The sequence below is a fragment of the Sporobacter termitidis DSM 10068 genome (assembly GCF_900130065.1).
In the GTDB taxonomy this organism is placed as follows: domain Bacteria; phylum Bacillota; class Clostridia; order Oscillospirales; family Oscillospiraceae; genus Sporobacter; species Sporobacter termitidis.
In genome coordinates, this window is sequence record NZ_FQXV01000008.1 from 173,015 (window position 1) to 223,036 (window position 50,022).

Genomic DNA, 50,022 nt, shown 5'->3' on the forward strand with positions numbered 1-50,022 from the left:
CGGCAATCAGCATATAGACGTTGGGCGCCAGCGCGCAGAGAAGACTCGCGGCGGCGTAGCCGATGAGCCCGACCAGCAGGACCGGCCGGCGCCCGTGCTTATCGGAAAGGGGACCCCAGACCAAGGTGGCGGCGCTGTAGAATACGAAGAAGAGAATGATGGTGAGATTCGTGAGGACCTCGGGGACGTCAAAGTACTTCGTCATGGTCGGCAGGGCCGGCAGATACAGGTCGGTCGACATTGGCACAAAGGCGCTCAGGAGGACGAGATAGACAATGAGCCCCTTGCCGCCGAGGTATTTCTGAACGACGGCGGTTTCACCCGATACTTGATTCAATTTAACTACTCCAGACTCAAGTTTTATTTTTGTAAACAGTATACAATAAAATCCAGCGATGTCAAAGACGGAGTTTGATAGAAAGAGGTTAAAAAAATGAAAAAAACCCCCGGCCTGAAGGCCGGGGGCCGCGTCGGCGGACTTAATTCTCGTCTGTCAATGATTTGCAGATCAGGCGCGCTTCCCTGGCGGCGTCCTTCATGCGGAAATAGAGGTTTTCCCGGGCGGAGATTTCGTCGGGCACCTCGTCGGCGGTCTTGTCCAGCGTCACGGCGATGATGCCGAGCATGTCGGAAATTTTCTCGATGTCCATGTTATTTTCCTCCGTTGGGGCCGCCGGGCGGTAACGGCCGCGTCTCCCTGCCGTGCTTTTCGTACGTCTCCGTGGTTGCCAGAAGGTCCGCGGCCAGGACGCGGAGCTTCCCTAAGTGTAGAGGCGGTACCATGAAGTCCTTTGGCAACAGATACTGCGCCGCCATGAAGAAGCACAAAAAGCTCTTTTTTTCTCTGTGCAGACCGTCGCGCTTCTTAAGTATGATTGCCAATGCAGTCAAATAAATAAATTATTACCGAATTTTTAAAATACTTGTTGCAGTCCATTTGCTTAATTGTCGTATATATAATAAAGACTCAGAAAAAGAGTCTTTAGAAATTTAAAGAAGGCGTTTAATCCAATGGGCTAATTAGCTAATCCTAACATTCAAAAATAAATAACAAAAAGGAGAAAAAGTTTATGAATGCAACAAAGAAAGTACTTCACAAATTATGTTTTGTTATGGTTTGCTTGGTGTTAGTAGCTTCATTAACCATCACCGCGTTTGCGGCTACTGTCATATCTCTTACAGATCCGAATCAGTTGGTAGCTATGGTTACACGTTTTATTCTCAGGTAGGGACAAGCCCGGATGCAAATGGTTGTGATGTTTCGGCGTCTACTACTGTAGTTTCAAACACTAATGTACCAACTGGATACATGGGAGCTCAAGCCTATCTTTATGACGCATCTGATGGTTCATTATGGTTTTCTTCAGGATGGGCATATAACGGGAGCTTAAGAAACACCGTATTCGCAACTCATTCAACATACGTAATTAATGGAAATGGTTGGTATTGGTTTGGTAATGGAGATGTACAGCTGTGGAATGGCTATTCCTATGTATTATATCCTACCTATAATACTCCGAATATCGAATCTGCTACAAGTAAAACTTCGAAAGTAGAATCCAATAATAGCGCCGCAGCTTATGGAATAAATAATAATAATCAAACGTTTGGTTCAACTGCAAAAGCGCAATCGATCAATACTGCACCTGATCTTATCTATGCCAGGGGTATTGATGGAACTTATGGGTATGTATACAAAACAGATATCTATAATGCAGGACGTATAAGTTCTCCCGAAGAGGCGATGAATGCCAGTGTACCTCAAACGATCTCACTATATGCTTCCGATGGAACTACTGTGATCGGGTCCTTTGGAATAGGTGCTTAATTCTTGCAGGATTCTATAGTGGCTATCTGAAAATAAGTAAAAAAACAGGTTCAGTCGGGTACGACTGAGCCTATCCTTATATAAAGAATAAAGAGAAATTTACGCTTTCCCAAAAAGCGTATAGCTTTTACAGAGAAAAAGTGTCTACCTTTGCTATGATAGATTTATTTTAGACCCTTGCACAAGCTTAAATACAAAAGCCTTGTTCAACTTAGAATTGAGCAAGGCTTTGTATAGTTCGGTTTTTTGTCTACTATCTGTTGTCCTCTTCAGTTAGACCGGTAGGATTAAAGTTCTTACTGTTTTCATTATTCTCAATCTTCACTTGAGAGTCCGCAAAGGTTACCCTGATACCTAATACGTCAATAGATTTAATATTATTAATCGGAGTAGGCTCGTCAAATAACGTATTTATTACTATAGTTCCATCCCAGTCCGCCATGCCCCCTTGGCCGGCTGAAGTATTCACAGGAAGCAAAGAGCCATCCTCTAAGGTGACAACCATGCTGACTGCTTTTTTAATAATCGGATCAAAATCATTTGGGTTCCATTCGCGCCCTTTCCAATTATTAACGGAGCAGATTACCTCGAAGCCGAACATAGATAAACGCAGACGTGAAATCTCGCATGATATATCACCAATCGTAATGTTATAATCAGGATGAAAGACACTACCTGTCGAACTAGCAGACTTAAAGGAGAACTCCCAAGACCATTCACCGCTTAGATATGGTACATATTTGCCATTCTCATTATAGAAACCTATATTTTGCATGGAGCATTGCAAATTGTCTAAGGTATCTTCATTAATCGAATGAGTTATGATAAATAAATATTGGTTATTCTTCAATTCTGGGTGGGTATCGGCGTAATCATATTCTATTTGTTCCGTCACACCACCGTCTATGGAGACATTCTCAAAGCGGTAACCTTTTAATGTAGGAATACTATTTTTAATAAGAACGCTATCAAGTTTCTTAAGTGTGACGAGAAAACCCGCCCGTTGAACATGTCCGCTTTGTATGGCATCAATAGCTTCAATCTTTACCAGAGCGTTATCAACAACAACCCCTGCATCTCCAGAATCCAAGCTGGAAAGAGAACCTTTGTTACTCCCAGTGATTTGTGAGGCAAACCAATTACTGAAGAAATTGGGTTTATATATTGCTGCGAAAGCAACTCCCGTGGTTAGGAAGACTGCTGCAAGGACTGCGACTGCGATTCGTCGAGGCCACGTAGCCTTTTTATGCTCGTCCGATCTTTTTTCCGACGACATAAGTGCTGCTTCAGAAATAAACTCACTTTGAATGTTGCCCAATCCATATAAGATGTCATAGCTCTTCAATCGCTACACCTTCCTTTATTAATACTTTATAAAGCGTCTTTCTTGCCCGGTGTAAAATGACCTTCAATGTGTTTTCATTTATACCTGTTAATGCGGATATTTCTTTAATGCTGTCAAAAAACCAATAACGTCGCAAGAATATAATACGATCACGCTTGCTGAGAGTTTTCAAAAAATCGTTTAGTGTATTTTCAACAGTAATATTGTCTAAATACTCGTCTATATGGTCGTTGGATGGGATGCAACCTGAAAGTTCTGCTGCGGCTAGTTCAATCTCGGTAATATTACGCTTTTGACGGTGATAGTATCGGTATTTATCCAAAGCTAAGCGTCGCGCAATTTGACATATATAAGCTGCTAAGTCGAGAGGGCGCTTGGGCGGTATAGAAGACCAAACTTTAAAATAAACTTCGTTTTCACACTCTTCTGCATCTTCAGGAGAATAAAGAATACCGAATATGACAGTTCGGCATAGTGCCCCATATTTTCGTTTAAGATTGTTTACTGCATCTTCGGATCGTTGCCAGAAAAGTTCAATAATTTCGTTATCGCCCAAGGTGTACTCCTCCCTTCTAAAGGCCTAACATAATATATAACGTCAAAGAAATCATTTAGTTCCAAACTTTCTATTTATTAAATAGAAAAAATATTTGCATAAGATCGCTTCAAATGAAGGCTCAGATAATAAGGTGGCAGCGCTAGTTTCACAAAATACAAAAATTAAGCATATCTTTCATTCTGATGGGGCGATGATGGCACAAGTGCCCGCCGGACAGCGGGACATGCAGAGCGGGCTGTGGCATGATATATACTGAATTCATATTCAATATATCGTATCGCCGGTTCTGCCTTTTCCGCGTTCCTTGGATTTGCTGATATCATAATCTTTGTCCAAACACATAACTTTTGACATTGTTTTATGCGGTCGTTATAATTTCTATATAATGTCATCGCCCGCAGCGAAAGGAGGGCATGGCGCGGGAGCGCGCCATGATATACTGCATGAAGGAATTTAAATATCCGCATCTCTTCGCGCCGATCACGCTCGGCAATACAGTCTTCCAAAACAGGATTTTCGGGTCGCCGACAGGGCCCAGCAACCTGTCGTCCCGCCACTATCCCACACCGGAAACATGCGCTTACTATGAGCGGAAGGCCATGGGGGGCGCGGCGTCCGTCTGCGTCGGCGACTGCTCGGTGGACGCGGTGATCGGCAGGACGGCGTCGAGCCGGCTCCGGCTGGACGACCCCGGCGCGGCATCCTCGCTGGGCAAGCTGGCGGACGCCATTTCCCGCCATGGCGCCGTGGCCTCCATTGAGCTGCAGCACGGCGGCAGTCACTCCTACGGCTCGGTCCAGGACGGGAATCAGGCGTACGGGCCGGTGGAGTACACGGACGAAAACGGCCGCCGCGTCCTCCCGATGACCGAAGAGATCATCGAGATGACGATCGATAAATTCGCCCAGGCGGCGGCCCAGGCCAAGCGCTGCGGCTTCGGCATGGTGACGATCCACGGCGGACACGGCTGGCTCATTTCGCAGTTTGTTTCACCGATCAGCAATACGCGCACCGACAGGTGGGGCGGCAGCGTTGAAAGCAGGTGCCGGCTCCCCGTGGCCATCTGCCAGGCCGTGCGCCGCGCGGTGGGCCCGGGCTTTCCCATAGAGATCCGCATCAGCGGCTCGGAGTGCCATCCGGGCGGATACGACATCGACGAGGGCGTCGCCATCGCCAGGCAGCTGGACGGGCACGCGGACCTGATCCATGTCTCCGCCGGCAGCCACGAGGTCTGGGACGTGTTCACGGTCACCCACCCCAGCATGTTTCTGGAGGACGGCGCCAACGTCCGGTACGCCGCGGAGATCAAAAAGCACGTCAAGCAGTCCCGTGTGGCGACGGTCGGCGCGCTGGCCGTGCCGGACCTGATGGAGGAGATCATCGCCTCGGGCAGGGCCGACGTGGTGGAGGTGGCCCGGGGCCTGCTGGCCGACCCCGACCTGCCGCTGAAGGCCCGCACCGGGCGGGAGGGCGATATCAACACCTGCATGCGCTGCCTGGCGTGCTTTTCAAATCTCATGGCCAGGAGCCAGTTTTTATGCGCCATCAATCCCGTCATCGGGCATGAGACGGAGGATAAATGGCAGCTCCCGCCCGCCGAAAGGAAAAAGATACTTATCGCGGGCGGCGGCATCGCCGGGATGCAGGCGGCGCTGACGGCCTGCCAGCGCGGCCATGAGGTCATCCTTGCCGAGCGGTCCGGGCAGCTTGGCGGCGCGCTCCGATGCGAGGACGGCGTGCCCTTCAAAAAGCACCTGGCGGAATATCTGGACCGTCAGGCCCGGCGCGTCGCCGCCGCGGCCGTCGAGGTCCGGCTCAACACGCCCGTCACCCCGGCGCTGGCCGGGGAGCTCCGGCCCGACGTCATCATCGCGGCGCTGGGCGCCCGGCCGGTGGTTCCCAAAATCAAGGGGATCGACGGGGAGAACGTGCACAGCGCGGAGGAGATTTACTATCATCCGGAAAAAGCGGGCAAAAGGGTCGCCATCCTCGGCGGCGGACTGGTGGGGGCGGAGCTGGGCGCCCATCTGGCGGCGCTCGGCCGTCAGGTGACGATTATCGAGATGCTGCCGGAGCTCAACAACGGCGGCAACACGCTGCAGGGCCTCTCCGTCGGCATCGAGCTCAGAGAACGCGGCGTCAGGGTCTGCCTCGGCACAAAGGCTCTGGAGATCGGTTCTCGGGGCGTCACGGGCGAGGGCCCGGAAGGGCAGGAGCTCTTTGAGGCCGACACCGTCATTTACGCCATCGGGCAAAAGCCCCTGCGCGAGGAGGCCGACGCGCTCCGGTTCGCCGCTCCGGAATTTTACCAGATCGGCGACTGCCTGACACCGAAAAACATCACCGAGGCCACGCGGGCCGCCTACAATATCGCGCGGGACATCGGCAGGTTATAAATTTGCAAGGATAGAAGCTCCCTGTGAGAATGCCTCTCACAGGGAGTTTTCAGCTTGTCAAAAAACCTGCATACAAAAGGCAAAGCCTCGCAGAGTTTGCCGCCGAAGCGGCAAATAAATTGAAAATTTGTCACGCAGGAGGACATGCGCCTCCGGAGTGACTCTTCTCATGCAGCGCGCGGCTGAGCGCGCTGCATGCAGCCCCTTGTCGGATAAAGCCCAAAGGGCTTTATCGACAGCTTAACTCCCTGTGAGAATGCCGCTCACAGGGAGTTTTGTTCTGCCTTTAGTCTCGAAAACAGACGTGTTATTCTGAGCGCAGCGAAAAAGGCTACGCGTCGCGCCCGCTTTGGAGGAGAAGCTCCTTCGCCGCGCTCAGGATGACACCTATGCTGCCGTAACCCTTCGCCGCTATTCCGCCGGGCACATCGCGGGGAGGAAAATCGTGAACTGCGCGCCCTTTCCGATCCCGTCGCTGTAGGCGCTGACGGAGCCGCCGTGCAGCTCGGCGATGCCCTTGACGATGGAGAGCCCCAGCCCCAGCCCGCCGTTTTGCCTGTCCAGCGAGCTGTCGGCCTGCTTGAACGGCTCGAACAGCTCCGGCAGGAATTTCGCGTCGATGCCCTTCCCGTTGTCCTTGACGATGACGAAGGCGGAGCTGTCGTGGGTTTTGACGGACAGGGTCGTTTTACCGCCGGCCTTGGAGAATTTTAACGAATTGTTCAGCAGATTGCCGATGATCTGCGAGATCCTGACGGGGTCCGCCGTAATAAAGACCGGCCTGTCGCCCATTTCGATATCCAGGTCCACGTCGCGCTCCTGAAATATCAGCGTGTTGTCCCGGACGACGGCCTGCGCCAGCTTGTTGAGGTCAAATTGCTCTTTTTTCAGCTTGATCTTGTTGTTTGTCAGGCGGGTCAGGTCCAGGAGATCGTCGATCAGGCGGCGCAGCTGGCGCGTTTGACGGATCACGATGTCCAGCGTCTCGCGGTTTTTAGGATTGATTTCAAGCATATCCATCAGCGACAGGCCCGTGACGATGGTGGCCAGCGGGTTCCTGAGCTCGTGGGACAGCGTGTTTAAAAACACATTTTTATTTTTGTCGGATTTTTTCAGCTCTTCGACGAGCTTGAGGGCGTTTTGCTCGCTTTGCAGCAGCGCGTATTCCGTATTTGTCCGCTCGATCACGTCCGCGGCCAGGCGGGCAATCATGTCCAGCAGCCGGATTTCCCGGTCGCTGAACGATTTGGTTTCGGAATAGTATGTGTTCAGCACGCCGACGATTTTGCCGGAGCTGCTGATCAGGGGCGTGGACTGCTCGCTGAGGATATCGTCTGACAGCAGGACGGAAAGCGCCGGCTTGTCCTTAAAAATCGGGCTCAGCCTGACGTCCTTGACGATAATCCGCCGCTTTCTCTGATACGCCTTGCCGCAGGAGCCGGCGTCCAGGCCGATGCAGGAGTAATATTCCTGGAACTTGCCGCTGAGACCGTGGCTCAGGATGATGATGAGCTTCCTGCTGTCCTCGTCAAACAGCTGTATGCTGCCTTTGCTCGTGTGCGTTTCGGTGATGGCGGCGTGCAGAATCTCGGAATAAACGGTGGGGAGGTCCCTTTTGACGATGAAATTGGAATTGAGCTTATACAGCGTATTCAGGGTTTCCACTTCCGCCGCCAGATCGTTTTTTGCCGCCATCAGCAGGAGAAGCAGGTCGTCCTTCAGGCGCAGCGCGTTGGCCAGTATCCTGTTCCTGTCCTGCTGGGACTGGACGGCGATCCTCGTTTGCTCGGTGATGTCCCTGTTCGTTTCGAGAACGATTTTTTGCTGACGGCTGTTGACAATGACCTGGCGCCTGGCCTCGACGACGATTTTTTTGCCCGCCTTCGTCACGTGCTCCAGATTGCCGGACCATTCGCCCTTTTCGTTCAGTACTGTGATGAATTCATGGGGATCGGAGGGGTACTCGGCCTGCAATAAGCTGTGGCTTGAAGTACCCACGGCTTCTCTTTTTGTATAGCCGTATAGTTTGGATGCGCCGTCGTTCCAGTAAATAATGCCGCCGTTCAGCTTCCACGCGAAGATCGCGTCGTTGGACAAGTCGAGCATTTTTTCCTGCAGCGCAAGAATCTCGTCCGTGTCTTCCGTGTCGGAAATCACGCGCCGGTTTCCACACCTGTACAAATTAAACATCCCTTTTCTCATACCATCTGTGGCCAGTATTATATATCCAATAGTTATGATATTTCAACAAAAAATGTAAAAAATTCTGCCAAAAAATAGCGGGCCCTGTCGGCGCGTTTAAGGAAAAAATAAACAATGGACGCGGTTTGAGCGTCCATTGTTTATGTGAAAGCTATTGCCGGGGCATTAATCGCAGAAGCGGACCGTCTCCTCGATCGGGCTTCTGGCGCTGCGGAAATTGTTGATCGCATTGGTCTCGTCCACGTAGCCGATGGCGATGCCGATAACGATCTCGAGGTTTTCGGGGAGCTTCAGCTCCCGGCGCAGAACCTCCGGATAATGGATCGACGTGGCGGCCGGGATGGTGCCGAGGCCGTGCTCCAGCGCGGAGAGCATCAGGGTTTGGGAAAAGGCGCCGATGTCGTAAAGGGCCCAGGGAATGCTGAGGATTTTGTCCTTGCAGAGAAAGATGACGGCGGGCGCGTCAAACATCCTCTGGTTCAGGGCGCCGAACTGCTGTACGGCGTCGCCGCAGTCGCGCACCATGTCGGGGTGAAGGCCCTGCTGGCGTTTTTTGGCCGCCTCCGTCCATTCGGCGGGCCGGGGGATATCCGTATTTGCCCGGACGGCTTTCGCGTAGCAGTCGGCGTAGCCCGCTTTGATCCGCTTCAGCGCTTCGCCCTCGGCCACGAAGACCTCCCACGGCTGGGAGTTGGCCCAGGAGGGGGAATAAGACGCGTCCCTGAGGATCTGGAGCAGTGTTTCGCGGCTGATGGGATCGGGCTTAAAAGCCCGCATGGACCGGCGCGATGTGATGGCCTGGCTGACAGTCATAATGATTCCTCCGTTTATATCAATTTATTTTTCAGCGGATATAGGTGACCACGTCCGGGTTCCTCGCGGGCGCGGGGAGCTTCGGGCCGCCGGCGTAGCCGAAGGCCGCGCCGTGCATGGGCACGTAGCCTTCCGGCAGCCGGAGGCTTGCCGGCGCTTCCTCGAGGGTGAGATAAAACCGCAGGAGCCCGACCCAGACGGAGCCGATGCCCAGGCTCTCCGCCGCCAGGAGCATGTTCTCCATCGCCGCGCAGGTATCCGTATCGAGCCCCATGGAATCCTTTTTTCCGGACACGACGATGACGGTGGGGGCGTTGTAGGTCAGGTGAAAGCTCGGGTCCGAGCCGACGCCCTTGACCCACGCGTTGTCGGATTTGGCCATGACCGCCTTGGCCTTGACGTTCATTTCATCGATGAGCGCCTTATCCTGCACGACGGTAAAGTGCCAGGGCTGGCCGTTGTGGGCCGTCGGAGCGTAGCGGCCGGCCTCCAGAATAAGATCCAGATCTTCCTGGGCAAGCTGCCGGTCGGTATAGGCGCGCACGCTGCGGCGGGACAGGATCGTTTTGATGACATCGTTCATAACGGATTCTCCTTTCGGTGTCAGGCCGTGAACCAGTCGCAGGCGAAGGGCTGCGACTGGTGGATTTTAAACTCGTTGACAATATAGTTCTGTACGCCGAGGAGCTTCATCGGGTCGTTATCGAGGAAAGTAAAAATATCCTCTTCGCTCTCGGCCTTCATGATGATAAAGCCGCCGCCGCCCATGGATTTCGGGCCCGAGACGAGGATCGAACCGTCCACAAAGCCGCGGTCCAGATAGGCGACATGGTCGCCGATCGATTTTTCGAGAGCGGCCTTGTCCACGGGACAAGGGTCGATGAAGACGCCCTCGATGATAAAAAATTTCATAGTGATGACTCCTTATGTCACGGTATTTGATTACATACAATTTACAGTTTCGGACGGAGAAATGCAAGCGTATTATGATACTTTGCGGCAAAACGAAACCGGGACCTTCCGGCGCCGCCGGCGGCCGGGCAAAATGCTTGTGCCGCGGTGGATTGACGGGGCGATTTGTGATAGAATCGGCCCATAAAAGCTCAACAGAAGGGGGTATCACAATGAGCGGCAAAATCGGCGCGGAGGTTTGGTATCTGTTCCACAGCGGGTTCGCCGTTAAAATCGGGGGGCGTTTCCTCATTTTTGACTATTACAATACCACGGCGTCCGGCAGGCTGCGCGGGCTGGAGGGCGGCGTCGTCGACCCGAAGGAGCTCGCGGGCAGCCGGGTGACCGTCTTTGCCTCCCACGTCCACGCGGACCATTATGTGCCGTCCGTCTTAAAGTGGGCGCGGGAGGTCCCGGATATCCGCTACGTCCTGTCGTTCGATATCGACGCTTCCGGCGCGCCGGGCGTCGTGAAGGCGTATCCCGGCCAAACGTACGGCGTGGACGGGATGACGGTCCGGACGCTGCGGTCGACGGACGAGGGCGTGGCCTTCATCGTCGAGGCGGAGGGGATAAAAATCTATCACGCCGGAGACCTGAACTGGTGGCACTGGGAAGGGGAGCCGGACGAGGAGAACGCGGCGATGGGGGCGGCGTATAAAAAGGAGATCGACAAGCTCCGCGGCGAAACCTTCGACCTGGCGTTCGTCCCCGTCGACCCGAGGCTGGGAAACGAATACCTCTGGGGACTCGATTACTTTATGAAAACGGTGGGCGCGACGGCGGTTTTCCCGATGCACTTCGGAGACGACCACAGTATTTTCGACCGCCTGGACAGGGACCCCGCCGCCAAGGACTACCGAAACAGGCTCGTTCGGATCACGCGGCGCGGGGAAAAATTCGCCCTGTAAATACGCGCGGCCGCCGCGAGGAGTCCAAGAAATACGAAAGCGCCCCACCGGGGCGCTTTCGTATTTCTATGTGGAGCTGTGCTGACGGGGACTTATTAAAAGCACGTCCTCCGGCGTAGCCTCTTCGCCGTCCTCCGGGGGCTCGGGGGCGTCGTGGACCTTGAAGAAGCTCACCAGGTCTTTCAGCAAGGCGGCCTGCTGCGACAGCTCGATGCTGGCCGAGGCGCTGTTTTCCGACGTGGCGGCATTGTCCTGCACGACGTGGGAGACCTGCCGGATACCCTGATTGATCTGCGCGATGCTCTGCTTCTGCTCGCGGGTATAGGACGAAATCGAATCGACAATGCCGGCCACGTCGCCCACCTGGGACAGGATCTGATTTAAGTAATCCGCCGTTTCGTTGGCGATCTTTATCCCGGTCTCCACCTTGACAAGGGCATTTTCAATCAGGCCCGAGGTGTCCTGCACGGCCTTGGCGGACCTGTTGGCCAGCGACCGGACCTCGTCGGCCACGACGGCAAAGCCCTTGCCGTGCTGCCCCGCCCTGGCGGCTTCCACGGCGGCGTTCAGGGCCAGGATGTTCGTCTGGAAGGCCAGGTCGTCGATGACCTTGGAAATCTTTTTGATTTTGCCCGCCGAATCGTCGATGTCGTCCATCGCCTTCAGCATCTCGCGCATGTGGCCGTTGCCCCGCTCGGCGTTCACCCTGGCCTTTTGCGCCAGGGCGTTGACGTCCTGGGCGTACTGCTCGTTCAGGTGCGTCTGGGACGCCACCTCGGACAGGGCCGCCGTCAGCTGCTCCACGGTATTCGCCTGCTCCGATACACCCTGCGAGAGCGCGCTGCTGAAATCGGACACGACGGCGGCGTCTGCGGTGACCTGCTCGGCGGCGTCGGCGATGGATATGATGAGCTCCTTGAGCTTCAGCGTCAGCGCGTGCAGCGACCTGTTGAGGACGTCCTCCCCGGAGCGCACGGTGATCTCCCGGGTCAGATTCCCGTCCGCGACGACGCGGAGGGCCTCGACCTGGAGCTTGGTGCCGTCGATCAGGCGCAGAAAGGCGTTGAACAGCCTGCCGACCTCGTTTGTCCTGCTCCTGAGCTCGAGCTCCTTCGACGTCATGGTGCCGTCGATGGAGATATTGCCGCAGGAGAGCTGCTCGGCGACCTGGGCCATCTTCGTCAGAGGGCGGGCAATCGCGCGGGAGATGATGACGCCCAGCGTCAGCGACACGGCGATCCCGGCCAGCAAAACGGCGATGGTGACGTATTCGGCCGAGGCCGACTGGCTTTTGTTCACGTCGTATCTGCTTTGTATCTGGTCGGCGGCCTGCTTCAAAAGGTCGTTGTAGTCGTTGCGGAGGTTTGTGCCGGTCATGTAGACACCGTTGGAGATATCGCTTTTCGCGGAGTCCAGATCGCCGGCGTTGATCAGCTCGGTGACCACGTCCATTTTGCTCTGGTAATCCTGCCAGGACTGGTCGATCCTCAGGACGATATCGCTGCTGTCGATGCTTTTCAGGCTTTTCAGGCTGTCGTTGGAGCCGATCCTGTACTGGCTCATCTGCAAAAGGGCGTTTTTGATATCGATCTGGGAGGTCATTGTCGTCAGCTTCAGGGCATCATAGCTGTACTGCTGAAAATTGACGGCCGCCGAACCGGCGTATTCGAGTACAAGCGCCTGGCGGTACATGTGCTCGTCCTGCGACTGCATTTTTGCCATGTTCAGTATGCCGATCGCCCCCACGACGAAGGCGAATACGGTGATGACCATAAAGCCTGTGATGAATTGCCAGGACATTTTGAGATTATTAAACCAGCGCATGTGTAGTCTCCTTTTTAAGAGAGTTGGGCATAGTGTTTTTTCGGCATCTCAACTAAAAAGTTAAACCATATATTGGCTGATTTCATAATTTAACGTGAGGTTAATCTGGATTTAACATTGGCGCGGCGTGCGGCAAAAGTATCCGGGGAAATGAACAGCGCCCCCGGAGGGAGCGCTTTCTTTGCTGCTGAGAGTGATTATGTGGCGCCGTACGCGGCTCACGCCCTGTTGCCGGCGGGCTGGACGACAGTGACATTGGTGGCGCAGAGCTTGCCGTTTCTGGGATCGGTCTCTATTTCAAAAGTGACCTTTTGGCCCTCGTTGAGCGTCTTGTAGCCCTGCGCGGCGATGCCTGAAAAATGGACGAACAAATCGTCGCCGGTGTCATCGTTTGTGATAAATCCGTAGCCTTTGTCTGAATTAAACCATTTGACTGTTCCGCTGTTCATGTGAACACCTCCGTCCATAGTATTTCCGGCATTCACCTGATAAATTTTATATATATTTGTAAAATGCGCGGCCGGCAGAAAAAAACAGCGCCCCGTTTCGGGGGCGCGGCGTTTTGACTGACGGTTAAAGAAAGCCGCGGCAGGGCGGTACGATAAGCCCCGCCGCGAATGAGAGGTTTCTATATATAAGGATGCCTGAAAGCGGGGTGAATTATGCCTCGGCTTTCATTTTTTTCAGCTGATTTTTGATGATCAGCATCAGGATAACCGGAATGATGGCCGTAATGGCCGCCATGATGTATGTTTTCGTGAAATCGCCCTTGAGGAACTGCGCCGAGATCGTGTTGAAAAGGATGGAGGAGATGCCCAGAGCGAGCATCGCCACGCCGTAATTCGTGCCCGAATTCTTCGGCCCGAAGAAATCGGTGGTGAACGCCGCGTTGGTGGAGGCCGGGCCGCCGTAGCCGAAGGCGATGATGCAGATGGCGACGGCAAAGCCGAAGCCCGGAACGCCGACGATCATAAGCCCGGCGCCGATGAGAGTGAGGACAGAGAGGACGATGATCGTGTTGGTACGGCCGAGCTTATCGGAGACGGTGGCCATGATGAGCCGGCCGCCGGCGTTGAAGACGCCGGTGATGGTGAGCGTCAGAACGGCAGCGGCCTCTGTCAGGCCGTGCCTCATGCCCTGGTCGACGATCAGCGGGACGGAGAGGGTCCATGTGCCGTTGATAAACAGAATTTCAAGGAAGATGCACCAGAAGGGGACCGTTTTCATCGCCTGGCCCAGGGTGCAGTTTTTGCCGGTGTAGACCTTCGCCGAGGCGGGCGCGGCGGGAAGCTGCCTGAGGTATTCCTCGTCGGGCAGCCGGACCAGGAAGGTGCCGATGATGCCGGCAACGAAGAAGACGACGGCCAACGTGATGAAGACAGGCTGGAAGCTGACAATGCCGTCCACCTTATGGGCATCCATGAGCGCGTTGGATACCGGCGTGAAAATAACAGTTGAAAACGCGAAGGCTGAGACGGCGATGCCGGAGGCCAGGCCTTTGCGGTGGGGCAGCCATTTCTGCAGGCAGCTGATGCCGGCGCCGTACGCGAAGCCGGAGCCGAGGCCGCCGAGCACGCAGTAGGTCAGGTACATCAGGTTGATGGTTTCCTTTGTGAGGAAGGCGGTCAGGAAGACGCCCAGGCAGAACATGGTGATGCCGAGCACGGAGGTCAGCCGCGGGCCTTTTTTGTCGTTGATAAAGCCGCCGATGAGGTTACCGGCGACAAAGGCAAACAGCATATAGGAGGAGACCATGGTGGCGGCTTCCTTCGACCAGTCGAACGAGGCGATGATCGGCGTTTTGAAGACGCTCCACATGTACAGGATGCCGACGCAGATCTGGATGATGATACAGCCGATGATGGGGACGGTTGCGGAACGCTTGCTTTTCATGCTCACTGCTTCTTTCTGTGTAATGTTGATTTGCTAGATAAAGTCATACCATTCCGCAAAAAGAATGTCAAACATAAGTTGCATGCTACGTATCAAATCGTGATATTGCATGAAATACATTGAAATAATAAAAAAACGCTGTGAAAACTTCCGATTTCACAGCATTTTATCGTAATTCCGGACAGAGTTCCCGCGCGTTGTTTTGTAGCGTTTCTAGCCCGCTTTTTTCGCGTTTCCGCGCGTATGAAGGGTCCGGCGCGGCGGTGCGGGGCCGTCATCGGGCGGGATGTTCAAAAAACGCGTCAGGCGCTTTTTGAGAAGCGCGGTGAAGACGCCCAGCATGCGCCCGACGCCGAACGACGCGATCACCGTGCCGACGCCGAGGCCGTTCAGCCCGCGCAGGACGGCCAGCGACAAAACGAGCGAAATCGCCGTGGAGACGCTGTCATAGGCGATCTTGACCTTGTGCAGCTTGAAGCCGCCCTTGTACGAGATGGCCTGCACCGTCCCGTCCGTGGGCAGGGCGATGAGCGCTGTGGTCAGGTACAGCAGGATGCCGAAGGCGACACAGCAGATGCCGAGGGCCAGATAAACGAAGCGGACGATATAATTGTCCGTCACCGGCAGGAAAGAGATCATGCGCGTGGACAGGTCTGTAAACCAGCCGAAGGCGAACGACGCCGCGATCTGGAAGAGGTTTATAAGCTTATATTCCCGCCGCAGGATGGCGGCCTGCAGCGCCATGCAGAAGATATAAAAGAAAATGGTCCACGTCCCGAGCGAGAGCCCGAAGATGCGGCTGAGCACATACGGCACGGAGGTGACGGGCGAGACGCCAAGGTCCGATTTGACCGAAAAAGACACGCCGGTCGCCATGATGAAAATACCGGCGGCAAATATAACGAGCCGTTTTATCAAGGCGCTTTTCTGAAGCTTCATCCCCGTCCCCCTTTCAATCGCCGTTTTTTTATGGTTTAATGATACCATATCGGCATCACACCGTCAACGGATCGGCATCAATAAAGAGCCGCGCCATGACACCTTTTTGGCGGGCTGTCACAACCGGGCAGCCGGCCGCACCGGCATAAAGAGAACGGGGGGAGAGCCTTGGACATCACACAGATCCGCTATTTTATCTCCGTCACGGAGACGCTGAATTTCAGGGAGTCGGCGCGCCGGCTGGGCGTGGCCCAGTCCTCGATCAGCCGGCAGATCGTCGATCTGGAGGAAAAGCTCGGCGTGGCGCTCTTTACGCGCAGCAGCCGCGCCGTCGCGCTGACGGAGGAGGGGCGGTCGTTTCTCCCGTACGCCAGAGACATGCTCCGCACGGCCGACAGCGCGGCGTTCCTGATGAGCCAGATGTCCTCGGGGAAAGGGCACCTGTCCATCGCCACGGTCTCCACGTCCGCGCCAGTGCTGATCCGGTGCCTCGACGTTTTCTTTAAAAGATATCCGGATATCGCCGTGGACGTTATTTTAAACAACGGGCGGGAGCAGCTCCACGCCATGCGCGAGGAAAAGCATGATTTCCACTTTGCCCACGCAGCGATGCTGCCCGACGACGGGCGGCTGGATTACCTCGTCACCCACGCGGACGACCTGGTCGTCGTCGTCCCCAAGGGGCACCCGCTGACGAAAAAGCCGCTGCCCCTCGATTTCGCGGTGCTGGAGAAGGAGCGCTTTCTCGTCTCCTACGAGGCCGGGTATCCGCTGTTGTACAATCACACGCTGGACGTCTGCCGGGCGCATAACTATGTGCCGAGGAATATGAGCCGTTTTGACAAGGCGGAGTCGGTGCTTTTGGCCATCAGCGCGGGGCTGGGCTTTTCCATCCTGCCGTCGGCGCTGCCGGCGCAGTATTTTCCGAATTCGGTGGACATCATCCCCATCGCCGACATGGACACGCACCGCACGTACATCGCCGCCTGGCCCCGAAGGGTGACGAATCCCTCTGCGGCGCTGTTCCTGGAGATTGTCAGGGAAGTGACGGGCGGGTGATAAGAACCGAATCCGGCGGGGACGCGACGATAAAATGAAACAAAGCAACGGAAGAAAGAGAGAACTCCCGTTGCTTTGTTTACAAAGAGGATAAAAATGAAAAAGGTTCGTGGATAAAATGCAGTCCCACTGTCCATATATTAACCGGGTTATGTTAAGCGTAAAACGCAATGACGTTAAAAATCGATTAAATTTAGGACCGGCTGTAGTAATTTGTCCCGTATTTGACGGTCTCGTCGCTCATGATGGCCATCGTGTGGACGAATTTACCGGGGTCGCTGTATAAAATCATGCCCAGCATGGCGTAATTGCCGCCGGGGGCATATGTATCGATCGTCTCGCGGACGGCGGCGCGGAGCGCCTCCTCCGTCAGGTCCATGTAGGCGAAGCGGCCCTTCATGTCGAAGCCGCCGATGAACGCGAGCTTGCCGCCGAGCTTTGCCTGCAGGGCAGAAAGATCGTTTTCGGGCTGGCAGATTTCCCAGGCTTCCGATCCCTCGTCGACGAGGTCGGGGACGATCGCCTCGCATTTGCCGCAGACGTGCGTATTGGGGATGACGCCCATGGCGCGGACGGCGTCGTTGAATTTCTTGTGCATGGGCTTGATAAGCTCCCGGTACTTGTCCGGGGACATAAAGGTCGACAGCTCGGTGGCCACGTCGTCATAGGTGCAGATGGCGTCGGGCCTGAAGTATTTGACCGCCCGCTCGGCGACCTTGATTTTATAGTCCGTGACGGCGTCCAGGAGCTCAAGGCAGGCTTCCGGCTCCTCATACATCGCGCAGAGCCCGTTTTCAAAGCCCATCAGATGGGCCAGCCGCAGAAACGGCCCGTTCCACATGGCGTATTCCTGTATCTGATTTTTAGGATCGTAATTTTTCAGCTGCGCGGCGGCCTGGCCTTCCCAGTCATACGCGTCCAGGTCCGGGAATTTGAGGGTCTTCTTCCAGTCCAGGATGTTTTCAAGGGCGACGTGGCCGGCCGCCGGCACACCCTGCCCCAGCGCCGATTCCGACGGCAGCCACTTGCAGCCGAAGCCGTCAAGGCCGCCGCCGGCGGGGCCGTTTTCAAAAGATTCAAGGTTGCCGCCGGTGCTGCAGACGTCGGTTTTAAAATCGCCGACATGGTCGTGCGGCTGGTGGTTCAAAATAGCGAGCATATTGTCTCTGCGGTTCATCACAAGCACTCAACTCCTACATAAATTTTCGGCTGCCGGGTGCGGCGCGCCTGGCGGCAGCCGCGCGTTTGGCCGATGACGCGACCAACAGTATAACAGCCGGGCGGACAACCGCGGGAGCTGCCAACGGGAGAAGCAGCAATCTGTTGTAAATATTGACAAAATCGATGCCGTTTTTCCTGCTGCTTCGGTGCGTCTTTATTAGTTTACTTTTATTTTTGTATTTTTAAAGTATTTTACAGTAGATATTTTTCCGCAAAACATCTACTATGAGTAGAGAAAACGATGAACCCCGAGGAGGCAGGCCAAATGAAAATCAGCATGTGGATGCTCTATGACGCGCTGGCTGCCCAATGCCTGCGCCATAATCTGGACGACAGGGCGAAAAAGCGCCGTATCAAATCGGTGATGCCGTACGAGGGGCCGCAAGGTCTCACGGGAGACCGGCTCTATGTGGCCGACGCGGCCGGACCGGACGCGGTGGTGATACCCCCGGCGCCGGGCTTTATCATATTTGTCGGAGAAAATTTTGTGCTGGAGAGCCCGGGGGCGTGCCAGTACATCGTCCTTGAAGCCGCCGGGTACAAGGCCGGCCTTGCGGCCGTCTGCCGGGCGTTCGATACATACAGGGACTGGTACGACACCCTGCAGGACGAGCTGAACGGCGGGCTGAACCTCAGCAGGCTGTGCCGCCTTGGGAGTGACATGCTCGGAAATTTCACGATGCTCTACGACAGGGAATATAACATCATTGCCGGCGAGTTCGCGCTGGACGACGCACATTCCAGGCTGCTTATCGAAAAGAGCGGCCCGTTTTACGCGCTCTCGGCGGACGCCGTCCGGCAGCTCAAGAGCAACGCCGATTTTCAGCAGACCTTCCGCCAGACGGGCGCCGACGTGTGCATCGTCGATTTTCTGCCCTATGCCGTTTTGTACGTCAATCTGGGACAGGGCAGCGTCTACGAGGGCCGGCTGTGCGTCACGGACACGCGGCGGCCGTTTAAAAACGGCGATTATCAGATTGCCGAAATCCTCACCGAGGTGCTGCGCGTGGCGATAAAGCGGCAGGCCGTGCGGGGCAGCGACGAGAGCCGAAGGTTCGGGGCATTTCTACAGAAGGTGCTGGACGGGCATGTCCACAGCGACGAGCAGTTGGAAACGGCCCTGCAGCTGTGGCACTGGAAACGGTTCGGCAGATATGTCTGCCTCTATATCCAGCAGAGCGAGCAGGACGCGCAGACCTCCTCGGACCTGTTTTTGATCTCGAAGATCACGCTGTCGCTGCCGGGCTCCTGCTCGGTCCGGTACAAAGCCGGGATCGCCTGCGTCGTCAGCCTCCCGGCGCGGGAGACGGCGCGCGCGGCGGCGGCAAGGCTCGAGCATTTTCTCAAGGGCTTTATACCGGGCGTCGGCATCAGCGATGTATATACGGATTTTATGGACACGGCGGCGTACCACAGCCAGGCCGTTATCGCCGCCGAAATGGGCGCGGAGGACTCCGCGGCACGTTGGTGCCGCCATTTCCGGGACTACGCCATGGCGCATTATTTCAGGTACGGCACTTCCGTCCTGCCGGCAATCCATTACTGTGACGAGGACGTCCGGCGGCTGATGGCGTATCAGGACACGCGGACGGATTATTACGGCACGCTGAAGGCCTATCTGGAAAACAACATGAATCTGCTGGAAACCTCGAAGGCCCTGTTTATTCACCGCACCACGCTGTTCAACCGCATCAGCAAAATAAGGGAAATGATCTCCGCCGACCTGAACAGCCCCGAGGACAGGACACGGCTGCTGATTTCCTTCAAGCTCATGGAAGCGGACAAAGCGTATCGCAGGCCGCAGCGGGAAAAGGGCAGGGGGACGGCCTGAGCGTCACTGGCGATTAACTTTCCGCGCCAGCGATTGGACTTCCTTCCGCAGCGCCTGAATCTGCCGCTGCATTATTTTCGTCGGGTCGGAATTCGCCTGGATCAGCTCGCTTTGCGCGGCGGCCGTTGCGATCGACTGACCGACGCTCATAAAGAAATTCCCCAATACGTTCTGCTGATCCGTATCAAGTCCGTCGATAAATACCAAGCCGAGAACTGTGGCGAGCAGCGACATCTGCGCCGGAGGCAATGCAAATAAACCGGTCAGCGCGGTATCGTCAAAGCCGGGTATACCGCTTAAGGAAATACCGTTATTATTGCCGCCCATGAATATCTCCCTCTGAAATCAAGGTGTTTTTTTCCCTCAATCACATTGTCCAAGACTTTTCTTGTTAGCAGTATATGTTATCATCGTGAGAAGGTTCGCGGCGGGAACAGAGATAATAAAACAGGGGACGGCGTATCTGCCGTGAAGCAGATAAACCGTCCCCTGAAATTTGTGCTTTTTCAGTTTCTCAGGCTGTGCAGAGGCGCCGGGATGCGCCCGCCCCGGCCTATAAAGACGCCGCTGTCGCAGGGATTGACGGGCATGATGGGCGCGGTGCCCAGCAGGCCGCCGAAGTCGACGCTGTCACCGATCTTTTTGCCGGGGGCGGGGATAAGGCGGACGGCCGTCGTCTTGTTGTTGATCACGCCGATGGCCGCCTCGTCGGCGATGATGGCGGCGATGGTCTCCCAGGGCGTGTCGCCGGGAACGGCGATCATGTCGAGCCCGACGGAGCAGACGCAGGTCATGGCTTCGAGCTTTTCGATGGTGAGCGCGCCGGATTGGGCGGCCTTGATCATGCCCGCGTCCTCGGATACGGGGATAAATGCGCCGGACAGGCCCCCCACGTGGGACGAGGCCATCACACCGCCCTTTTTCACCGCGTCGTTTAAAAGCGCCAGCGCCGCCGTGGTGCCGTGGGCGCCCACGGAGGACAGGCCCATTTCCTCGAGAATGTCGGCCACGCTGTCGCCGATGGCGGGCGTGGGGGCCAGGGACAGGTCCACGATGCCGAAGGGGACGCCCAGGCGCCGGGAAGCCTCCTGCGCCACCAGCTGGCCCATGCGGGTGACCCGGAACGCCGTCTTCTTGATCGTTTCGGCGACAACGTCGAAGGGCTGGCCCTTAATGGACTGCAGCGCGTGATAGACGACGCCCGGGCCGGACACGCCCACGTTGATGACGCATTCCGGCTCGCCGACGCCGTGGAAAGCGCCGGCCATGAAGGGATTGTCCTCCACCGCGTTGGCGAACACGACCAGCTTGGCGCAGGCCATGCCGCCGTCTTTGGCCGTGAGCCCGGCGCTCTCCTTGATGACGCGGCCCATGAGGGCGACGGCGTCCATATTGATGCCGGCCTTTGTGGTGGCGATGTTGACGCTGGCGCACACGCGCTCCGTTTCCGCCAGCGCGCGGGGGATGGATGCGATCAGCCGGCGGTCCCCGTTTGTAAAGCCCTTATGCACCAGCGCGGAGAAGCCGCCGATAAAATTGACGCCGACCTCCTTGGCCGCGGCGTCGAGCGCCTTGGCGATGGGGACGTAGTCCTCGGTCTGGCAGCTTTCGGCCACGAGGGCAATGGGCGTTACGGAGATGCGCTTGTTGACGATCGGGATGCCGAACTCGCTCTCGATGTCGCTCCCGGTTTTTACAAGGTTCCGGGCCAGGCGCGTCACCTTGTCGTATATTTTGCCGCAGCAGGCCGTGACGTCCGAATCGGCGCAGTCGCGCAGGGAGATACCCATCGTGATCGTGCGGATGTCCAGATGCTGCTGGTCGATCATTTCAATTGTCTGGAGAATTTCGTTGGCGTGTATCATAGGGGCATCTCCTGTTTTGAGTATTTGTCCATATATCTAATAGATATATATCTTTTAGATATATACGCCCGCGGTACGCAGAGCCGCCGCGTCATACGGGGCGGGGACGGCGGCGGGAGCAAGCCCCTGCCCTACGGTTAAGCACATGACCATGCGCGGCGCGGTACGAGAGGCAATCCTCAGCCGCCTGCGGGCGACAGCTCCAGTGCACCGTATCCCTCCTTCAGTCGCCTGCGGGCGACAGCTCCCTCGTCTGAGGGAGCCTTGAGACGGGGAGCGGCGGGCGATTCGTGAAAATGGCTATTGGGTTAGCACAGCAAAGTTGCTGCACACTATTAGCCTTCCCCCCGGGGGAAGGTGGCACGGCGAAGCCGTGACGGATGAGGACGGCTTGCGGCGCGTCACACGGCTTTTAGTTCAACCGCCTGCGGCGGACCCTCATCAGTCGGCTGCGGCGACAGCTTCCCCCAGGGGAAGCCTTCAGGGGGTCATAGCCGCAGCCCTATACCTCTATTGGGCGGGCGGGTGGGACATTAAATCCGGTGCATGGCCTCGAAGATGTCCTCACGCTGGACGCGGATGGAGAGGCTTCTCTCCTCGCCGCTGGTTTTCAGGGTCTTTGACAGCTCGTCAAAGCTCACCTTGCAGGCGGAGGTATCCACGAGCATGATCATCGTGAAATATTCCTGCAGGATCGTCTGGCTGATGTCCAGAATGTTGACGCCGTTTTCGGCGAGGAGCGAGCAGACGCTGGCGATGATGCCGACGTGGTCCTTCCCGATGACTGTGACGATTGCGCGCATATCGATGACCTCCAAGAGTGATGTGATAAAGCGGTGCGGTAAAGAGAAGCGGGACGCTTCAGACGGAAAAATCGAGCTCGTCGAGCGTCAGCTCGAAGGCGCCGATGAAGTGCTCCATAAAATAGTCGACCTCGGGCATACCCAGCGCCTTTAGCTTGGCAAGCGTCTGGGAGGCGGCGGACCTGAATTCGTTATTGCCCGCTTTGAGCTCCTCAAGGCATTTGATGTAGGCGCACAGCTTGTCCGCGGCCTTGATGAGCGACAGGGTGACCTCGTCCTCCGGGGCGAAGAGCGGCTCGTAGGCCGGGCGCATGCTCTCGGGCAGCGTGGCGAGAAGCTTGCTTGACGCCAGCGCCTCCACCTGCTTGTAGGCGGAAATGATGCCGGGGTTGTGGTATTTGACCGGCGTGGGCATGTCGCCTGTGAAAATCTCCGGGGCGTCGTGAAAGAGCGCGGCGGCGGCAGCCCTGCCGGGGTCGGCGTCCAATAGCAGGACATCGCGGCGGATGACCGCGAGCGCGTGGGCGACGACGGCGACCATGTGTGAATGCTCCTGGACATTTTCCTGGCTGGAATTGCGCATCAGGGACCAGCGCGCGATATTTTTCATCCGGGAAACCAGGGCAAAGAAGCTGTATGGCATGATATCCTCCTGGAAGCGCTTTTAAGCGTCTGTTTCCGCGCAGGCTTTTAAGGCGGCCGCGTCGCCGGCGTCGGAGCCGAGGGAGGCGACAGCCTTTGTCTTCCATTTGCCGGACGCGTAGCGGATGGTCGTGATCGCGATGGAGGCGACCCAGCCCATCGGGTTGGTGATCCACGCGGCCTCATAGCCCATGAAGCCGAAGTGGACGCCGACATAGCCGAGCACCACCCGGATGATCAGCGCCGAAAGCGTCGCCACCGACTGGAGGACGACGTCGCCCGCGCCCTGGAGCACGCCGCCGATAATGGCGTAATACGAGAAGGCGCAGAAGACAATAGCGAAGAACTGGGTCTGCTCAACGCCCAGCGCCAGCGCGTCACCCGTCAGGGCGAAGGCCTTCACCACGCCCGGGGCGAAGAAATATGTCAGCGCGCACAGGATAACGGAGAGAATAAGCCCCATAACCAGTGTGGCGTGAAAGCCGCGCTTCACGCGGTCGATCCGGCCGGCGCCGATGTTCTGGCCGGTAAAGCTGGCGAGCCCCGCCTGAAAGCCGAAGATCGGCACCGACATCAGCATATTGATGCGGAGACTGGCGGCATAGGCGGCAATGGCCGCTTCGCCGAAGCCGTTGACAAGGCGCTGCATCGCCGTGCCGCCCAGGGAGACGATCGTCTGCTGAATGGCGGAGGGAATGCCGAAGCGAAGAATGTGCCGGCACATTTTCGAATCGAAATGACGCCCGGACCCTTCAAATTTGAAGCGCTTTTTGAGATAGATATACGACACGCCGGCGCAGACGACCTGCGCGATGACGGTGGCGACGGCCGTACCGGCGACGCCCCAGTGGAAAGCGATGACGAACAGGACGGCCAAAAGCGCGTTCAGAACCGTAGAAATCAAAAGGAAATAGAGCGTCGCCTTGGAGTCGCCCATGCCGCGCAGGACGAAAGCGATGCCGTTGTAGATAAACTGAAAGACAAGACCGATGCAGTAAATCCTGAAGTAGAGGATGCTGTAAGGCAGGATATTTTCCGGCGTGTCCAGCACGACACGCAGGAGAAAGGGCGTCGTGATATAGCCGACGACGGCAAAGCAGATCCCGAAGATGCTCATGAGAATGAGGGAGGTGTCGACGGCGGCGCTGAGCTCCTTCATTTTTCGGGCGCCGAAATACTGGGAGACCGTTACGCCGGCGCCGACGCCGAGGCCCATTGCGAAGGCCAGGAACAGAAAGACGAGCGGAGAGCACGTACCGACGCCGGCAAAGGCGTCTTCCCCCACCCAATTGCCGACAACGATACCGTCGACAGTGTTGTAGAGCTGCTGCAGGAAGCTGCCGGCCATGATTGGCAGCGTAAACAGCAAAATAAGCTTCCACTCTCTGCCGAGAGTCATATCCTTTTTCAATTTAAAGCCCCGTTTTAGTCGTTTTCCCTAAATCATAACACGCGGCCCTCCGAATGTAAATGAGGTGAATGTATAAAAAAGAAAGCCTCGCAGAGTTTGCCGCCCAAAGGGCTTTATCGACAGACTGAAAACGCACCGGCGGGGGCGCCGGTGCGTTTGTGCGCTTATGCGATTGTGTGAGATCGCGCTTTAGTCGATGTCGATGACGACGGAATTATCCGGCTTCGGCTTTTTGGGAACCGAGATCGAAAGCACCCCGTTGTCAAGCTTTGCTTTGATGCCCGCGGCATCGGCGTCGCCGAGCATGATGTTCCGGCTCATCGAGGTGTAGCGGCGCTCCTTATGGAGATAATTTTTGTTCGTCTCCTCGACGGTCTCGTCCTTGTTGACGGAGATATTCAGCCGGCCTTCGTTCAGCGAAATGCCGATGTCTTCCTTCTTCACGCCGGGGAGCTCGGCCTCGATCAGATACTCCGTGCTGTTGTCCTGAACGTCAAGCTTGAAGGTATCGCCCAAAAGGCTCCTCCGGAAAGGCCAGCTCTCCGCAAAAAAGTCGTCAAGCATGTTTTGAAAACTGTCAAAGCCCGCGCTCATAACGTCTGATCTTCTTCTGTTGAACGGAACGAGTCCTGCCATGATAACAACTCCTTCATTAAAATTATGATATATAATTTTTATTAGTCTGCTAGCACTCTTTGAAGCCGAGTGCTAACTCTGAATATGTTATACCACAACGATGCGTATTGGTCAAGATTAGTCAAAGTCAAAGATTATAAAATTTACGGAACAAAATTTGGTGATTTTGGAAGGTGCCGCGCCGGTTTCATATTCCCGGGCAAAAACCGGCATAATATGCTTGGAACCGAAACAGGCAGGGAGGTGAAGGGATGAAGAGCGGCTCGATCACACCGAGCGAGATGGTCTGCCTGCATGAAATTTTAAATCTTAAAAACACCTGCGCCGTCAAGTCCAGCGCGTTGGAGACCCTGGTGAGCGACCAGAGGCTCCAGAAGATCCTCGAGCAGGACGTCGCATCGTCAAAGCAGCAGCTGCAGGACATCAAAAACGTCCTGTCGCAGACAAATACCGTCACATGAATATGAAACCGGGAAGTGATTATATGGCTCCGAGCGCACCCGCTGAGACCGCCCTCAGCCGGCTGACCGATCAGGTCATTGCCGCCGACCTGCTGATCTCCGCGAAAGCGGGCATCCAGGCTTACGCCGCCGCGATATCGTCGTCCTCGACGCCCGCGGTGCGGAATCTTTTGAAGAAGCAGCTGGATCAGACAATTTCATTTCAGGAGCAGGTGAGCTCCTATATCGCCGAGCGCGGCTGGTACAACGCCTATGACGCCGCCGAGCAGCTCAAGACGGACGCCGGGCAGGCGCAGAATACGCTGAGCCTGCTGCGGTAAAAAGCCTCGCAGAGTTTGCCGCCGGAGCGGCAAATAAATTCATTATTTGTCACGCAGGGGGACATGCGCCTCCGGAGTGACACTTCTCATGCAGTGCGCGGCTGAGCGCGCTGCATGCAGCCCCTTGTCGGATAAAGCCCGAAGGACTTTATCGACAGTCTGCAGCGCTTTGCGGGAAGCTCGCGAAGCGCTTTTGCATGCCCGCCCCCGGGAAAACACCCGTAATTTTTTTGCCGTTACCGCCACAAGGCTGTTGAATCGCCGCTCAAAACAATTTATAATGAAGATCGATTATTCATAATTGGGGGATAAATCGTTGATTGGGAAGCTGATGGCCGCACGACGCACGTCCGACAAAGAACAAACGGTAAAAAAGCAGGCTTCCGTCAATAATGACAGCGCCCGGCAGCTGAAGCTTTTTAAAATCATTACGGAGCATCTGTCTGACGGACTGATCATCGTAAGGCCTGACCGAAGCGTCGCCTATAAAAACAAACGCGCGGCGGAATTGCCGGATATATCCGGCGACTATAAAAAATGCGGAGAAGGCCTGGCTGACGCCAGGTATTTTGATGAAAAAGGGAAGGAAATAGAAGAGAAGGACAAACCGGTCAAGAGAGTTTTGAACGGAGAAACGCTGGACGATTTTCATGTGAAGGCGGTCCGCCCGGATAAAACGCTTTATTTGAGCATGAGCGGCAGGCCTGTTTTTATCAGCGGCAAACTGATTTGCGCGATTATGACAATCAGGGAGGCGGCGTGCGGCGCCCCGCGCCGCGGCGAGGGCACGCAAGGTGAAAACGGGCAGGCGGCGCCGGCGCTGATGAAAGAGCTGGAGGCGGCGAAAGGTGAGCTGGAGCGGGTGGATGAGGCCCTGAATACGATCTGCCGGCTGAATTCCAATTTTACCGCCGGTGAGGAGTCCAACGCGATTTATGAAGAGCTGCTGCGCACGGCGCTTTCCATCACATGCGCGCGTAAGGGGAGCTTGCAGGTTTTCAATGAAAACAGCGGGACGCTGTCCATGATCCACGGCATCGGGCTGGGGGCGGAGTTTCTGGAAGCCTTTCACCATATTGACCTTTACTCGGGGACCTGCGGTATGGCATGCCGCGAAAAGAAAAGAATATTTACCGAGAACCTGCGGCAGCTTATCAGCAATTCCCCGCGCCTTGTATACATCGAGAAGGAAGGAATCGCGGCGGAGCTGTCCATGCCGCTCATCAGCAGCGCCGGCAAAATCGCCGGCGTGCTGAACATCTACTATGACGACGGCCGGCGGCCGCCCGAGCGGGAGCTTCGAATTCTGGACACGCTGGTGCGGTTTGCGGCGGATACGATCGAGCGGGCGAAGGCGGCGGAGGCGCTCGTCGAGAGCAGAAACGACGCCATAAATCTGCTCGAGGAGCTCCGGCGCGTCGACGATAACAAAAATGTTTTTTTGAGCACGCTGTCCCATGAGCTGCGAAATCCCATCGCCAGCATTTTGGCGGCGCTGCAGCTGCTGGATCTCGCCAAGGACGCCAAGCTGATTGAGAGCACCAAAGGAATCATCAAGCGCGAGGCGGCGCAGCTGCGCCGCCTCGTGGACGATCTGCTGGACCTGACCCGGATCAACATGAAAAAGATAGAGCTGAAAAAAGAGGCGGTCGACCTTACCGGCATTGCCCTGGCCGCTGTGGAGGACTACATCTTCCTGTTTGATGAAAGAGGGGTCCGGCTGGATACGAATATCTGCAGGGACGCTGTATACGTCGACGCCGATCCGGCGCGCATCACGCAGTTGATCGGGAATCTCCTGAGCAACGCGCTCAAATTCACGGACGATGAGGGCGGACTTGTGGAGCTGGAGGTCTGTCAGGACGGGGATGAGGCTGTTATCTGCGTCAGGGATAACGGCATCGGCATCAGCGAGGAGTTCCTGCCGGAGCTGTTCGAGCCCTTCAAGCAGGCGGACACCCCGCCCGACAGAAGCTGCGGCGGCCTTGGTCTGGGACTGTCGATCGTGAAGGGGATCGCAGAGCTGCACGGCGGCAGCGTTGACGTATCGAGCGAGGGTCTGGGAAAGGGCGCAAGCTTTTCCGTCCGTCTGCCGGCAAGGCGGGAGGACACGGCAGTCTGGGCGGAAGGGCGGACATGCCAAAGCGCCAGGCCGCGGCGGGTGCTGCTGATCGAGGACAACCGGGACCTGGCAGAGCTGCTGCGGACGACGCTGGAGATGTTCGGCCACACCGTGGCCGCGGCGTTCGACGGCGTGGACGGCGTACGGCTGGCAAAGGAATTTAGACCAGAGGTCATCTTATGCGATATCGGGCTGCCCGGAGAGGACGGCTATGAGGTTGCCCGGCAGCTCAGGTCCGAGGCCGGGCTGAGCGGCGTTTATATGGCGGCGCTGACCGGATACGACGGCGAGAGCGACATTGAGCGCGCGCTGGCGGCCGGATTCGACAGCCACCTGGCCAAGCCGCTGGACATGGCGGCGGTCACCCGGCTTCTGGAAACTGCGGAATGAACTGAATGTATATTCGAAATATAGAAGCGGCGCATCCGTCACCACGGATGCGCCGCTTCAGCCTGTCAAAAAACCAGCATACAGAGGAAAGCCTTGCAGAGTTTGCCGCCGGAGCGGGGGCGCTAGGATAAGCGGAGCGTCATCTCCGTATAGTCCTGTGGGGAATTTTCGGTAAAACCCAGCCTTTCGTAGACAGGCTTTCCGGCGGCGGTCGCCGAGAGCGCGATAAAGGACAGGCCTTCCTCTTTCGCTTTTTCGATCAGCAGCTTCAGGGCGGCTGTGGCGAGGCCCTTCTCGCGATAGGGAGGGCGGGTATAGACGTTCAGGATTTCGCCCGTCTTCCCGGTCGGGAAGCGGACGTTTGCCGGTTTGCGATGGACGACGAGAAAGGACACGGCGGCGGCTCGGCCGCCGGATACGGCGAGGGCAGCGTAAAAATCCCTGTTCAGCTGCCGCCTGAAATAGCCCCGCAGCTCTGATGCAATGGCGGCCGCCTGCACCTCGTCAGGCGTCAAGTCCGGCTCTTCCGCAAAAAAGTCAAGCCGCAGCCGGATGAGCTCCTCGATATCGTCCGGCGCGGCAAAGCGCAGCTCCATATGTACCCTCCGTTCGTTAAGCGATGAGAAAGGACAGAATAAATTGGCCTCCTTACCATCATAAGGCATATCGCGCCCCATGTACAGACGGCATTTTGCGGGCGATAAAAGCCCGATAAGCAGGCGGCATAAATAATTCCGGGGCGGCAGGAGAACAATAATGGCGCAGCTTGATTGCAAAGGAGGGAAAGAATGGCGCGGGAAGACCTAAAACGTACGAACGATTATCAGAAAAAGAACCGTGAGGAGCTGGGCGTTTTTACGGAATGGCCCCTGCCTTCGGACGTTGCCCGGGGCGGCGGACGGACGCAGCCGGCGGAAAAGAAAAAGGATAAATCAGGTGCGCAATGAGCCGCGCCGGCGCCGGCGCCAAAATTGGAGGAAAGAAGGTGAAAATCATGACGCTTGACGAGTGGAAAAACAACAAGGACTTCGATGAGATCAGCCGCGAGATGAACGGGCTGTTCAATAACCGGCAGCTGACGGCCACCGATGTGATCACCGGGGGCGGCGCTTTTCTGAATCCGACGGTGATGGAGGCGGCACAGGTGAAACCTCAGCCGCCCGCCCAATAAAGGTATAGAGGCTGTCCTACTTTAAAACCTGCGGCTCCGCCGGAGGCTTTTTCTTTATGGTTTTGTAGGCCTCGTCCAAAAGCGCGCCGATACCGTTGCCGTGGGCGCGGCAGAGGCGCTTGAGGCGGTACAGGTCCGGCGTTTTCTCGTGCGAAAGGACGTTGATGCCGTACCTGCAGGAGAGCGTGGCCTGAAAGCCCAGCGCGCGGAGGATCGTGTCGGTATCCTCGCTGTAGCGGCCGTAGGGGTAGGCGAAGGTCGTCGGAAGGACGCCTGTTTGCTGGAATATCTCGCTTTGCGCTTTTGTCAGGTCGGTTTTCAGGATTTGCTCGTAGACCGCGAGGGACTCGCTTTTTTTCCGGACGCAGCCGTAACGGCCGTTTTTCACCACGTGCAGATTGTACGAGTGGTTCTGGACCTCCACGAGGCCGCTGTCCAGCATTTCGTTAAGCTGCGCCCAGGTGACATGGGAGTAATCGATATTGGTATCGGGGTTGCGCGTAAAGTCGTCCGTATTTTTGACGATCAGGGAGAGGACGATTTTCATGTCGTATTTTTTGAGAAGCGGCAGCGCGTATTTGTATGTGCTGAGATAACCGTCGTCAAAGGTGAGCATGATCGGGTTCGGCGGCAAAGGGGCGCGGTTATAAAACCAGTCTGTCAGATCGTGCATTGTGACGGTATTGTAATCTTTTCTTTTCAGGTATTTCAGGTCGCTTTCAAATTCCCACGGCGAAACCACGTCCTTGCCCAGCTTGGAGTGCTTGATTTCATGGTACATGATAATGGGCAGAGAAATCCCTTCGCCCTGCGATGCGTCCAGAGCGCCGGCGCGCCGGGGAAGACAGGGGAAAAGCAGGCTGAAGATGAGTAAAATAATGACTGATTTGCGTATCATGCAGATAATTCCTTCTATAGTAGAGGTGTTTCTATTATGCCTTTGACGCGGCGTGCCATGCTGAAATATAATGCTCATAATGGCAAGACATGCACGGTTTTCCATAATACGGGAGGTTTTTATGCGGCTTTTTTATGCGGTAACGTTTGACGAGAACGTCCGGCGGCAGCTTGCCGAAATTCAGGACAGGCTGCGGGCGCAGACGCTCCGGGGCAATTTTACGCTTTTTGATAACCTGCACCTGACGCTTGTTTTTATCGGGGAGGTGCCGCCCGAGCGGGCGCCGCCCCTCTTTGAGATCGCCAAATCCACACAGACGGCGCCGTTCCGGCTGCGTATCCGGGGCGCGGGCAGCTTCCGGCGCGAGGGCGGCCAGCTTGTCTGGGCGGGCGTTGAGGAAAACGACCGCCTGACGGAGACGTACGAGAAGCTGGCGGGACGTGTCGCCGCGGCGGGCTTCAGAGTCGAGGCGCGGAAATTCACACCGCACCTTACCCTGGCGCGCAACGCCCGTTTCCGCGACGGCTTCTCCCTGCAGGAGTTCTCGCGGGGGCTCGCCGCCATTGACGCGACGGTCGCAAAGGTCAGCCTGATGCAGTCCGAGCGGATCGGCGGCAGGCTGACGTATACGGAAATCGCGTGACGGGGCGGGCGGCGGCGCTCCGGTATTGCCCTACTGGCACCGATCGCGCGCGCCCCATGATCCGGAAATGTGACGCTTATTGCCTGCAGGGCGCATATTTATGACGGTTTGTGGGAAAAATATGGCGCGGAAGGGGATGAGCACATGGCGGAACGCGAGAAGAAAAAGAGAAGCAATTTTTTCACCTACAACAATAACAACGGTATCCCGAGCATGAACAAGCAAAACCACTTCAACGTGGAGGAAAACAGCGACTGGGAGAGCCGCAAGGACCGGTACCGCGGAAAGCTTTACTGAAGCACCCGCCTGGAAAAGGCAAAAGCCCGCACGCGTGTGCGGGCCTCATTTTGGCGCCGGGGGAGAAGAAAATCCGCGTCATTCCTTGTCGTTTTTCTTGCCCGTTTCCGCGTTCCTGCGCTCGCCGAAGGAGCAGTAATCGTCAAAGTCGAACAGCCGGTATCTGCGGAAGAATTCGTTTTGGCACAGCACAAGCCCGCACTGAAACGCGTTCGGTACGCCGTACTTGCAGTCGCGGCAGTAGACGATGTTTGGCATCCTGCTGTTCCAGGCGTCAACAGCTTCCTGTTCGGTCTTGTACCAGCGCTCGGCAAACTGGACCGCGCACTTGTAATTTGTATCGATGACGCGAAAGGCGCCCGAAAAGTTTAGTAGTTTGGCCTCGGCCCCGCAGAAGGGACATTTCAGCAGCTTATGATCCATTATGTACTCCTTTCGCACAGACGGCGTCGCGCCGCTCTGAAAGCCGCGGAGGGACGGCGCAATGTCGGCCTCTGTTATCGTATATGCGCGGCCGCGGTAAAATGCTACGCACAACTGAATTGTTGCTGCCCACGGCAGGATTCGTGTTTACATAATGTACAGAAAACCTGGGAAGCAAAAGAGCATGACGTCCCGGAGGGGGCTGTCATGCTCTTTACGGAGATTAAAGCTGCCGGCCGAGCGACGGAATTGGGCTGACGTTATCCCACGGCGTCCTCGCTGAGGGGCTTGTAATCAAGGCTGCCGTCGTAGCCGTTGGGGAAATTGACATACACCTGGGCGGCCTTGCCGTCGCCGGCGAGACGCACCGCGAAAGCCGAGCCGTCGGACAGGGCGCAGACGACTGTGACGCCGACGTTCTCGGTGGCGTAGACCACCTTGCTGCCGGTGATGGTCACGCCGGAGGGCAGCAGCTTTGCGATGTCCCGCTCGGCGGTTGCGATCCAATCGGGGTCCTGCACGTCTTTACTGACGATCTCGGTATAATCAAGGTTAAAGCAGCCGATGTCCAGTATCGCGCCTGTCACGGAATTGATATCCGCGATATAGCGGTTCGAGCTGTCCGTTTCATCAGGGGCGTGGAATAAAATGCTCCAGTTATCCGAATAGGGGAGCGGGCTTTTTGAGAATGAGGCGACGGCGGTATAGCCCGCCAGATCGACGCCGTATGCCGTTTGAACCAGCGCCGCGCCCCGGGCGGCGGCCTGGTCCGCCGTCATGTCCTTGTCGCCGGGGGTGGCGGACGTGATATAGTCCTCGTATATTTTTTCGATTTGTTCCGGCGTCAATTGCTGCTTTGTGATTTGCATTTTCATTTTGACTTCGTTCTTAAACTGCTCAAAATCCATAAGCTGCGTGGACCGGTCATCGACGGTATAGAGCGGCTGGGACAAAGCGGTCTGGCCGGGGGCCTGGCTGGGCAGGGACACGGCGGGGGCTGACGTGACCGCATCGTTCAGGGCGGTACCGGGTACGGCGGAGTTCAGCGCGTAGGCCATGGCGGAGGTGCTGCCGACGATCAAGAGGACGGCGGCGGCGACGATCCAGATTTTTTTGACGTGCTTTTTAAATTGGGACATTTTTATTACTCCTTAATCCAAATTTTGTGTGGTTCCACGCTCTAATTGTAAATCCGCCGGCGTTTCGGAGTTTTCAGAGGGTTGTAAAGGAGTCGTAAAAACAATGCGTATTTTTGTGCCTTCGCCTTTGACGGAATCGATTTTCAGCTCGGCGCCGTGCGCGGCGGCGATGTCCCGGCACAGCGCCAGCCCCAGCCCGACGCCGCCGGAGGCGCGGGAGCGCGCCTTGTCGATCCGGTAGAAGGGCTCGCAGACGAGCTGTATTTCGGATGTTTCCATGCCGCAGCCGGAATCGGCGACCTCAAGCACGGGGTGTCCGTCGAAATACGCGGAAAGAAGGATAGCGGCGCCGGGAGGCGACGCTTTGACGGCGTTGTCGACGAGGTTTAAGAGGAGCGACTGCAGCAGGTCGCCGTCGCCGACAAGGGTGTCCAACGCGCACTCGAGCTCCAGGCGCAGGTTTTTCTCCCTGAGGCGCGGCTCGGATAAACCGGCGATTTCCCGCAGCAGCGCCGGGGCGGCGACGGTGTCAAAAACCGGGCTGCCGTTGCGGACGAGCGCCATTTCCAAAAGCTTAAGGGCCAGATTTTTCACGCGGTCCGTCTCCGAGATGATGTAGCCTGCCGCGACGATCCTGTTCTCCTCGCTGGCGTAGGCGCCCTGCAGATATTCAGCGTAGCCCCGGATGGCCGTCAGCGGCGTGCGGAGCTCATGGGCAAGGTTGTCGATCAGGCGCTGCTTGGCCTGCGCGTTTTTGTCCAGCTCGTCGATTTTGTCCTGAACGCTCACGGCCATCTGATTGAACGCCGCCGACAGGTCGGAAAACTCGTCCCGGCCGCGCAGCGGGATGCGCTCGCCGTAGCTGCCGCCGGCGATGCCGCGCGCGGCCGACCGGAGAGTGCGGATCGGCTGCGTCAGCTTTCGCAGTATCAGGGACAGGACGACGGCCAGCACGGACTCAAGGGCGGCGCCGACGGCAATCAGGTACACGGTGAGCTGCCGGTGCGTTGTGTACAGCTCGGACAGCTCCCGCAGAAATGTCAGGGAATAATCGCCGAACTGCCCGCCAAGGCGGCCTGTGATGCAAAGAAACGACCCGCCGGCCGCCGGGACGGTCTGCACGGCGTATGTGCCGTCCGCCGGCGCCGAAAGGTCCGCGGCGGCGGACGCGCCGGAAGGAAGATTTGAAAACACCACGGTATCGGACCTTTTAAGCTCAAAGGTGACGCCCTGACTCAGGTAATAATCGGCGTAAGAGCGCATGACGCTTGCCTCCGATGACGGCGTCAGGCTGCTTTGGTCGCGGCCCGCCATACTGTACATCGTCTGGTAAACGCTCGAAACGACAAGACGGTATTCGCTCAGCGCCCTGTCGGTATCCCGGTTCAGGTTGAGGGCGAAGCTGTATTTGGACGTCAGGAACAGACAGACATTGATGAACACGATAAAAACGGTCAGCATGATCAGAAACGTTTTCTGCCAATATTTCATGAGCCGGCCTCCAGGCGGTAGCCCATTTTGAAGACGGTCTTGATCCGCCTTTCCCAGTTCAGCTTTTTTCGGAGCTTTTGAATATGGACGTCGACGGTCCGCGTCTCGCCGCAGTAATCGTAATCCCACGCCAGCTTGAGCAGCTTTTCACGCGAGAGCGCGATGTTCTTATTTTTAATCAGCACCTCTAAAAGCTCGAATTCACGGAGCGTCAGCTCCACTGGGTTTCCGGCCACGGTGACGACACGGCTGGACAGATCGACCACCGTCCCGTCCAGAGAAAACTGCGGCGACGACCGGGCGGTCCGGCGCAGGGCGGCCTCGATCCGCGCCAAAAGCTCCAGGGTTTCGAAGGGCTTGACGATATAATCGTCGGCCCCCATGTTGAGCCCCTTCACCCGGTCGGACAAGCCGGACATCGCTGTGATGAAGATAACGGGCGTGTTTTCCGGGATGTGCCCCATGAGCGTAAACCCGTCGATTTCCGGCAGCATGACGTCCAGCAGGATCAGCGCGTAGGACGCCGACCTGATGCGGTCCAGCGCCTCGGGACCCGTAAACGCCTGATCGCTCGTATGGCCGACCAGTGTCAGATTCATCGCGATCAAGTCGCTGATGGATTTTTCATCTTCAACAATCAGAATATGCGCCATCTTTCTCACCACCTCGATTGTAGCACGGGACTTGTCCCGCCGGTGTAATGGAGTTGTAAAATATGGGGGCGTTCTCCGCAAAAAAAACAGCCGCGCCAATCGGTGCGGCTGAGCTTTTCAGGTTGTCGGTGTCGCTTCGCTTTGCTTTGCGTCGAGCAGTGCGGTAATATACGCGGCCGTTTCGGGATGGTTGACATACCATTGGCCGGTCGTAAAAGATTTTGCCGTCGTTTCGTCAAATGTCATGACGAGCGGGCCGTGGGTGCTGCTGATCTGATTGAGCTGAATTTCAACGCCGCCGCATTGAAGGCTAAGGCCGAATTGGGGCGGGATGTTCTGGCGGCTGTATTTGATGGCGAAGGAGGATTTCTCAAGCCGGTTTAAGTAATGTACGAGCTGTACGATCTCCTCCTCGGTGAGCTGATACGAATATGTGCCCCGCCATATCATTGCCGCTGTGACGTCTGAGGGAACAAGGTGATATGTCAGCTCCCACGGCGTCGTTTTCACCGCCGACAAAACCCCCAATACGGCGGCGGCGACGAGAACAACGGCCGCCGCGGTTATCACGAGAGGCTTTTTGATCTTATGCATAGCGTCACCCGTTTCCAGGCTGTCTTTTGCCTGATAATATCTTAACTTTTACTGTAACACATATCGGGAGAAATAAAAAGACCGGCGCACACAATTTTGGACAAAAACCCCATGTAATATTTGCCTGCCCGACGGAAGCCTGACAGAAGCCGAGCGGGCGGCCGCAGGGTGGACAGCGTGTTTACTTATAGGCACGGGCTGTGCTAATGTAACGTCAGAGACGAAAAGGGAGGACGGTGGCTTGGATGACAAAAAAGAAAACGGAGGGTACCGAAATGTCGCCGGAGGCGCTGGAGGCGAGGATTGGGGCCTATTTCGCCGAGTGCGAGGCGCGGGAGGTCTTCCCGGACCGGGCAAACATGATCGCCTGGCTTGGTCTGCCGGACGACGTCTATCTCAGATTTGAAACGAACGAGGACGGCAAGTACGCGCCGTATGCCGAGGTCCTGAAAAGGGCGCGCCTGAGGCGGGAGGGCTGGCTGGCCAGAGCCATGTTCAGCGACAAGAACAAGGCGCAGAGCGCCATGTTTCAGCTCCGGCAGCCTTTCAACGGCGGCTACTCCGACAAGGAAGACAGCGGCGTCATGACCATCCGGCTCAAAATCGACGGCGGCAGCAGCGATTTGTTGGATTGAATTGGCCCGCCCACCCGCCCGATAGAGGTATAGGGGCTACACCTCTATGACCCCGACGAGAGGCGGCTGGGGCCACGCCCCAGACCCCGTTTCAGGTGTTCAGGCAGCGTCATAAGATCGACAGGCGCCTTGTGTCCGGTGGTCTATGGGTGGCAGAAGATTATATTAAGTGAAGGAGGTGGCGGCGATGGCGGTGTTGAGGCTCGACGGCGCGGTTGTCATGAAAATCCTCGAGCGCGGCAACGATGTGTGGATCAAGCGGACGAAGGCGGGGATCGTTGTCCTGGAGGTCAGCGTTTCGAAACGGCAGGAGATAGAAAGCTCCTGATTTCAAAGATTTTATATTTTGAATGACGATTCAGCTGCTAAATCATGCATGTCTGTCATTGCGTCAGGGGTGTGTATTTTCAGGGAGCTCGGGTATAGCCCCGGCAATAGCCGGGGCAGAGGTCCCGCGGAGCCCGAGCGCCGTCTCTGACGGTCCAGGGTCGCCCGAACAGAGCCCTCGCAGCCCCGCGGGGGCACAGGGGCGGAGCCCCTCCAATCGGGGCCATTGGGAAAAGCCCCATACCGTTATAGGGCGGGCGGGTGGGAACAAAATAATATGCCGCCGCTGCGAACGGGCAGCGGCAGGGACTAAAAGGAGTCGGACAACGCGCAAAAGCGCGGGCCGGCTCCTTTTTTAGGTGACGTATGGCAATACAGCGACAAGTGAAGACACGTGGCGCGGCGGACGTGAGCATCAAGCTGGGCTGCCTGACGCCGAAGCAGGAACAGTTCTGCCGGAGCCGGACGCTCTATACGGCATACGGCGGGGCGCGGGGCGGCGGAAAAACGCACGCCGTCCGGTGGAAGGCGGTTGGGGGCGCGCTGCGGTATGACGGCATCCGGATTCTGATCCTCCGGCGCACCTATCCCGAGCTCCAGGCCAATCACATTGAGCAAATCTGCAAAATGGTGCCATCGGCTGCCGGTACATACAGCAGCACGCTGCACGCCATGTACTTTAAAAACGGCTCGGTCATCAAGTTCGGCCATTACAGCGGCGACGCCTCCGAAACGGAGTATCAGGGGCAGGAGTACGACTGGATTTTCATGGACGAGGCCACACAGTTCACCGAGCGGGAATTCCGGTTTATCGGCAGCCTTTTGCGGGGCGTGAACGATTTTCCAAAGCGGTTTTATCTCACCTGCAATCCCGGCGGCGTCGGCCACCGGTGGGTCAAGCGGCTGTTTATCGACCGCGCGTTTATCACGGACAGGCCGAATCCCGAGGAAAATGAAAATCCCGCCGACTACAGCTTTATCCCGGCCACCGTCGAGGACAATGTCTACCTCATGGAGTCGTCGCCGGCCTATGTGCGGATGCTGTCCGGCCTGCCGGACAACATCCGGCGCGCGCACCGCTACGGAGATTGGAATGCCCTGGCCGGCACATATTTCCCCGAATTCCGCGCCGCCAGACACGTCGTCGAGCCGTTTCAAGTCCCGGGGCACTGGCTCAGGTACCGCGCGTTCGACTACGGACTCGATATGCTGGCCTGCGGCTGGTTTGCGCAGGATGAGAGCGGGCGCAGCTTTATGTACCGGGAGCTGAAAGCCCCGAATCTCATCGTGTCGGAGGCGGCGAAGCTCATCCGGAGCCGCACGCTGCCGGAGGAGAGCATCGCCGTCACCTTCGCACCGCCCGATATGTGGAGCAGGCAGAAGGATTCCGGCAAGACGATGGCGGAGCTGTTTATGCTGAGCGGTGTCCCGATCGTCCGGGCGGACAACAGCAGGGTCCAGGGGTGGCTGCAGGTCAAGGAAGCGCTGGCACCCCGGGCCGACGGAGGACCGTCGCTCCTGTTCTTTAAAAACTGTACGGAGACGACCGGCGCGATGGAGGCAATTTTGACGGACGAGAAAAACCCGAATGACTGCGCGACGGAGCCCCACGATATCACCCATCTGCCCGACGCCGTCCGGTACTACTGCGTATCGCGTACGCTGAAAACGGAACGGGAAGCGCCTGGAGCGGCGCGGATACCATTGGAGGACGACGACGCCGGGGAGAATTACGACGCGTTCATGACAGGCGGCGCGGCCGGCAGGGGGTATCTTGAGTATTGAACGCCCGCGCGGAAGAGGTGGAGGGGCTGTGCCCGCTCCTCGTGTCATTCCCGCAGCGGCGGGAATCCACGTCCCCGCACGCTCAAGGCGGCGCATTTACCCTCGTAGGGGCCGCCGTCCTCGGCGGCCCATCCCCCCGGCCGACACGCAGTCCGGGCTCTGCTTATGAGCTAAAGGATGGCTGAATAATAATTCAACTTATAACAAGGAGGATATATGCTTTACATTTACGTGCTTGAAATTTCGGCGCTGGTCCTGGAAGCGGCGGGGCTGATCGTTCTGCTGAGGTTGGTCGGCCGGCTGGTCCGGCGTATTGAGGGGCTGTGGGCGCAGTGCGGCGCGCAGCTTGATGCGCTGGCATCAACCATCAGGCAACTGACTGAAGACAGCGACGGCGACGCCCCGACGGAGAGCCGCAGAAAGGCGGCCGAGGCCGAGCGGCGTTTTACGGAGGGCGTTGCGAATATCCTGAATTTCAGTTATGGCGCGGCCGGAAGGAAGGGTGAATGATGAGCAAAGGCATCCCCGATTGCGAGAGCGTCTGGAAGGAATATCTCAAGGGACTCGGCGACAACGCGCGGCAGGGACTCAATGATACGGTGCAGACCAATGAGGACTTCTTCGTCGGGAATCAGTGGAAGGGCGTTGAGGCTGGCGGCCTGCCGACCCCGGTCTTCAATTTCCTAAAGCGCGTGGTCCTGTTCACGGTTGCCGGCATCACGTCGAACAATCTGAAGATGCAGGCCTCCGCCATGGGGAGCAGCGCCGGGGGCGGCGATCTGGACGTTATTGCAGACGTCGTCAACAGGGATTTCGGCGCTCTGTTCGAGTCCAACAAGATCGTCAATCTCCTACGGGAATTTCTGCGCAACGCCGCCGTTGACGGCGACGCCTGCACCTACACCTACTGGGACCCGGAAATCGATACCGGACACCCTGTGAAGGGCGCGATCATCACGGAAATCATCGAGAACACGCGCGTTTTCTTCGGAGACGCCAGCGACAGGCGCGTACAGAGACAGCCGTACATCATCATCTCCCGCCGGGAGCTGCTCGACGTGCTGAGAGACCGGGCCTCAGAGCTTGGCTGTGCCGATTTGGACAGCATCACGGCGGATACCGACGACGGGCGCACTGAACCGTCCAACATGACGGACGACAAGGCGACGGTCCTCCTCCGGTTCTGGCGCAGCAAGACGACGAAGACGGTCTGGGCCGTCGAGACGACGAGAGGCGCTGTTATCAGAAAGCCGTGGGACACGGGCCTTGCGCTGTATCCCGTGACGTGGCTGTGCTGGGACAATATTCATGACAGCTATCACGGCCAGGCGATGATCACCGGCCTGATTCCCAACCAGATATTTATCAACAAGCTCTTTGCCATGAGCATGATCTCGCTCATGACGACGGCGTACCCCAAGATCATTTACGACAAAACGCGTATCGCAAAATGGGACAACCGCGTGGGCGCGGCGATCCCTGTGCAGGGCGGGGACGTCAATTCCGTTGCAAAAATCATCGACCCGGCGCAGATCTCGCCGCAGATCGCCCAGTTTATCAACCTGGCGGTCGACTACACGCAGACGTTCCTGGGAGCGACGAGCGCCGCACTGGGCGAGGCCAGGCCCGAAAATACCAGCGCCATCATCGCGCTGCAGCGGGCGTCCGCCACGCCCAGCGAACTGACGAAGCAAAATCTCTATGAGAGCCTGGAGGATCTCGGGCGCATTTATATAGACTTTATGGCCAGCTGTTACGGCACGCGCAAGGTGCTGCTGGAGCAGCCCGACAGCTTTGCCGTCGTGGCGGCGGCCGGGGGGCTCCGGCCGGAGGATAAGATCCCGGTGGAGTTTGATTACGGGCAGCTGAAAGCTTTGAGCCTGTCGGTCAAGCTCGACATCGGCGCCTCCGCTTACTGGAGCGAGATCGCCTCCCTGCAGACGCTGGACAACCTCCTGACGCAGGGAAAAATCAGCCTGATCGACTACCTGGAACGCGTGCCGAACGGCTATATCAGCAAGCAGCAGGAGCTCATTGACAAGCTGCGGGACGACCAGGCGGCGCCGCAGAACGCGGGCGAAGGAATAGCGGCCGACGGAATGGCGGCCCCGATCCCCATCGCGCCGGGCTTACAGACGCTGAAGCATGCCGTGCTGAATACGGGCGGCATGAAGCCTTGAAATTTATCCGATCCGGCCGCATGTATCGCGGCTAAAATATATTGAATGTTAGTTCAATATATAAAATTACACTGCCCGGGACAGACCAGCCCCGTGCAAATAAATCGCCCCACCACAGGCGAGAGAGGGACAAGCTATGGAAGACAGCATCAGCACAATGACAAGTCAGGCGGAGCCTGAGGCACAGGGCCCGGACGGCATCGGCGCCGATTGGGGCAATGCTCCCGTGGACGGCCGCGGGCCGGATACGCCGGCAGCGGACGAGGCGGAAACCGGCGGCGCGCCGGATGGCGGTGACGAAGAGTCGGCCTGGCCGGAGGATGCGTCGTCTCTGGAAACCGACGGGGACGGGGATATGCCGGGAGACGGGCGGGAGGCCGACCAGAGCTTTACGCTGAAGCATCTCGGCGAAGTCAGAACCGTCGGGCGGGACGAGATGATCGCCCTGGCGCAAAAGGGCCTCGACTATGACCGGCAGCGGCAGAAAAATGATGACTTAACGGCAAAAAACAGTACGCTCACGGCGGAAGCCGCGGCACAGACGGAGACGCTTGCGTTATTGAACGACCTGGCGGCAACGCAAGGGATGACGGTCGAACAGCTGGCCGACGCCGCCCGCGTCGAGCTTCTGGCCAGAAGCGAGGGCATCCCTGTCGCCGCCGCGGCGGAGCGTATCCGGGCGCAGCGGGCGGCGGGGCTCTCACCGGCAGCACGCCCGAAAACGCCGGAGGAGGCGGCCGCCGAGAAGCGGCACACCGATATCCGTGAATTTCTCGCCGAGTACCGCGACATTGACCCGGAAGCTATCCCCCGGGAGGTCTGGCAGGCGGTTGCGGACGGAAAGCCGCTCCTCACCGCGTACCAGAGCTGGGAGCTCAATAAGCTCCGGGCCGAGAAAAGGGCGGCGGCAAAAAACACTGAGAACAGGGAAAAGACCGCGGGCTCGCGCCAGAGCACCGGCGCCGCCCTCCAGCGCGACCCGATCACCGCGGACTGGTATTCATGACAGGGTGGAGTTTGGAGTGTGGAAGGTGAAGTTAACGCCACTCTCCACCCGCCACTCTTCACACTGACAACTGAAAGGAGTTCAAATTTTTATGGCAGTAAATCTCACGACCACGTACTCCCCGCTGATTGCGGAACGCTTCAAGCAGCAGTCCTTTACCGACAACTATGCCGGCAAAAAATATACCCTCGACGGCTCGAAATCCATCGTCGTCTATTCCGTCAACAAGGCAGTCCTGAACAACTATGACCGTACGCTCAACCCGTTTTCCGGAGGCTCCCGCTTTGGCACCATCGCCGAGCTGGGGGACACGACGCAGACGCTGCAGATGACGCAGGACAAGTCCTTCACCTTTTCCATCGACAGCGGGAACAAGGCCGATCAGCTCAACATCAAGCAGTGCAACGAGCAGCTCAAGTCCAACTGGGACGAGGTCTGCACCCCCGCCATCGACATGTATCGCCTGGGCATCTGGGCAAACGGCGCGGGCTGCGGCAAGGCCGGTTCGGCGCTGACGAACTCGACGGCCATGACCGCGATCATGACGGCGTCCGCCGTGCTCTCGAACCGGCTTGTGCCGAAGAAAAACCGCGTCCTGCTCATCAGCGAGACGGCATACATCAACTGCAAGCTGTCCACGGAGCTTGTCGGGATTCCGAATCTGGGCCAGGCGTCGATTGCCAACGGAAAAGTTGGCACGATCGACGGCATGGACGTCATCACTGTCCCCGACAGCTACTTCCCGGCCGGGGTGTATTTCATCATCAAATACGTCGATGCGACGGTAGACCCCTTAAAGCTGAAGGTCCTGCGCGTTCAGAAAAACCCGCTGGGCATTGACGGCGACGTCGGCGAATGCCGCTTTTATCACGACAGCTTCGTGCTGGACGCGAAGGTCAACGGTATCTACGTCTACGGCAACAGCGCCAGCATGCTCGACATGCCGGTGGTGAGCGGTACCGCATCCGTCACCGTTGCCTGCGCCGGCGCGACGGCGATCAGGTACACGACGGACGGCACGAATCCGAAGACCTCGGAGACCGCAGCGACATACGCCTCTGCCGTCGCCCTCTCCGTGGGGCAGACACTCAGGGTATATGGCTCTGGGGCGGGCTATGTCAGCAGCCCGATTGCCGAGTTCACCCGCACAGTCTGACAGTACCCGGCCGGGGATGGGTCCGCCTGTCCCCGGCCTGAAGGAGGGAAGGCCGTGTCAACGACGGCACAGAATGTATTTGATAAAGCGATGGCGCTGATGGATGCGATCGACGAAAGCGGCGATACCAATAACGAGGATACGCTCGAATATAAAAACCGCGCCCTTTTCATTATCAATATGCTCCAAAATGAGCTCTATCGCTACAGCGACACCTATACGGCGACGGCGGGCACGCGGCCGGTCTGCACGGAGGTCACGGGGTATGACGGCGACCTGGGCCTTGATGATTATCTGGCGCGCACCATCCTGCCGTACGGCCTGGCGTATCATCTGCTCATTGCAGAAGACCCGTCGACGGCGAATCTATATCTCCAGCGGTATCAGGAGCTGATCGCAACGCAGGCCGGCGCGCTCCCGTCCGCCGCGGAGGCCATCGACAATGTCTACGGCGGCATTGAGCGCGGAAGCGGTGATGACTGATGGCACGGATCAGCACAGTGACGGGTGAGAGCGTTTTGAGCATCGGCAAGTGGCTGGGCCTGAACGAAAGCCCGGATGGCGATACGCTCCTGAAGGTCGGCGAGGCCGGCGAAATGCGCAACTTTAGAATCACCCGCGACGGCAATTTGCAGAAGCGCCCCGGCTATCAGACGATTCATGAATCCAAAGCCTGGACGGGGCCGATACGCGGCATCTGGCACGGGAACGTTGCAGGGACGGAATACACCGTTTTTGCCGCCGGCGGGGATATCTACAGCTACGACCTTGAGGACAACACGGCGGCGTCGATTCTGCACAGCGGCGTCACGGTGACGGACGCGCCGACAACCTTTTTCGGCTTCGGGGAAAAGCTGTACATGCTGAACGGTCATGAATATCTGGAATGGGACGGCACCATGCCGCCAGACGGCGGGTTTGCCGTGCCGATAGGCTACAGGCCGCTTACAGCGGTTTCGACGGCCCCGGCGGGCGGCGGCACGCTGCTTGAATCGGTCAACAAGCTTAACGGCCTGCGGCGTGTGCGATTCTCGCCGAACGCCAGCGCAAAGACGTTTCAACTCCCGGAAAAAGCGCTGGCAAGCATCGACTACGTGAAAAACCTCGTCACCGGCAACATCTATGTTCCGACGACGGACTACACCGTTGACCTGACAAATGGCGCGGTGACGTTCGGAACAGCGCCGGCGACCGGGACGAACACCATCGAAATAGGCTACACGTTCCCGACGAATTTCAGCAGCCAGATCAAGGCGATGAAGTACGCGGAAATCTACAACGGCGCGCAGGACACCCGCGTATTTATTTACGGCGACGGCACGAACAGGTCCTATTATTCCGGCCTGGACGATACCGGCGTTGTCCGCGCCGATTACTTCCCGGACATGAACGAAATGAACGTCGGCGCGGCCAATACGCCGATTACCGGGATGATACGCCACTATTCCAGCCTGGCCGTCTTCAAAACCGACAGCGCCTATGTCGTCAACTACGGCCAGATCACATTATCCACAGGAGCCTTGACGGCGGCGTTTTACATCAATCCGACCAACAGAAGCATCGGCAACATGGCCTGCGGCCAGATTCAGCTTGTCGAAAACAACCCGCGCACGCTGTTTAACTCGGCGGTCTACGAGTGGAAAAACAACGCCAGTTATTCATCAAATCTCACGGTGGACGAGCGGCAGGCCAAGCGTATCAGCGACCGGGTTAAAAATTCGCTGTCGACAATGGACCTGTCGTCGGCGGTCACTTACGACGACAACGAGCGGCAGGAATATTACATCATTCAGGGCACCACGGCGCTTGTCCACAATTACGCTGTCGACGCGTGGTGCAGGTATACGAATTTTGCCTTTACCGCGCTCCTTGCCATTGGCGGCAGGCTTTACGGCTGCACCCCGACCGGCGATATCGTCACGTTTTCCCGCGATTATTACAACGACGACGGCGCGGAGATAGACGCCTACTGGCAATCCGGCTCTATGGCGTTCGGGCGGGATTATCTGCGCAAATACTCCGGCATGATCTTCGTGTCCTTAAAGCCGGAGCCGTTGGCAAACGTCTATGTGACGCTCATGACAAACCGCAAGTCCGTGTTTGCCGTCAAGCCCATATCGTACAGTTTCCCCACGTTTGCCCGCGCGAATTTTGCGCATTGGGGCTTTGGCACGAATACCAAGCCGCAGACATCACGGCTGAAAATCAAGGCCAAGAAATTCACCTATTACCAGCTTGTTTTTGAAACAAATACCGATTGGAGCACGGCGACGATATTGGGCGCGGATATCAAGCTGCGCTACGGCGGCGACGTGAAATAGGAGGCGCAATATGTCACTCACACCATTAAATGACGACCTGAATATCATTCAGGCCCTGGCCGACACCCCGAACGACACAAGCGGCCTGACCGCCGCCCAGCTTAAAGCAAAATTCGATCAGGCGGGAAACACGATCAAAGGGTATATCAATGACACCCTGTTGCCTGACGTCAGTTCGGATATCACTGATGCCGTCGCGGCGGCGGAGCTTCAATCCGGGAATATGCCGGCGGGGGGGACAACTGACCAATTCATGGTGAAAAATTCAGGCTCAGACTATGACTATGGCTGGAAATCTTTTTACGATCTGATAAATTTAAATCCCCTCGGCCCGGTTCAGTTAATCCAATCCTATACCACGGCTGGGACATACACATTCACCGCGCCGGACGTCAACGGAGACGGCACGCCTTACCCGCTGTGGGCGCTTGTGGACGGCGCGGGCGGCAGTGGCGGGGCAGTTGCCATTAAGGCAACCGGCACGGGTATTGTGTATGCGTCCGGCGCGGCCTCTGGCGTGAGAAAATGTGTTTCATTAATCGCTACCCCAGGCAGCACATATGCGGTGGTTGTAGGCGTTGGCGGCGCGCCGGTGACGGCGACACATGCGGCAACAGCAAATGCTACCCCAACAGTAACTAGCGGCTCCGCTGGCGGTAGCTCATCATTTAACGGGATATCTACCAGCGGTGGAACTGGCGGCCAGGCGTTAACGACGGTGCAAGCTAATGATGATATAGTAGGACCTCCGATTGGCGGGCAATCGGCAGATAGCGCGGGCGGCTATTCCGTTATTTGGGCATCAAACTTGCCGGCCCCCGCTTATGGCAAGCTTCCCGTATGGAACTTATATATTAGCAGCAACGCGTATTGGAAATTCGGCTTAAATAAAAACACCCAAGCGGAACTTCTCAACCCATTTGATCCGGCAGAGCGATTATTATCCGCTGGCGGTGCGGTATATATGTCAGGCTCTTCACTACATTTGCAGAGCGTTGAAACTTTGACTGACGGAAACGGCGGCGGTGCAGGGGAGGGGCAGTATGCAAACACGATAACCAGCAACAGCACATTGACCGGGCATAATGCAACAAGTCCCGGCAGCGGCGGGGGGGCGTGCGGGAACTCATATACTGTCAGCGACGCGACCTACACAGTAACCGCCATTTCAGGGGCCGGCGCGGATGGCCAAGTTCGCATTTATGCGAGAAAGGTGGTGCCATAATGAGTAAAACGGTCAGAATTGTTGACGGAACAGTCCGGGAGATTATACCGCCGGCGGCGACAATTCCAAGCGTGGCGTTTTGGTACGGCGCGGAGTTTGCCGCACAGTGTATCGAAGCGCCGGACGAAGTAATGCAAAACTGGACGTATGACGTGGAGGCGGAAACATTCGCCGCGCCTGTACCACCGGAGCCGACGCCGTCTGTGCCAACAATAGAAGAACAAATTACCAGCGTGCAGAATCACGTTGACATGATAGACAATGCAATTTCGGACTTCTTTATTAATGTAGTCCCAACTTTAGGAACAGGAGTATAGGTACCGCATGGAGGGAATAAGCATGACACCTTACATTGCAAACAATATTGAAATTGTCTATGTGACGCAGGGTTTAACGGCAGCACAGGATAGATACCGCGCCTGGTTTATCAATACGTCGATCTATTCTCGGTACAAAGCAGGGGTTGACGTTATTTTGACAACGGATAACTACGGCGACTGTATCGTCACGGAGTAATGAAAGGACGGCGCGCATGAATATTTCTGAAATCCTCAACATCGCCATACCGGCGCTTTTGACGACGGTTATCATCCCGTTTCTGGCAACGGCGATTACGGCGCTGACGAGCTACATAAAAACCAAAACCAACAACGCCAAGCTGGACAAGTATTTTGAAATGGCGAACGACGCCGTGGTGACGGCAGTTTCCGAGGTTATGCAAACCTTTGTCAGCGAAATGAAAAAGGCCGGCACCTGGGACAAGGACACCGCCGTAAAAGCGCTTGAAATGGCGAAGCTGAAAGCCCAGGAGATTATGGGCGTGGAGGCTTTAAAGGCACTGCCGGAGATCGTCGGCGACGTGGAGGCGTGGCTTAACAGCAAGATTGAGGCGGCGACGCTGGCGGCGAAATGTACGCTCCCCGCCGTGACGCCGGCACCGGCAGCAACGGGGGCGACGGCGTGAGCGCCCAGGCAAACAAGCTCGCCGAGATCGCCGCATCCTACGTCGGTTATCTGGAAAAAGCGACGAACGCACAGCTTGACAGCTTCACCGCCAACGCGGGCAGGGGCAACTATACGATTTTCGGCCAGTGGTACGGCATGAACGGCCAGCCGTGGTGTGCGGAATTTGTGTCTTACTGCGCGGACAGGGCAGGAGTCACAGCCGATATCATCCCGAAACACGCCTCCTGCGCCGTCGGTATCGCCTGGTTCCAGCGGGCGGGCCGCTGGCATAAGCCGTCAAGCTACGTGCCGCAGATCGGCGATATCGTCTACTTTACGTATGACGGCTTGACGGCGGCCCATGTCGGCATTGTTACCGGCGTGGACGGTACGCATATTTACACCGTTGAGGGCAACACCGGCACCACCAAGGACAAGGACGGCAAGGACCTTCTCGCCGACAACGGCGGCGGTGTGGCGAAGAAAAGCTACGCGCTGACGTCAGCGCTGATCTTTGGATATGGGAATCCGGCTTATATACCCGACGCGGCGCCTGTGGACGAGGAGGTCAAAGCGGCGTCGAGGCCGCGGCGAAAAAGTTTGGACTGAGCGCTCCTGATTATTGGTACGATGTGCTGACAGGGACAGTGCCGGCCGCAACTGATAATCTGAAGGCTTTATTCCGGAAAATGACTGCGACGTAAAGGAGGAGCGATAATGACGGAGTGGGGAGTCGTCGGCGTCCTTATAACGATGGTCGGGCTGATCCTCGCGGTCACGACGCCGCTCTTAAAGCTGAACACAAATATCACAACATTGACGGCGGCTGTGGCCGTCCTGCAAAAGAATCTTGGCGAGCTTGTCAAGGGAAATTCCGACAGTCACGAAAAGCTGTGGGACCGCAGCCGAGAACAGGAGAAAACCCTGACAAGCCACGAAACGCGTATTTCAGTCATTGAGGACTGGCGCGACAAGGGGGCGAACTAAATGGCAGATGCAGCACTGGTTGCGGCGGCGGTGCCTGTTAAAATCTATGACCCGACAAATCCATCGGGGGGGATTCAAACAGGCTATGCCGTGAACGGCCAAACCTATACGGACATTGGGCTGACAAACCGTGTCGGAGAGGGCACTTACGTCCAGGGCGACAACGGCGTGATCTATCATATGAGCGGCGGTCAGGGCCGGGCGCTCGGCAGCGGGCGTAATATCGAGGAACTTGTACCGGGGTACGCGCCGCCCAACGCGCGTCAGTCTGACGAAGACACGATAAACGGCATTTATCAGCCGCAGATTGACGCGAGAGTCGCCGCGCTGAATTCCGCGTATCAACAGAATCTTTCCGCGGCCCAGGCCGCGAGAAACGCCATCGCCGGTACATATTACGACGCCCGGAATACCACATCGGCCAACGCGGCGGTCAATCAGGCGAATTTCAACGAACAGGCGGCGGCCAGCGGCATCAACAGCGGCGCGGGGAGTCAGGCCGCGCTTGCCATGAACAACACCTTGCAAGCAAACATGAGCGCATTGGATAAGCAGCAGGCAAAGGATACCGCCGCCGCTGACCTGCAGATTTCCCAGCTTCAAACGCAGTATAAAAACGATATCGCGGCGGCCATCGCTGACGGCAAGTATCAGGTGGCGAACGCGCTCTATCAGAAGATGCTCACCGACACAGAAGCAAAGCGCCAGCAGGCACAATTTGACGCGACATACGGGCTGCAGCAACAGCAGCTTGCCGCCAGCCAGAACGACACGGATTACACCCGCGCGTTGACGGCGGCACAGGCAACGGGCCTCTTTGACGGCATGGCGGCGTATGGCTGGTCGCCCGCGCAGATCACGGCTGCCAACACGGCGGCAACAGCGGCGCAGGCGGCGGCGACAAGGACGACAACGAGGACGTCAACAAGCGGCGGAGGCGGCGGCTCCGGCGGAGGCGGTGGGGGTGGCGATGGCGGCGATGAATGGACCAATATCGATATGTCCAGCGTGAACGCGCTTGGTTACGGCCCAATTTCGTATGCTGCTCTCACCAAGCTCGTTGAGCAAGGAAAGGTCGCCATGTATACCGAGAACGGCGTTATTAAGTTCAGAAGGATACAGCAAGCGCCGCCCAGCATCATGTCGGCGATTACAGGAAAAAACCTCCCGTGATTGGAGAATTATATGAGCAAATTGTCTGACCTCCAAGCGGCTTTGTCAAAGAACAAGGCACAAACAAGTAAAACCGCCAGCTTTCAGCCGGTAAAAAGCGCACCCAAAATGTCTGAATTGCAGATATTGCAAAGCGCACTTAGTAATAATGACCAGGACGTTATCAGGCAATATGCCCCGATTCCGACACCGGGAATTGTTGAGGCAGGAGCAACAGGAGCGCGCATAGCGCAAAACTTGAGCAATTCAGCGAAACAAAGGAATTATCAAAACGTCATGCAAGACCCGACACAGGCCGCCAAAATGCAGGCGGCCCTGCTGGGTGTCCCGTTCACAGCGGCGACGGCGGAAAATCTGCAAACGCTGAACGAACAGGCGACGCGGGCGGCGGATGTATACGGCCTGGATTCTCCGCAGGTGGCCGCGCTTATTGGGCGGCGGCGGGATTTGCAGGCATCGCAGAAGCACGTTGAGGATGTTTACATGGCACAGCCGGCGAAGCTCACGGAGTCGGAGCGTCAGGCGCGGGAATTGCAGCAGGCCGTCAAGAC

Annotated in this window: 55 protein-coding genes (1 of these 55 running past the window's edge); 29 read left to right on the forward strand and 26 right to left on the reverse strand. The window is 57.1% G+C overall.

Annotation, left to right across the window (positions count from 1 at the left end; genetic code table 11):
• Positions 1 to 337, reverse strand: the beginning of a protein-coding gene (locus tag BUB60_RS12380) for a Bcr/CflA family efflux MFS transporter (protein ID WP_073079491.1). 881 nt of this gene lie to the left of the window's left edge; 337 of the gene's 1,218 nt are visible here — the first part of the coding sequence; it begins with the start codon at positions 335 to 337; its stop codon lies beyond the left edge, outside the window.
• 142 nt (positions 338 to 479) lie between these two features.
• Positions 480 to 650 (reverse strand): hypothetical protein, encoded by a 171-nt coding sequence (locus tag BUB60_RS20160; RefSeq protein WP_159435405.1) that lies wholly within the window; start codon positions 648 to 650, stop codon positions 480 to 482.
• A 452-nt stretch (positions 651 to 1,102) separates the two neighbouring features.
• Here BUB60_RS20160 and BUB60_RS19815 point away from each other — a divergent pair, with 452 nt between their 5' ends.
• The gene (locus BUB60_RS19815) at positions 1,103 to 1,828 is read left to right on the forward strand and encodes a hypothetical protein (protein ID WP_143162343.1); all 726 of its coding nucleotides are present in this window, start codon (positions 1,103 to 1,105) and stop codon (positions 1,826 to 1,828) included.
• 253 nt (positions 1,829 to 2,081) lie between these two features.
• On the opposite strand, the gene BUB60_RS12385 is transcribed toward BUB60_RS19815, so the two are convergent.
• Positions 2,082 to 3,173 (reverse strand): hypothetical protein, encoded by a 1,092-nt coding sequence (locus tag BUB60_RS12385; RefSeq protein ID WP_073079493.1) that lies wholly within the window; start codon positions 3,171 to 3,173, stop codon positions 2,082 to 2,084.
• Positions 3,160 to 3,729: an RNA polymerase sigma factor gene (locus BUB60_RS12390; RefSeq protein WP_073079495.1), complete on the reverse strand. Its 570-nt coding sequence runs from the start codon at positions 3,727 to 3,729 to the stop codon at positions 3,160 to 3,162. Before BUB60_RS12390 ends, BUB60_RS12385 begins: the two co-directional genes overlap by 14 nt.
• A gap of 416 nt (positions 3,730 to 4,145) precedes the next feature.
• On the opposite strand from BUB60_RS12390, the gene BUB60_RS12395 reads away from it, so the two are divergent.
• Positions 4,146 to 6,128 carry an oxidoreductase gene (locus BUB60_RS12395; RefSeq protein WP_242941202.1) on the forward strand — a complete coding sequence of 661 codons (1,983 nt, stop codon included), beginning with the start codon at positions 4,146 to 4,148 and terminating at the stop codon, positions 6,126 to 6,128.
• Between the two features lie 411 nt (positions 6,129 to 6,539).
• Here the strand turns inward: BUB60_RS12395 and BUB60_RS12400 are convergent, their stop codons facing one another.
• From BUB60_RS12400 to BUB60_RS12415, 4 genes are all read right to left on the reverse strand, one after another.
• Positions 6,540 to 8,309 (reverse strand): ATP-binding protein, encoded by a 1,770-nt coding sequence (locus tag BUB60_RS12400; RefSeq protein ID WP_159435407.1) that lies wholly within the window; start codon positions 8,307 to 8,309, stop codon positions 6,540 to 6,542.
• Between the two features lie 186 nt (positions 8,310 to 8,495).
• On the reverse strand, positions 8,496 to 9,143 hold the full coding sequence (locus BUB60_RS12405; RefSeq protein ID WP_073079499.1) for a nitroreductase: 648 nt from the start codon (positions 9,141 to 9,143) through the stop codon (positions 8,496 to 8,498).
• A 31-nt stretch (positions 9,144 to 9,174) separates the two neighbouring features.
• A complete protein-coding gene (locus tag BUB60_RS12410) occupies positions 9,175 to 9,726 on the reverse strand; it encodes a nitroreductase family protein (RefSeq protein ID WP_073079501.1) in 552 nt (183 codons plus the stop codon).
• A 20-nt stretch (positions 9,727 to 9,746) separates the two neighbouring features.
• The gene (locus tag BUB60_RS12415; RefSeq protein ID WP_073079503.1) at positions 9,747 to 10,055 is read right to left on the reverse strand and encodes a YciI family protein; all 309 of its coding nucleotides are present in this window, start codon (positions 10,053 to 10,055) and stop codon (positions 9,747 to 9,749) included.
• A gap of 212 nt (positions 10,056 to 10,267) precedes the next feature.
• On the opposite strand from BUB60_RS12415, the gene BUB60_RS12420 reads away from it, so the two are divergent.
• Positions 10,268 to 11,005, forward strand: coding sequence for an MBL fold metallo-hydrolase (locus tag BUB60_RS12420; RefSeq protein WP_073079505.1), 738 nt, complete (start codon positions 10,268 to 10,270; stop codon positions 11,003 to 11,005).
• Between the two features lie 66 nt (positions 11,006 to 11,071).
• Here the strand turns inward: BUB60_RS12420 and BUB60_RS12425 are convergent, their stop codons facing one another.
• The 4 genes from BUB60_RS12425 to BUB60_RS12440 all read right to left on the reverse strand — a co-directional run bounded on the left by BUB60_RS12425 (position 11,072) and on the right by BUB60_RS12440 (position 15,661).
• Positions 11,072 to 12,829, reverse strand: a complete 1,758-nt coding sequence (locus BUB60_RS12425; protein ID WP_073079507.1) for a methyl-accepting chemotaxis protein — start codon at positions 12,827 to 12,829, stop codon at positions 11,072 to 11,074.
• Positions 12,830 to 13,047: 218 nt separating this feature from the next.
• Positions 13,048 to 13,278, reverse strand: coding sequence for a cold-shock protein (locus BUB60_RS12430; protein WP_073079510.1), 231 nt, complete (start codon positions 13,276 to 13,278; stop codon positions 13,048 to 13,050).
• 211 nt (positions 13,279 to 13,489) lie between these two features.
• Entirely contained in the window at positions 13,490 to 14,722 is a 1,233-nt protein-coding gene (locus BUB60_RS12435; protein ID WP_073079512.1) for an OFA family MFS transporter, read from the reverse strand.
• A gap of 213 nt (positions 14,723 to 14,935) precedes the next feature.
• Positions 14,936 to 15,661 (reverse strand): YczE/YyaS/YitT family protein, encoded by a 726-nt coding sequence (locus BUB60_RS12440; protein WP_073079515.1) that lies wholly within the window; start codon positions 15,659 to 15,661, stop codon positions 14,936 to 14,938.
• A 168-nt stretch (positions 15,662 to 15,829) separates the two neighbouring features.
• Here BUB60_RS12440 and BUB60_RS12445 point away from each other — a divergent pair, with 168 nt between their 5' ends.
• Positions 15,830 to 16,720: a LysR family transcriptional regulator gene (locus BUB60_RS12445; RefSeq protein WP_073079517.1), complete on the forward strand. Its 891-nt coding sequence runs from the start codon at positions 15,830 to 15,832 to the stop codon at positions 16,718 to 16,720.
• Positions 16,721 to 16,913: 193 nt separating this feature from the next.
• Here BUB60_RS12445 and BUB60_RS12450 read toward each other — a convergent pair whose 3' ends face one another.
• Complete coding sequence (locus tag BUB60_RS12450; RefSeq protein ID WP_073079519.1) at positions 16,914 to 17,897, reverse strand: uroporphyrinogen decarboxylase family protein; 984 nt, start codon at positions 17,895 to 17,897, stop codon at positions 16,914 to 16,916.
• A 309-nt stretch (positions 17,898 to 18,206) separates the two neighbouring features.
• Between BUB60_RS12450 and BUB60_RS12455 the strand changes: the two genes are divergently transcribed.
• Entirely contained in the window at positions 18,207 to 19,772 is a 1,566-nt protein-coding gene (locus tag BUB60_RS12455; protein ID WP_073079521.1) for a PucR family transcriptional regulator, read from the forward strand.
• A 3-nt stretch (positions 19,773 to 19,775) separates the two neighbouring features.
• Here BUB60_RS12455 and BUB60_RS12460 read toward each other — a convergent pair whose 3' ends face one another.
• The 6 genes from BUB60_RS12460 to BUB60_RS12485 all read right to left on the reverse strand — a co-directional run bounded on the left by BUB60_RS12460 (position 19,776) and on the right by BUB60_RS12485 (position 25,129).
• Positions 19,776 to 20,099: a hypothetical protein gene (locus BUB60_RS12460; protein WP_073079524.1), complete on the reverse strand. Its 324-nt coding sequence runs from the start codon at positions 20,097 to 20,099 to the stop codon at positions 19,776 to 19,778.
• A gap of 179 nt (positions 20,100 to 20,278) precedes the next feature.
• The gene (locus BUB60_RS12465; RefSeq protein ID WP_073079526.1) at positions 20,279 to 21,637 is read right to left on the reverse strand and encodes a PFL family protein; all 1,359 of its coding nucleotides are present in this window, start codon (positions 21,635 to 21,637) and stop codon (positions 20,279 to 20,281) included.
• Positions 21,638 to 22,170: 533 nt separating this feature from the next.
• Positions 22,171 to 22,440, reverse strand: a complete 270-nt coding sequence (locus tag BUB60_RS12470; RefSeq protein ID WP_073079529.1) for an ACT domain-containing protein — start codon at positions 22,438 to 22,440, stop codon at positions 22,171 to 22,173.
• Positions 22,441 to 22,498: 58 nt separating this feature from the next.
• Positions 22,499 to 23,083 carry a 5'-deoxynucleotidase gene (gene yfbR / locus BUB60_RS12475; RefSeq protein WP_073079531.1) on the reverse strand — a complete coding sequence of 195 codons (585 nt, stop codon included), beginning with the start codon at positions 23,081 to 23,083 and terminating at the stop codon, positions 22,499 to 22,501.
• 21 nt (positions 23,084 to 23,104) lie between these two features.
• Complete coding sequence (locus BUB60_RS12480; protein ID WP_073079533.1) at positions 23,105 to 24,493, reverse strand: MATE family efflux transporter; 1,389 nt, start codon at positions 24,491 to 24,493, stop codon at positions 23,105 to 23,107.
• Positions 24,494 to 24,682: 189 nt separating this feature from the next.
• Entirely contained in the window at positions 24,683 to 25,129 is a 447-nt protein-coding gene (locus tag BUB60_RS12485) for an Hsp20/alpha crystallin family protein (protein WP_073079536.1), read from the reverse strand.
• A gap of 251 nt (positions 25,130 to 25,380) precedes the next feature.
• Between BUB60_RS12485 and BUB60_RS12490 the strand changes: the two genes are divergently transcribed.
• The 3 genes from BUB60_RS12490 (at position 25,381) to BUB60_RS12500 (ending at position 28,422) form a co-directional block, all read left to right on the forward strand.
• On the forward strand, positions 25,381 to 25,590 hold the full coding sequence (locus BUB60_RS12490) for a hypothetical protein (protein ID WP_073079538.1): 210 nt from the start codon (positions 25,381 to 25,383) through the stop codon (positions 25,588 to 25,590).
• 23 nt (positions 25,591 to 25,613) lie between these two features.
• Positions 25,614 to 25,910 carry a spore coat protein gene (locus BUB60_RS12495; protein WP_073079541.1) on the forward strand — a complete coding sequence of 99 codons (297 nt, stop codon included), beginning with the start codon at positions 25,614 to 25,616 and terminating at the stop codon, positions 25,908 to 25,910.
• A 316-nt stretch (positions 25,911 to 26,226) separates the two neighbouring features.
• Complete coding sequence (locus tag BUB60_RS12500) at positions 26,227 to 28,422, forward strand: ATP-binding protein (RefSeq protein WP_073079543.1); 2,196 nt, start codon at positions 26,227 to 26,229, stop codon at positions 28,420 to 28,422.
• A gap of 122 nt (positions 28,423 to 28,544) precedes the next feature.
• Here the strand turns inward: BUB60_RS12500 and BUB60_RS12505 are convergent, their stop codons facing one another.
• Positions 28,545 to 29,018 (reverse strand): GNAT family N-acetyltransferase, encoded by a 474-nt coding sequence (locus BUB60_RS12505; RefSeq protein WP_073079545.1) that lies wholly within the window; start codon positions 29,016 to 29,018, stop codon positions 28,545 to 28,547.
• A 192-nt stretch (positions 29,019 to 29,210) separates the two neighbouring features.
• On the opposite strand from BUB60_RS12505, the gene BUB60_RS20170 reads away from it, so the two are divergent.
• Positions 29,211 to 29,369 carry a hypothetical protein gene (locus BUB60_RS20170; protein WP_159435409.1) on the forward strand — a complete coding sequence of 53 codons (159 nt, stop codon included), beginning with the start codon at positions 29,211 to 29,213 and terminating at the stop codon, positions 29,367 to 29,369.
• A 38-nt stretch (positions 29,370 to 29,407) separates the two neighbouring features.
• Positions 29,408 to 29,593, forward strand: a complete 186-nt coding sequence (locus BUB60_RS12510; RefSeq protein WP_143162345.1) for a hypothetical protein — start codon at positions 29,408 to 29,410, stop codon at positions 29,591 to 29,593.
• A 16-nt stretch (positions 29,594 to 29,609) separates the two neighbouring features.
• On the opposite strand, the gene BUB60_RS12515 is transcribed toward BUB60_RS12510, so the two are convergent.
• A complete protein-coding gene (locus BUB60_RS12515) occupies positions 29,610 to 30,491 on the reverse strand; it encodes a polysaccharide deacetylase family protein (RefSeq protein ID WP_073079550.1) in 882 nt (293 codons plus the stop codon).
• Positions 30,492 to 30,612: 121 nt separating this feature from the next.
• Between BUB60_RS12515 and thpR the strand changes: the two genes are divergently transcribed.
• The gene (thpR, locus tag BUB60_RS12520; RefSeq protein WP_073079552.1) at positions 30,613 to 31,134 is read left to right on the forward strand and encodes an RNA 2',3'-cyclic phosphodiesterase; all 522 of its coding nucleotides are present in this window, start codon (positions 30,613 to 30,615) and stop codon (positions 31,132 to 31,134) included.
• 144 nt (positions 31,135 to 31,278) lie between these two features.
• Positions 31,279 to 31,431 carry a hypothetical protein gene (locus BUB60_RS20175; RefSeq protein WP_159435410.1) on the forward strand — a complete coding sequence of 51 codons (153 nt, stop codon included), beginning with the start codon at positions 31,279 to 31,281 and terminating at the stop codon, positions 31,429 to 31,431.
• A 78-nt stretch (positions 31,432 to 31,509) separates the two neighbouring features.
• Here BUB60_RS20175 and BUB60_RS12525 read toward each other — a convergent pair whose 3' ends face one another.
• From BUB60_RS12525 to BUB60_RS12545, 5 genes are all read right to left on the reverse strand, one after another.
• On the reverse strand, positions 31,510 to 31,854 hold the full coding sequence (locus tag BUB60_RS12525; protein WP_073079554.1) for a Lar family restriction alleviation protein: 345 nt from the start codon (positions 31,852 to 31,854) through the stop codon (positions 31,510 to 31,512).
• Between the two features lie 260 nt (positions 31,855 to 32,114).
• Complete coding sequence (locus BUB60_RS12530; RefSeq protein ID WP_073079557.1) at positions 32,115 to 32,993, reverse strand: hypothetical protein; 879 nt, start codon at positions 32,991 to 32,993, stop codon at positions 32,115 to 32,117.
• Positions 32,994 to 33,005: 12 nt separating this feature from the next.
• Complete coding sequence (locus BUB60_RS12535; RefSeq protein ID WP_073079560.1) at positions 33,006 to 34,484, reverse strand: sensor histidine kinase; 1,479 nt, start codon at positions 34,482 to 34,484, stop codon at positions 33,006 to 33,008.
• Positions 34,481 to 35,137, reverse strand: coding sequence for a response regulator transcription factor (locus tag BUB60_RS12540; protein ID WP_073079562.1), 657 nt, complete (start codon positions 35,135 to 35,137; stop codon positions 34,481 to 34,483). The genes BUB60_RS12535 and BUB60_RS12540 overlap by 4 nt, the downstream gene beginning before the upstream one ends.
• A gap of 117 nt (positions 35,138 to 35,254) precedes the next feature.
• The gene (locus BUB60_RS12545) at positions 35,255 to 35,731 is read right to left on the reverse strand and encodes a hypothetical protein (RefSeq protein WP_073079564.1); all 477 of its coding nucleotides are present in this window, start codon (positions 35,729 to 35,731) and stop codon (positions 35,255 to 35,257) included.
• Between the two features lie 245 nt (positions 35,732 to 35,976).
• On the opposite strand from BUB60_RS12545, the gene BUB60_RS12550 reads away from it, so the two are divergent.
• The 17 genes from BUB60_RS12550 to BUB60_RS12620 form a co-directional block, all read left to right on the forward strand.
• Positions 35,977 to 36,366: a hypothetical protein gene (locus BUB60_RS12550; RefSeq protein WP_073079566.1), complete on the forward strand. Its 390-nt coding sequence runs from the start codon at positions 35,977 to 35,979 to the stop codon at positions 36,364 to 36,366.
• A gap of 187 nt (positions 36,367 to 36,553) precedes the next feature.
• Positions 36,554 to 36,694: a hypothetical protein gene (locus BUB60_RS20180; RefSeq protein WP_159435411.1), complete on the forward strand. Its 141-nt coding sequence runs from the start codon at positions 36,554 to 36,556 to the stop codon at positions 36,692 to 36,694.
• A gap of 365 nt (positions 36,695 to 37,059) precedes the next feature.
• On the forward strand, positions 37,060 to 38,478 hold the full coding sequence (locus BUB60_RS12555) for a phage terminase large subunit (protein WP_084726461.1): 1,419 nt from the start codon (positions 37,060 to 37,062) through the stop codon (positions 38,476 to 38,478).
• Between the two features lie 216 nt (positions 38,479 to 38,694).
• On the forward strand, positions 38,695 to 38,988 hold the full coding sequence (locus BUB60_RS12560) for a hypothetical protein (protein ID WP_073079569.1): 294 nt from the start codon (positions 38,695 to 38,697) through the stop codon (positions 38,986 to 38,988).
• On the forward strand, positions 38,985 to 40,658 hold the full coding sequence (locus BUB60_RS12565; protein ID WP_143162346.1) for a portal protein: 1,674 nt from the start codon (positions 38,985 to 38,987) through the stop codon (positions 40,656 to 40,658). The genes BUB60_RS12560 and BUB60_RS12565 overlap by 4 nt, the downstream gene beginning before the upstream one ends.
• 136 nt (positions 40,659 to 40,794) lie before the next feature.
• Positions 40,795 to 41,664, forward strand: a complete 870-nt coding sequence (locus tag BUB60_RS12570) for a hypothetical protein (protein WP_073079574.1) — start codon at positions 40,795 to 40,797, stop codon at positions 41,662 to 41,664.
• Between the two features lie 91 nt (positions 41,665 to 41,755).
• Positions 41,756 to 42,820: a chitobiase/beta-hexosaminidase C-terminal domain-containing protein gene (locus tag BUB60_RS12575; protein ID WP_073079576.1), complete on the forward strand. Its 1,065-nt coding sequence runs from the start codon at positions 41,756 to 41,758 to the stop codon at positions 42,818 to 42,820.
• Positions 42,821 to 42,874: 54 nt separating this feature from the next.
• Complete coding sequence (locus tag BUB60_RS12580; RefSeq protein WP_073079578.1) at positions 42,875 to 43,303, forward strand: hypothetical protein; 429 nt, start codon at positions 42,875 to 42,877, stop codon at positions 43,301 to 43,303.
• Positions 43,303 to 45,141 (forward strand): hypothetical protein, encoded by a 1,839-nt coding sequence (locus tag BUB60_RS12585; protein WP_073079580.1) that lies wholly within the window; start codon positions 43,303 to 43,305, stop codon positions 45,139 to 45,141. Before BUB60_RS12580 ends, BUB60_RS12585 begins: the two co-directional genes overlap by 1 nt.
• Before the next feature lie 10 nt (positions 45,142 to 45,151).
• Positions 45,152 to 46,366: a glycine-rich domain-containing protein gene (locus BUB60_RS12590; RefSeq protein ID WP_073079583.1), complete on the forward strand. Its 1,215-nt coding sequence runs from the start codon at positions 45,152 to 45,154 to the stop codon at positions 46,364 to 46,366.
• On the forward strand, positions 46,366 to 46,683 hold the full coding sequence (locus BUB60_RS12595) for a hypothetical protein (protein ID WP_073079586.1): 318 nt from the start codon (positions 46,366 to 46,368) through the stop codon (positions 46,681 to 46,683). The genes BUB60_RS12590 and BUB60_RS12595 overlap by 1 nt, the downstream gene beginning before the upstream one ends.
• 22 nt (positions 46,684 to 46,705) lie before the next feature.
• A complete protein-coding gene (locus BUB60_RS20185; RefSeq protein WP_159435413.1) occupies positions 46,706 to 46,882 on the forward strand; it encodes a hypothetical protein in 177 nt (58 codons plus the stop codon).
• A 16-nt stretch (positions 46,883 to 46,898) separates the two neighbouring features.
• Positions 46,899 to 47,330 (forward strand): hypothetical protein, encoded by a 432-nt coding sequence (locus tag BUB60_RS12600; RefSeq protein WP_073079588.1) that lies wholly within the window; start codon positions 46,899 to 46,901, stop codon positions 47,328 to 47,330.
• Positions 47,276 to 47,920 (forward strand): CHAP domain-containing protein, encoded by a 645-nt coding sequence (locus BUB60_RS12605; protein WP_073079590.1) that lies wholly within the window; start codon positions 47,276 to 47,278, stop codon positions 47,918 to 47,920. The genes BUB60_RS12600 and BUB60_RS12605 overlap by 55 nt, the downstream gene beginning before the upstream one ends.
• 108 nt (positions 47,921 to 48,028) lie before the next feature.
• Complete coding sequence (locus BUB60_RS12610; RefSeq protein WP_073079592.1) at positions 48,029 to 48,298, forward strand: hypothetical protein; 270 nt, start codon at positions 48,029 to 48,031, stop codon at positions 48,296 to 48,298.
• Entirely contained in the window at positions 48,299 to 49,471 is a 1,173-nt protein-coding gene (locus tag BUB60_RS12615; protein WP_073079594.1) for a hypothetical protein, read from the forward strand.
• A gap of 12 nt (positions 49,472 to 49,483) precedes the next feature.
• Positions 49,484 to 50,022, forward strand: a 539-nt coding sequence (locus tag BUB60_RS12620) for a hypothetical protein (RefSeq protein WP_143162347.1), incomplete at its 3' end; no start/stop codon positions are given.

Coding starts and splice junctions, on each gene's coding strand:
- BUB60_RS20160 (WP_159435405.1), bottom strand. CDS start 650: ATGGACATCGAGAAAATTTCCGACATGCTCGGCATCATCGCCGTGACG.
- BUB60_RS19815 (WP_143162343.1), top strand. CDS start 1,103: ATGTTTTGTTATGGTTTGCTTGGTGTTAGTAGCTTCATTAACCATCAC.
- BUB60_RS12395 (WP_242941202.1), top strand. CDS start 4,146: ATGGCGCGGGAGCGCGCCATGATATACTGCATGAAGGAATTTAAATAT.
- BUB60_RS12405 (WP_073079499.1), bottom strand. CDS start 9,143: ATGACTGTCAGCCAGGCCATCACATCGCGCCGGTCCATGCGGGCTTTT.
- BUB60_RS12410 (WP_073079501.1), bottom strand. CDS start 9,726: ATGAACGATGTCATCAAAACGATCCTGTCCCGCCGCAGCGTGCGCGCC.
- BUB60_RS12415 (WP_073079503.1), bottom strand. CDS start 10,055: ATGAAATTTTTTATCATCGAGGGCGTCTTCATCGACCCTTGTCCCGTG.
- BUB60_RS12420 (WP_073079505.1), top strand. CDS start 10,268: ATGAGCGGCAAAATCGGCGCGGAGGTTTGGTATCTGTTCCACAGCGGG.
- BUB60_RS12425 (WP_073079507.1), bottom strand. CDS start 12,829: ATGCGCTGGTTTAATAATCTCAAAATGTCCTGGCAATTCATCACAGGC.
- BUB60_RS12430 (WP_073079510.1), bottom strand. CDS start 13,278: ATGAACAGCGGAACAGTCAAATGGTTTAATTCAGACAAAGGCTACGGA.
- BUB60_RS12435 (WP_073079512.1), bottom strand. CDS start 14,722: ATGAAAAGCAAGCGTTCCGCAACCGTCCCCATCATCGGCTGTATCATC.
- BUB60_RS12440 (WP_073079515.1), bottom strand. CDS start 15,661: ATGAAGCTTCAGAAAAGCGCCTTGATAAAACGGCTCGTTATATTTGCC.
- BUB60_RS12450 (WP_073079519.1), bottom strand. CDS start 17,897: ATGAACCGCAGAGACAATATGCTCGCTATTTTGAACCACCAGCCGCAC.
- BUB60_RS12455 (WP_073079521.1), top strand. CDS start 18,207: ATGAAAATCAGCATGTGGATGCTCTATGACGCGCTGGCTGCCCAATGC.
- BUB60_RS12460 (WP_073079524.1), bottom strand. CDS start 20,099: ATGGGCGGCAATAATAACGGTATTTCCTTAAGCGGTATACCCGGCTTT.
- BUB60_RS12465 (WP_073079526.1), bottom strand. CDS start 21,637: ATGATACACGCCAACGAAATTCTCCAGACAATTGAAATGATCGACCAG.
- BUB60_RS12470 (WP_073079529.1), bottom strand. CDS start 22,440: ATGCGCGCAATCGTCACAGTCATCGGGAAGGACCACGTCGGCATCATC.
- yfbR (WP_073079531.1), bottom strand. CDS start 23,083: ATGCCATACAGCTTCTTTGCCCTGGTTTCCCGGATGAAAAATATCGCG.
- BUB60_RS12485 (WP_073079536.1), bottom strand. CDS start 25,129: ATGGCAGGACTCGTTCCGTTCAACAGAAGAAGATCAGACGTTATGAGC.
- BUB60_RS12490 (WP_073079538.1), top strand. CDS start 25,381: ATGAAGAGCGGCTCGATCACACCGAGCGAGATGGTCTGCCTGCATGAA.
- BUB60_RS12495 (WP_073079541.1), top strand. CDS start 25,614: ATGGCTCCGAGCGCACCCGCTGAGACCGCCCTCAGCCGGCTGACCGAT.
- BUB60_RS12505 (WP_073079545.1), bottom strand. CDS start 29,018: ATGGAGCTGCGCTTTGCCGCGCCGGACGATATCGAGGAGCTCATCCGG.
- BUB60_RS20170 (WP_159435409.1), top strand. CDS start 29,211: ATGGCGCGGGAAGACCTAAAACGTACGAACGATTATCAGAAAAAGAAC.
- BUB60_RS12515 (WP_073079550.1), bottom strand. CDS start 30,491: ATGATACGCAAATCAGTCATTATTTTACTCATCTTCAGCCTGCTTTTC.
- thpR (WP_073079552.1), top strand. CDS start 30,613: ATGCGGCTTTTTTATGCGGTAACGTTTGACGAGAACGTCCGGCGGCAG.
- BUB60_RS20175 (WP_159435410.1), top strand. CDS start 31,279: ATGGCGGAACGCGAGAAGAAAAAGAGAAGCAATTTTTTCACCTACAAC.
- BUB60_RS12525 (WP_073079554.1), bottom strand. CDS start 31,854: ATGGATCATAAGCTGCTGAAATGTCCCTTCTGCGGGGCCGAGGCCAAA.
- BUB60_RS12530 (WP_073079557.1), bottom strand. CDS start 32,993: ATGTCCCAATTTAAAAAGCACGTCAAAAAAATCTGGATCGTCGCCGCC.
- BUB60_RS12535 (WP_073079560.1), bottom strand. CDS start 34,484: ATGAAATATTGGCAGAAAACGTTTCTGATCATGCTGACCGTTTTTATC.
- BUB60_RS12540 (WP_073079562.1), bottom strand. CDS start 35,137: ATGGCGCATATTCTGATTGTTGAAGATGAAAAATCCATCAGCGACTTG.
- BUB60_RS12545 (WP_073079564.1), bottom strand. CDS start 35,731: ATGCATAAGATCAAAAAGCCTCTCGTGATAACCGCGGCGGCCGTTGTT.
- BUB60_RS12550 (WP_073079566.1), top strand. CDS start 35,977: ATGACAAAAAAGAAAACGGAGGGTACCGAAATGTCGCCGGAGGCGCTG.
- BUB60_RS20180 (WP_159435411.1), top strand. CDS start 36,554: ATGGCGGTGTTGAGGCTCGACGGCGCGGTTGTCATGAAAATCCTCGAG.
- BUB60_RS12555 (WP_084726461.1), top strand. CDS start 37,060: ATGGCAATACAGCGACAAGTGAAGACACGTGGCGCGGCGGACGTGAGC.
- BUB60_RS12560 (WP_073079569.1), top strand. CDS start 38,695: ATGCTTTACATTTACGTGCTTGAAATTTCGGCGCTGGTCCTGGAAGCG.
- BUB60_RS12565 (WP_143162346.1), top strand. CDS start 38,985: ATGATGAGCAAAGGCATCCCCGATTGCGAGAGCGTCTGGAAGGAATAT.
- BUB60_RS12570 (WP_073079574.1), top strand. CDS start 40,795: ATGGAAGACAGCATCAGCACAATGACAAGTCAGGCGGAGCCTGAGGCA.
- BUB60_RS12575 (WP_073079576.1), top strand. CDS start 41,756: ATGGCAGTAAATCTCACGACCACGTACTCCCCGCTGATTGCGGAACGC.
- BUB60_RS12585 (WP_073079580.1), top strand. CDS start 43,303: ATGGCACGGATCAGCACAGTGACGGGTGAGAGCGTTTTGAGCATCGGC.
- BUB60_RS12590 (WP_073079583.1), top strand. CDS start 45,152: ATGTCACTCACACCATTAAATGACGACCTGAATATCATTCAGGCCCTG.
- BUB60_RS12595 (WP_073079586.1), top strand. CDS start 46,366: ATGAGTAAAACGGTCAGAATTGTTGACGGAACAGTCCGGGAGATTATA.
- BUB60_RS20185 (WP_159435413.1), top strand. CDS start 46,706: ATGACACCTTACATTGCAAACAATATTGAAATTGTCTATGTGACGCAG.
- BUB60_RS12600 (WP_073079588.1), top strand. CDS start 46,899: ATGAATATTTCTGAAATCCTCAACATCGCCATACCGGCGCTTTTGACG.
- BUB60_RS12605 (WP_073079590.1), top strand. CDS start 47,276: ATGTACGCTCCCCGCCGTGACGCCGGCACCGGCAGCAACGGGGGCGAC.
- BUB60_RS12610 (WP_073079592.1), top strand. CDS start 48,029: ATGACGGAGTGGGGAGTCGTCGGCGTCCTTATAACGATGGTCGGGCTG.
- BUB60_RS12615 (WP_073079594.1), top strand. CDS start 48,299: ATGGCAGATGCAGCACTGGTTGCGGCGGCGGTGCCTGTTAAAATCTAT.